57 protein-coding genes, 2 tRNA genes, 2 rRNA genes and 1 pseudogene (2 of these 62 cut by a window edge) are annotated in these 56,463 nt (G+C 45.4%); 25 read left to right on the forward strand and 37 right to left on the reverse strand.

Annotation, left to right across the window (positions count from 1 at the left end; all coding sequences use genetic code 11):
• The 3 genes from GSF04_RS05240 to GSF04_RS05250 form a co-directional block, all read left to right on the forward strand.
• Positions 1–1,925, forward strand: a 23S ribosomal RNA gene (locus GSF04_RS05240); it begins 959 nt to the left of the window's first position.
• A 117-nt stretch (positions 1,926–2,042) separates the two neighbouring features.
• Positions 2,043–2,156: ribosomal RNA gene (gene rrf / locus GSF04_RS05245) — 5S ribosomal RNA — on the forward strand.
• A gap of 238 nt (positions 2,157–2,394) precedes the next feature.
• Entirely contained in the window at positions 2,395–2,580 is a 186-nt protein-coding gene (locus GSF04_RS05250; RefSeq protein ID WP_010378060.1) for a hypothetical protein, read from the forward strand.
• A 17-nt stretch (positions 2,581–2,597) separates the two neighbouring features.
• Here the strand turns inward: GSF04_RS05250 and GSF04_RS05255 are convergent, their stop codons facing one another.
• From GSF04_RS05255 to GSF04_RS05275, 5 genes are all read right to left on the reverse strand, one after another.
• Positions 2,598–2,978 (reverse strand): hypothetical protein, encoded by a 381-nt coding sequence (locus GSF04_RS05255; protein ID WP_211858949.1) that lies wholly within the window; start codon positions 2,976–2,978, stop codon positions 2,598–2,600.
• 8 nt (positions 2,979–2,986) lie between these two features.
• Positions 2,987–3,487: a hypothetical protein gene (locus GSF04_RS05260; protein WP_211858950.1), complete on the reverse strand. Its 501-nt coding sequence runs from the start codon at positions 3,485–3,487 to the stop codon at positions 2,987–2,989.
• A 107-nt stretch (positions 3,488–3,594) separates the two neighbouring features.
• Complete coding sequence (locus GSF04_RS05265; protein ID WP_211858951.1) at positions 3,595–4,971, reverse strand: class II fumarate hydratase; 1,377 nt, start codon at positions 4,969–4,971, stop codon at positions 3,595–3,597.
• 8 nt (positions 4,972–4,979) lie between these two features.
• Positions 4,980–5,390, reverse strand: a complete 411-nt coding sequence (locus GSF04_RS05270; protein ID WP_045990608.1) for a hypothetical protein — start codon at positions 5,388–5,390, stop codon at positions 4,980–4,982.
• 117 nt (positions 5,391–5,507) lie between these two features.
• Positions 5,508–5,690, reverse strand: coding sequence for a hypothetical protein (locus GSF04_RS05275; protein WP_010378070.1), 183 nt, complete (start codon positions 5,688–5,690; stop codon positions 5,508–5,510).
• A 166-nt stretch (positions 5,691–5,856) separates the two neighbouring features.
• Between GSF04_RS05275 and GSF04_RS05280 the strand changes: the two genes are divergently transcribed.
• Complete coding sequence (locus GSF04_RS05280; protein WP_211858952.1) at positions 5,857–6,447, forward strand: DUF938 domain-containing protein; 591 nt, start codon at positions 5,857–5,859, stop codon at positions 6,445–6,447.
• On the opposite strand, the gene GSF04_RS05285 is transcribed toward GSF04_RS05280, so the two are convergent.
• From GSF04_RS05285 to GSF04_RS05295, 3 genes are all read right to left on the reverse strand, one after another.
• Entirely contained in the window at positions 6,427–7,557 is a 1,131-nt protein-coding gene (locus GSF04_RS05285; RefSeq protein WP_211858953.1) for a GNAT family N-acetyltransferase, read from the reverse strand. The two genes, GSF04_RS05280 and GSF04_RS05285, sit on opposite strands and share 21 nt — an antisense overlap.
• Positions 7,550–8,824 (reverse strand): alpha/beta fold hydrolase, encoded by a 1,275-nt coding sequence (locus GSF04_RS05290; protein WP_211858954.1) that lies wholly within the window; start codon positions 8,822–8,824, stop codon positions 7,550–7,552. Before GSF04_RS05290 ends, GSF04_RS05285 begins: the two co-directional genes overlap by 8 nt.
• A gap of 63 nt (positions 8,825–8,887) precedes the next feature.
• Positions 8,888–9,355: an Lrp/AsnC family transcriptional regulator gene (locus tag GSF04_RS05295; protein ID WP_211858955.1), complete on the reverse strand. Its 468-nt coding sequence runs from the start codon at positions 9,353–9,355 to the stop codon at positions 8,888–8,890.
• Positions 9,356–9,471: 116 nt separating this feature from the next.
• Between GSF04_RS05295 and GSF04_RS05300 the strand changes: the two genes are divergently transcribed.
• The gene (locus tag GSF04_RS05300; protein WP_017219376.1) at positions 9,472–10,659 is read left to right on the forward strand and encodes a monodechloroaminopyrrolnitrin synthase PrnB family protein; all 1,188 of its coding nucleotides are present in this window, start codon (positions 9,472–9,474) and stop codon (positions 10,657–10,659) included.
• Positions 10,646–11,758, forward strand: coding sequence for an aminotransferase class V-fold PLP-dependent enzyme (locus GSF04_RS05305; RefSeq protein ID WP_211858956.1), 1,113 nt, complete (start codon positions 10,646–10,648; stop codon positions 11,756–11,758). Before GSF04_RS05300 ends, GSF04_RS05305 begins: the two co-directional genes overlap by 14 nt.
• On the opposite strand, the gene GSF04_RS05310 is transcribed toward GSF04_RS05305, so the two are convergent.
• The 4 genes from GSF04_RS05310 to GSF04_RS05325 form a co-directional block, all read right to left on the reverse strand.
• Entirely contained in the window at positions 11,755–12,504 is a 750-nt protein-coding gene (locus GSF04_RS05310; protein ID WP_211858957.1) for an MBL fold metallo-hydrolase, read from the reverse strand. The two genes, GSF04_RS05305 and GSF04_RS05310, sit on opposite strands and share 4 nt — an antisense overlap.
• 127 nt (positions 12,505–12,631) lie before the next feature.
• Positions 12,632–12,724: transfer RNA gene (locus tag GSF04_RS05315), tRNA-Ser, on the reverse strand.
• A gap of 18 nt (positions 12,725–12,742) precedes the next feature.
• Positions 12,743–12,833: transfer RNA gene (locus tag GSF04_RS05320), tRNA-Ser, on the reverse strand.
• 224 nt (positions 12,834–13,057) lie between these two features.
• Positions 13,058–13,204, reverse strand: coding sequence for a hypothetical protein (locus GSF04_RS05325; protein ID WP_017219379.1), 147 nt, complete (start codon positions 13,202–13,204; stop codon positions 13,058–13,060).
• Between the two features lie 285 nt (positions 13,205–13,489).
• Here GSF04_RS05325 and GSF04_RS23320 point away from each other — a divergent pair, with 285 nt between their 5' ends.
• Together GSF04_RS23320 and GSF04_RS05330 are read left to right on the forward strand one after the other, a co-directional pair.
• Positions 13,490–13,693 carry a hypothetical protein gene (locus GSF04_RS23320; protein ID WP_249122434.1) on the forward strand — a complete coding sequence of 68 codons (204 nt, stop codon included), beginning with the start codon at positions 13,490–13,492 and terminating at the stop codon, positions 13,691–13,693.
• Positions 13,684–14,331 (forward strand): diacylglycerol kinase family protein, encoded by a 648-nt coding sequence (locus GSF04_RS05330; protein WP_249122435.1) that lies wholly within the window; start codon positions 13,684–13,686, stop codon positions 14,329–14,331. The genes GSF04_RS23320 and GSF04_RS05330 overlap by 10 nt, the downstream gene beginning before the upstream one ends.
• 41 nt (positions 14,332–14,372) lie before the next feature.
• Here the strand turns inward: GSF04_RS05330 and GSF04_RS05335 are convergent, their stop codons facing one another.
• Positions 14,373–15,287 (reverse strand): DMT family transporter, encoded by a 915-nt coding sequence (locus GSF04_RS05335; RefSeq protein WP_039490974.1) that lies wholly within the window; start codon positions 15,285–15,287, stop codon positions 14,373–14,375.
• On the opposite strand from GSF04_RS05335, the gene GSF04_RS05340 reads away from it, so the two are divergent.
• Positions 15,286–16,845 (forward strand): PLP-dependent aminotransferase family protein, encoded by a 1,560-nt coding sequence (locus GSF04_RS05340; RefSeq protein WP_130163244.1) that lies wholly within the window; start codon positions 15,286–15,288, stop codon positions 16,843–16,845. The two genes, GSF04_RS05335 and GSF04_RS05340, sit on opposite strands and share 2 nt — an antisense overlap.
• A gap of 38 nt (positions 16,846–16,883) precedes the next feature.
• Here GSF04_RS05340 and GSF04_RS05345 read toward each other — a convergent pair whose 3' ends face one another.
• Positions 16,884–17,669: a YggN family protein gene (locus GSF04_RS05345; protein WP_017219383.1), complete on the reverse strand. Its 786-nt coding sequence runs from the start codon at positions 17,667–17,669 to the stop codon at positions 16,884–16,886.
• 288 nt (positions 17,670–17,957) lie between these two features.
• On the opposite strand from GSF04_RS05345, the gene GSF04_RS05350 reads away from it, so the two are divergent.
• A complete protein-coding gene (locus GSF04_RS05350; protein WP_010604204.1) occupies positions 17,958–18,143 on the forward strand; it encodes a hypothetical protein in 186 nt (61 codons plus the stop codon).
• Positions 18,144–18,332: 189 nt separating this feature from the next.
• On the opposite strand, the gene GSF04_RS05355 is transcribed toward GSF04_RS05350, so the two are convergent.
• The 3 genes from GSF04_RS05355 to GSF04_RS05365 form a co-directional block, all read right to left on the reverse strand.
• A complete protein-coding gene (locus tag GSF04_RS05355; RefSeq protein ID WP_010378096.1) occupies positions 18,333–18,779 on the reverse strand; it encodes a cytochrome c in 447 nt (148 codons plus the stop codon).
• Positions 18,780–18,880: 101 nt separating this feature from the next.
• Positions 18,881–19,345: a DUF2721 domain-containing protein gene (locus GSF04_RS05360; RefSeq protein ID WP_017219384.1), complete on the reverse strand. Its 465-nt coding sequence runs from the start codon at positions 19,343–19,345 to the stop codon at positions 18,881–18,883.
• Between the two features lie 12 nt (positions 19,346–19,357).
• Complete coding sequence (locus GSF04_RS05365) at positions 19,358–19,870, reverse strand: thioredoxin-like domain-containing protein (RefSeq protein WP_211858958.1); 513 nt, start codon at positions 19,868–19,870, stop codon at positions 19,358–19,360.
• 106 nt (positions 19,871–19,976) lie between these two features.
• On the opposite strand from GSF04_RS05365, the gene GSF04_RS05370 reads away from it, so the two are divergent.
• Entirely contained in the window at positions 19,977–20,405 is a 429-nt protein-coding gene (locus tag GSF04_RS05370) for a YqaA family protein (RefSeq protein WP_211858959.1), read from the forward strand.
• Between the two features lie 44 nt (positions 20,406–20,449).
• On the opposite strand, the gene folX is transcribed toward GSF04_RS05370, so the two are convergent.
• The 6 genes from folX to GSF04_RS05400 all read right to left on the reverse strand — a co-directional run bounded on the left by folX (position 20,450) and on the right by GSF04_RS05400 (position 27,145).
• A complete protein-coding gene (folX, locus tag GSF04_RS05375) occupies positions 20,450–20,812 on the reverse strand; it encodes a dihydroneopterin triphosphate 2'-epimerase (RefSeq protein WP_010378103.1) in 363 nt (120 codons plus the stop codon).
• A gap of 7 nt (positions 20,813–20,819) precedes the next feature.
• Complete coding sequence (gene folE / locus GSF04_RS05380; protein ID WP_039490987.1) at positions 20,820–21,374, reverse strand: GTP cyclohydrolase I FolE; 555 nt, start codon at positions 21,372–21,374, stop codon at positions 20,820–20,822.
• Positions 21,375–21,380: 6 nt separating this feature from the next.
• The gene (gene folM / locus GSF04_RS05385) at positions 21,381–22,097 is read right to left on the reverse strand and encodes a dihydromonapterin reductase (RefSeq protein WP_211858960.1); all 717 of its coding nucleotides are present in this window, start codon (positions 22,095–22,097) and stop codon (positions 21,381–21,383) included.
• 72 nt (positions 22,098–22,169) lie between these two features.
• Positions 22,170–23,006 carry an ammonia-dependent NAD(+) synthetase gene (gene nadE, locus GSF04_RS05390; protein WP_039490991.1) on the reverse strand — a complete coding sequence of 279 codons (837 nt, stop codon included), beginning with the start codon at positions 23,004–23,006 and terminating at the stop codon, positions 22,170–22,172.
• Positions 23,007–23,066: 60 nt separating this feature from the next.
• Entirely contained in the window at positions 23,067–23,693 is a 627-nt protein-coding gene (locus GSF04_RS05395) for a DUF480 domain-containing protein (protein ID WP_211858961.1), read from the reverse strand.
• A 95-nt stretch (positions 23,694–23,788) separates the two neighbouring features.
• The gene (locus tag GSF04_RS05400) at positions 23,789–27,145 is read right to left on the reverse strand and encodes an ATP-binding protein (RefSeq protein WP_211858962.1); all 3,357 of its coding nucleotides are present in this window, start codon (positions 27,143–27,145) and stop codon (positions 23,789–23,791) included.
• A gap of 195 nt (positions 27,146–27,340) precedes the next feature.
• Here GSF04_RS05400 and GSF04_RS05405 point away from each other — a divergent pair, with 195 nt between their 5' ends.
• Entirely contained in the window at positions 27,341–29,626 is a 2,286-nt protein-coding gene (locus GSF04_RS05405) for a penicillin acylase family protein (RefSeq protein ID WP_211858963.1), read from the forward strand.
• 28 nt (positions 29,627–29,654) lie between these two features.
• On the opposite strand, the gene GSF04_RS05410 is transcribed toward GSF04_RS05405, so the two are convergent.
• Positions 29,655–30,725 carry a diguanylate cyclase gene (locus tag GSF04_RS05410; RefSeq protein WP_039490999.1) on the reverse strand — a complete coding sequence of 357 codons (1,071 nt, stop codon included), beginning with the start codon at positions 30,723–30,725 and terminating at the stop codon, positions 29,655–29,657.
• 157 nt (positions 30,726–30,882) lie between these two features.
• Here GSF04_RS05410 and GSF04_RS05415 point away from each other — a divergent pair, with 157 nt between their 5' ends.
• The gene (locus tag GSF04_RS05415) at positions 30,883–32,409 is read left to right on the forward strand and encodes a bifunctional GNAT family N-acetyltransferase/carbon-nitrogen hydrolase family protein (RefSeq protein WP_010378119.1); all 1,527 of its coding nucleotides are present in this window, start codon (positions 30,883–30,885) and stop codon (positions 32,407–32,409) included.
• A 1-nt stretch (position 32,410) separates the two neighbouring features.
• On the forward strand, positions 32,411–32,725 hold the full coding sequence (locus GSF04_RS05420; protein ID WP_010604216.1) for a multidrug efflux SMR transporter: 315 nt from the start codon (positions 32,411–32,413) through the stop codon (positions 32,723–32,725).
• On the opposite strand, the gene GSF04_RS05425 is transcribed toward GSF04_RS05420, so the two are convergent.
• Positions 32,712–33,581 carry a DMT family transporter gene (locus tag GSF04_RS05425; RefSeq protein ID WP_211858964.1) on the reverse strand — a complete coding sequence of 290 codons (870 nt, stop codon included), beginning with the start codon at positions 33,579–33,581 and terminating at the stop codon, positions 32,712–32,714. The two genes, GSF04_RS05420 and GSF04_RS05425, sit on opposite strands and share 14 nt — an antisense overlap.
• Positions 33,582–33,885: 304 nt before the next feature.
• Here GSF04_RS05425 and GSF04_RS05430 point away from each other — a divergent pair, with 304 nt between their 5' ends.
• A complete protein-coding gene (locus tag GSF04_RS05430; protein WP_039491002.1) occupies positions 33,886–34,272 on the forward strand; it encodes an MAPEG family protein in 387 nt (128 codons plus the stop codon).
• Positions 34,273–34,295: 23 nt separating this feature from the next.
• Here the strand turns inward: GSF04_RS05430 and GSF04_RS05435 are convergent, their stop codons facing one another.
• Positions 34,296–34,988: a pseudouridine synthase gene (locus GSF04_RS05435; RefSeq protein ID WP_211858965.1), complete on the reverse strand. Its 693-nt coding sequence runs from the start codon at positions 34,986–34,988 to the stop codon at positions 34,296–34,298.
• Positions 34,989–35,069: 81 nt separating this feature from the next.
• Between GSF04_RS05435 and GSF04_RS05440 the strand changes: the two genes are divergently transcribed.
• Positions 35,070–35,375 carry a DUF6482 family protein gene (locus GSF04_RS05440; RefSeq protein WP_045964690.1) on the forward strand — a complete coding sequence of 102 codons (306 nt, stop codon included), beginning with the start codon at positions 35,070–35,072 and terminating at the stop codon, positions 35,373–35,375.
• A 3-nt stretch (positions 35,376–35,378) separates the two neighbouring features.
• On the opposite strand, the gene GSF04_RS05445 is transcribed toward GSF04_RS05440, so the two are convergent.
• Complete coding sequence (locus tag GSF04_RS05445; RefSeq protein WP_211858966.1) at positions 35,379–36,248, reverse strand: SDR family oxidoreductase; 870 nt, start codon at positions 36,246–36,248, stop codon at positions 35,379–35,381.
• 115 nt (positions 36,249–36,363) lie between these two features.
• Here GSF04_RS05445 and GSF04_RS05450 point away from each other — a divergent pair, with 115 nt between their 5' ends.
• Positions 36,364–37,704 (forward strand): hypothetical protein, encoded by a 1,341-nt coding sequence (locus GSF04_RS05450; protein ID WP_039491006.1) that lies wholly within the window; start codon positions 36,364–36,366, stop codon positions 37,702–37,704.
• A gap of 29 nt (positions 37,705–37,733) precedes the next feature.
• On the opposite strand, the gene GSF04_RS05455 is transcribed toward GSF04_RS05450, so the two are convergent.
• The 7 genes and pseudogenes from GSF04_RS05455 to GSF04_RS05485 all read right to left on the reverse strand — a co-directional run bounded on the left by GSF04_RS05455 (position 37,734) and on the right by GSF04_RS05485 (position 43,964).
• The gene (locus GSF04_RS05455) at positions 37,734–39,245 is read right to left on the reverse strand and encodes a peptide MFS transporter (protein ID WP_211858967.1); all 1,512 of its coding nucleotides are present in this window, start codon (positions 39,243–39,245) and stop codon (positions 37,734–37,736) included.
• A gap of 84 nt (positions 39,246–39,329) precedes the next feature.
• Entirely contained in the window at positions 39,330–40,031 is a 702-nt protein-coding gene (locus GSF04_RS05460; protein ID WP_211858968.1) for an HAD-IA family hydrolase, read from the reverse strand.
• A gap of 2 nt (positions 40,032–40,033) precedes the next feature.
• Positions 40,034–40,956, reverse strand: a pseudogene (locus tag GSF04_RS05465) (tyrosine recombinase XerC).
• Positions 40,953–41,579 carry a DUF484 family protein gene (locus GSF04_RS05470; protein WP_130163258.1) on the reverse strand — a complete coding sequence of 209 codons (627 nt, stop codon included), beginning with the start codon at positions 41,577–41,579 and terminating at the stop codon, positions 40,953–40,955. The pseudogene GSF04_RS05465 and the gene GSF04_RS05470 overlap by 4 nt, the downstream one beginning before the upstream one ends.
• A complete protein-coding gene (gene dapF, locus GSF04_RS05475) occupies positions 41,576–42,406 on the reverse strand; it encodes a diaminopimelate epimerase (protein WP_039491011.1) in 831 nt (276 codons plus the stop codon). Before dapF ends, GSF04_RS05470 begins: the two co-directional genes overlap by 4 nt.
• Before the next feature lie 126 nt (positions 42,407–42,532).
• Entirely contained in the window at positions 42,533–43,786 is a 1,254-nt protein-coding gene (gene lysA, locus GSF04_RS05480; RefSeq protein WP_102055833.1) for a diaminopimelate decarboxylase, read from the reverse strand.
• A 1-nt stretch (position 43,787) separates the two neighbouring features.
• Entirely contained in the window at positions 43,788–43,964 is a 177-nt protein-coding gene (locus GSF04_RS05485) for a lipoprotein (protein WP_010604229.1), read from the reverse strand.
• Positions 43,965–44,119: 155 nt separating this feature from the next.
• Between GSF04_RS05485 and cyaY the strand changes: the two genes are divergently transcribed.
• From cyaY to add, 7 genes are all read left to right on the forward strand, one after another.
• On the forward strand, positions 44,120–44,440 hold the full coding sequence (gene cyaY, locus GSF04_RS05490) for an iron donor protein CyaY (protein WP_010378141.1): 321 nt from the start codon (positions 44,120–44,122) through the stop codon (positions 44,438–44,440).
• The gene (locus tag GSF04_RS05495) at positions 44,440–45,096 is read left to right on the forward strand and encodes an alpha/beta fold hydrolase (RefSeq protein ID WP_010604231.1); all 657 of its coding nucleotides are present in this window, start codon (positions 44,440–44,442) and stop codon (positions 45,094–45,096) included. Before cyaY ends, GSF04_RS05495 begins: the two co-directional genes overlap by 1 nt.
• Before the next feature lie 45 nt (positions 45,097–45,141).
• On the forward strand, positions 45,142–46,113 hold the full coding sequence (locus GSF04_RS05500) for a DUF2914 domain-containing protein (protein ID WP_211858969.1): 972 nt from the start codon (positions 45,142–45,144) through the stop codon (positions 46,111–46,113).
• 103 nt (positions 46,114–46,216) lie between these two features.
• The gene (hemC, locus tag GSF04_RS05505) at positions 46,217–47,155 is read left to right on the forward strand and encodes a hydroxymethylbilane synthase (protein ID WP_211858970.1); all 939 of its coding nucleotides are present in this window, start codon (positions 46,217–46,219) and stop codon (positions 47,153–47,155) included.
• Complete coding sequence (locus GSF04_RS05510; protein WP_211858971.1) at positions 47,156–48,973, forward strand: uroporphyrinogen-III C-methyltransferase; 1,818 nt, start codon at positions 47,156–47,158, stop codon at positions 48,971–48,973.
• A complete protein-coding gene (locus GSF04_RS05515) occupies positions 48,970–50,073 on the forward strand; it encodes a heme biosynthesis HemY N-terminal domain-containing protein (RefSeq protein WP_211858972.1) in 1,104 nt (367 codons plus the stop codon). The genes GSF04_RS05510 and GSF04_RS05515 overlap by 4 nt, the downstream gene beginning before the upstream one ends.
• Before the next feature lie 132 nt (positions 50,074–50,205).
• Positions 50,206–51,201 (forward strand): adenosine deaminase, encoded by a 996-nt coding sequence (add, locus tag GSF04_RS05520; RefSeq protein WP_211858973.1) that lies wholly within the window; start codon positions 50,206–50,208, stop codon positions 51,199–51,201.
• Between the two features lie 20 nt (positions 51,202–51,221).
• Here the strand turns inward: add and GSF04_RS05525 are convergent, their stop codons facing one another.
• The 3 genes from GSF04_RS05525 to ubiD form a co-directional block, all read right to left on the reverse strand.
• Positions 51,222–51,629, reverse strand: a complete 408-nt coding sequence (locus GSF04_RS05525; RefSeq protein ID WP_039491023.1) for a CBS domain-containing protein — start codon at positions 51,627–51,629, stop codon at positions 51,222–51,224.
• A 157-nt stretch (positions 51,630–51,786) separates the two neighbouring features.
• Positions 51,787–52,500, reverse strand: coding sequence for an NAD(P)H-flavin reductase (fre, locus tag GSF04_RS05530; RefSeq protein WP_211858974.1), 714 nt, complete (start codon positions 52,498–52,500; stop codon positions 51,787–51,789).
• Between the two features lie 77 nt (positions 52,501–52,577).
• Entirely contained in the window at positions 52,578–54,050 is a 1,473-nt protein-coding gene (ubiD, locus tag GSF04_RS05535) for a 4-hydroxy-3-polyprenylbenzoate decarboxylase (protein ID WP_010378157.1), read from the reverse strand.
• Positions 54,051–54,366: 316 nt separating this feature from the next.
• Between ubiD and GSF04_RS05540 the strand changes: the two genes are divergently transcribed.
• Positions 54,367–56,463, forward strand: the 5' portion of a protein-coding gene (locus tag GSF04_RS05540; protein WP_211859860.1) for an EAL domain-containing protein. 516 nt of this gene lie beyond the right edge of the window; 2,097 of the gene's 2,613 nt are visible here — the first part of the coding sequence; its start codon is at positions 54,367–54,369; its stop codon lies beyond the right edge, outside the window.

Raw genomic sequence — 56,463 nt, forward strand, 5'->3', positions numbered from 1 at the left:
GAGGGAAACAACCCAGACCGTCAGCTAAGGTCCCAAAGTGTATGTTAAGTGGGAAACGATGTGGGAAGGCTAAAACAGCTAGGAGGTTGGCTTAGAAGCAGCCACCCTTTAAAGAAAGCGTAATAGCTCACTAGTCGAGTCGGCCTGCGCGGAAGATGTAACGGGGCTAAACATACCACCGAAGCTACGGCTGCAGACTTTGTCTGCGGGGTAGGGGAGCGTTCTGTAAGTGGCTGAAGGTGTGCCGGGAGGCATGCTGGACATATCAGAAGTGCGAATGCTGACATGAGTAACGACAAGAGGAGTGAAAAACTCCTCCGCCGGAAGACCAAGGGTTCCTATCCCATGTTAATCAGGGTAGGGTGAGTCGACCCCTAAGGCGAGGCTGAAGAGCGTAGTCGATGGGAAACGGGTTAATATTCCCGTACTCGGTATGAATGCGATGGGGGGACGGAGCAGGCTAGGCAAGCATGGCGTTGGTTGTCCATGTGAAAGGCTGTAGGCTGGTGACTTAGGAAAATCCGGGTTGCTAAGGCTGAGAGTCGAGACGAGCCACTAAGGTGGTGAAGTTGTTGATGCCCTACTTCCAGGAAAAGCCTCTAAGCTTCAGTTCATACTGAATCGTACCCTAAACCGACACAGGTGGTCAGGTAGAGAATACTAAGGCGCTTGAGAGAACTCGGGTGAAGGAACTAGGCAAAATTGTACCGTAACTTCGGGAGAAGGTACGCTCTTGTTTGTGAAAGACTTGCTCTGTAAGCAAACGAGAGCCGCAGTGACCAGGTGGCTGGGACTGTTTATTAAAAACACAGCACTGTGCAAAATCGTAAGATGACGTATACGGTGTGACACCTGCCCGGTGCCGGAAGGTTAATTGATGGGGTTAGCTTAGGCGAAGCTCTTGATCGAAGCCCCGGTAAACGGCGGCCGTAACTATAACGGTCCTAAGGTAGCGAAATTCCTTGTCGGGTAAGTTCCGACCTGCACGAATGGTGTAACCATGGCCACGCTGTCTCCACCCGAGACTCAGTGAAATTGAAATCGCAGTGAAGATGCTGTGTACCCGCGGCTAGACGGAAAGACCCCGTGAACCTTTACTACAGCTTGGCACTGAACATTGACCCTACATGTGTAGGATAGGTGGGAGGCTTTGAAGCAGAGACGCTAGTTTCTGTGGAGCCGACCTTGAAATACCACCCTTGTAGTGTTGATGTTCTAACTTAGGCCCCTGAATCGGGGTTGAGGACAGTGCCTGGTGGGTAGTTTGACTGGGGCGGTCTCCTCCCAAAGAGTAACGGAGGAGCACGAAGGTTTGCTAAGTACGGTCGGACATCGTACGGTTAGTGTAATGGTAGAAGCAAGCTTAACTGCGAGACAGACACGTCGAGCAGGTACGAAAGTAGGTCATAGTGATCCGGTGGTTCTGAATGGAAGGGCCATCGCTCAACGGATAAAAGGTACTCCGGGGATAACAGGCTGATACCGCCCAAGAGTTCATATCGACGGCGGTGTTTGGCACCTCGATGTCGGCTCATCACATCCTGGGGCTGAAGTCGGTCCCAAGGGTATGGCTGTTCGCCATTTAAAGTGGTACGCGAGCTGGGTTTAGAACGTCGTGAGACAGTTCGGTCCCTATCTGCCGTGGGCGTTTGAGAATTGAGAGGGGCTGCTCCTAGTACGAGAGGACCGGAGTGGACGAACCGCTGGTGTTCGGGTTGTGATGCCAATTGCATTGCCCGGTAGCTACGTTCGGAACTGATAACCGCTGAAAGCATCTAAGCGGGAAGCAGGCCTCGAGATGAGTTCTCACTTTGACTTAGAGTCAACTGAAGGGCCGTTGAAGACTACAACGTTGATAGGCGAGATGTGGAAGTGCTGTGAGGCATTAAGCTAACTCGTACTAATTACCCGTGAGGCTTAACCATACAACGCCAAAGTGGTTTATAAGCGACAGAAGTTAATAGACTAAAGTAGACAAAAGAATTTAATAGCTTTTTCCGGATTTACATTGATGAGGGAGACTTCATTGATGAACAGAATTTCCTGGTGACTATAGCGTTTTGGACCCACCTGACCCCATGCCGAACTCAGAAGTGAAACAAAACAGCGTCGATGATAGTGTGGATTACCCATGTGAAAGTAGAACATCGCCAGGGCCAAATAAGAGAAACCCGTTGCAGTAATGCAGCGGGTTTTTTGCTATGTGTGATTTGAAAACCTCGCGAGATGAACTCGCTCCCACTCCCACCACAACATAAGCACAGTACAACACGGTAGGAGATGGTTTACCCGCCGATAGGTTGCAAGCGAGAAGCTGCTATGTGGTTTTATGCAATAAGGGCTATAAGGAAGGGTCAATTAACGATATGATGGGTTAAAAACCGGGGATTTAGCGTGTCATTTCATTTAATTGCACTGTTGGTAATATTTGCATTGTTTGGTACTTCAGCCACTTACTTAATTCGCTTTATGTATAGCTATTGGATTAAGAAGCAGCTTGAAGTGAAGTACATTATTAATGCGAGTATTTGTGCGCTGTTAGTGATGGTGATCTCAGTGATCAATGAGCTTATCCGATAACCTGAGTGCTCATCAGTCTATAGAGGCACAGCCTGACAGGTATGGGCAATACATAGTGTTTGTATTGGCATCACAGGTTCACAACTAACCGCTGGCGCTTTTCCTTTGTTATTCAGCTTTTCTTGCTTTGTAATAGCGCTAACGACTGCTTCTACATCTTGCTCATCAGTATGCTTCGTTGAATAGATCAGGTATTCTCTTGGTCCACCACAGGTTAATCGCTCACCTACTCCAATTACTTTACACTGATAGCTTGCATCACATCCTATATTTGCTCTTATATCGCTGAGTGTATGCGTAGCATTCGAGCGACTTGTTGCATCGCTTGGTGTCATTTCACAGCCAGATAACGCCGCAATTAGCGTGCCGATGCAAGCGATAAAAATAGCTAACTTCATTATTGCCTCTAGTAAGTAGGACGACTATTTTCTAGTTTAACACACTTATTTTCAACGCATTGTGTTGCGGGTTCAATTAAATGCTGACAGATACTCATCATCTGATTTTGCATATTATAGGCGCGCTCTAATGTAGTAATTTGCTCCGCTAGCTGCTCAACTTGCGCCTCATCTGCTGATCTTGTTGAATACACTAGATAAGAAGAAGGGCCACCACAGGCACGATCGCCAACGGCAATGACTTTACACTGGGTATCGTTATCACAGCTTTTGTCGGCCACCACGCTTTCCAATGACTGTTTATGGGTTTTGATGTCAGAGGTATCGAGCTTTTTACCATCTTGTTGAATAGGTAAGCTGGCTTCTTTTGATTCTTTAACTTCGGTGTGCTTTTCGCTTACAGGCTTAGTTTCTTGTGCTTTTTGTTCTACAGTTTGTTCTTTAGTTACTTCTTCTTGGCAACCAAACAGCAAAAAGGTTGCAAGTAAAGTGGGGATCATCTTGTTCATTATATGCTCTCCTAATGTTTGCTAATTAAACTACGCAAGTCCTTAAGGAATAGCAAGCTCTGCAGCCTGCATACACTATATGTGATTGCAGGCTGTGAAGGACGGCGCTATAGACCGCCTTTGGTGAGTTTTTGCGGATCGAGTAATGATTGAAGTTTGTCTTCACTCAGATCGGTTTGCTCAGCAGCGACCTCAATGATTGGACGTCCTTCTTTGTAGGCAAGCTTGGCAATTTGTGCTGCTTTTTCATACCCGATCACAGGATTTAACGCGGTAACTAAAATCGGGTTTTTAGCCAGTGCCTTTTGAATATTTTGCTCATTTACTTTAAAGCTTGAGATAGCTTTGTCCGCAAGTAGCCTCGCGGTATTTGAGAGGATCTCAATGCTTTGCAAAATATTTAATGCAATCACAGGCAGCATAACATTCAGCTCAAAATTGCCAGACTGGCCTGCAACACTAATCGTTGCGTCATTACCTATCACTTGAGCACTGGCCATTGCAGCCGCTTCTGGAATAACTGGGTTTACTTTACCTGGCATGATTGAAGAGCCTGGTTGTAGTGCCTCAAGCTCGATTTCACCTAGGCCAGCAAGCGGTCCTGAATTCATCCAGCGCAAGTCATTGGCTATCTTCATTTGTGCTACTGCAAAGGTTTTAAGTTGGCCTGACAGTCCCACAATCGCGTCTTGTGAACCGATATGATAGAAAAAGTTATTGCCTTTACTGAAACGGATCCCGATGTTAGTGCTCAGGTTTTGGCTAAATAATTTAGCGAACTGAGGATCGGCATTAATACCTGTGCCTACCGCTGTTCCACCTTGACCTAACTCGTAAACTTTTTCTAAGGAATGAACAATGCCCTGACAGGCGTTATCTACTTGCGCTTGCCAGCCACTTAATGTTTGTGCAAAGGTCACCGGCATTGCATCCATCAAGTGCGTCCGACCAGTTTTAACGTGATGACCAACTTGCTCTGCTTTTTGTTCAATACTACTAGATAAGTGTTTTAGTGCTGGCAGAAGGTCATACACTGCTGTGATTGCACTACTCACGTGAATCGCTGTTGGGATCACATCGTTTGAGCTTTGGCCCATGTTAACGTCATCATTAGGATGAATTGCGACACCGCTTAATTCAGTCGCCAGCGTGGCGATCACTTCGTTGGCATTCATGTTTGAACTGGTACCAGAGCCAGTCTGAAAGACATCTACCGGAAATTGATCTAAGTGTTTGCCATCAATGAGCTGCTGACAGGCACTCACAATTGCTTTTGCTTTATCACTTGATAGATGGCCAAGGGATTGATTGGTTTCAGCTGCGGCTTGTTTGATATAGGCCAAGGCTTTGATAAAGCTACTTGGCATTGCGATCCCGCTAATAGGAAAGTTATTTACAGCGCGTTGTGTTTGCGCCTTGTAGAGCGCATGCTCAGGAACATCTAATGTTCCCATACTATCGGATTCTTGACGAAATGTAGTCATCGTTGCTCCTAATAAAAAGGGTTAAACTGCTGGCAGGTTTGGCACGCATCTCGCTGGAGCTTCAAAAATTGCCGTGACGAAGTATGGTGATGTTTATAAAACCGTTTTAGTGCCAACAAAGGCTTAAATAATTGATCCATGCATTGTTTACGTATGGCTGTATCAACGAGTGGATCGGCAATCTGTTCTAACAGTTCGGACAATGTATTTTTAAGATAAAGCTCTTGCAGCAGCGGGTTATTATGGCGCTCGTACCATTTCGCCATGCCTATGCCTGCCGAAATATATTCCGCAACCAAGAGCGGCGCCTCGAGTTGTGGTCGCTGGCAGTGGCGATTAAGCTTCGCACGATAAGTTTGTAATAAAGTAGCTAGCTGCATAAATACAAAATCAAACGATGTAATGATAATGGTTATCATTACATCGTTTGGTTGGCAATTCAAGCTTTAGTATTCGCACTGCCAAACAATTTGTTTAGCATTCACCATAGCAGCTCACTATGAGTCTGAAATGAATTTAAGAAAGTGTGATTGAGCTTAATTATAGCCGAGGAGATATTGCTGCTCTGAATGCTCTTTCTCTTGTTCTTCGAGTTGCATCAGGTTAGCGACTTCTTGTCGGTAAGCGCGACTTTTCGTGAAGGTATTTTTACGCTTCTTCAGGACAAGTCCTTCGCTTTTAAGTTGGCTTGGCATTTGGGTGATCTCTGAAATTTTCATGCTCGCTTCTCCTCTTAGTACTCTTTAAACTTAGCAGAAGTTGTACCAAAATAAATTTCTTTTCTAATTTTAATTGCTTAGTGGAAGTTTTAGCTATTTGCCTTGCAATTGAGATAAATTCTTGCCTCAATGGGGCGCATAAATCGATCAAAATAGTGCAAACGGGATGACAAAACCATACTCTCAAGCGTGTGAAAATAATAAACAGCCAATATTAGAAAAGCTCACTCCCTATCTAAATAAACCTTTGGAAGTGCTAGAGGTAGGCTCTGGTACGGGTCAACATGCGGTGCACTTTGCTGCGGCGTTACCGCATTTAACGTGGCAGACGGCGGACAGGGAGGTTAATCACGCAGGTATTCAAGCGTGGCTTGATGACGCCGAGTTAGAAAATGCTTTACCGCCATTGGCGCTAGACTTGTACCATGGGTGGCCTGTTAATCAGCGTTATGATGTGATCTATACCGCTAATACCTTGCACATTGTGTCATCAACACTCGTTGAGCGCTTAATCGCAGGAGTTGGACGACACCTTAAAGAAAGCGGCTACCTGATAGTTTATGGGCCGTTTAATTATCAAGGTGAATTTACCAGCGAGAGTAACCGAGAGTTTGATGCATATTTAAAATCGCAAGACAAAGAGAGTGGCATTCGCGATCAAGAATGGGTATTGGCGCTTGCGGCAGAGCAAGGACTTACACTACAGCAAGACTATGCGATGCCGGCTAATAATCGCTTATTGGTGTTTAAACGGTAGTTTTGCTTGGCACTCGGTAAAGTAATGCCCGAGTGCGTCCGCTTCGCGCTTGGTAAAATCCTCAAGCGCGTGTTGAAAGTCAGATTGAAATAAGCGGTGATACGATTGCCTCCACACCGGCTCAAAACCCCTCACTAACTTGTGCTCGCCTTGAGCACCTGCGTCAAAGACAGCAAGCTGATTAGCAATGGCGTACTCTATGCCTTGATAGTAACATAGCTCAAAATGCAAAAAGTCGTAACTATCCTCAATTGCGCCCCAATAGCGACCATACAAGGTATCACCATCCACAAGATATAAACTGGTGGCAATAATTTCGTGGTTTAAGTAAGCGCAGCAAAGACGAAGCTTATCTGGCATTGAGGTGATAACTTGTTGAAAAAAGTCACGAGAGAGATAGCCTTGGTGCCGCGAGCGTTTAAGATAGGTGAGCTGGTAACTGAGAAAAAAGGCATCAAGTTGTGCTGTGCTTATTTCTCTGCCAACAGTCCAGCTTATGTTAATACCCTGGGCAGTCACAGCTTGGCGTTCTTTCATGACCATTTTACGCTTTCTTGATGTGAGTCGTGCGAGAAAATCATCGAACTCGGCGTAACCTTGATTATGCCAATGAAATTGCACATTGCGGCGCATCGTTAAATGACTCTGAGTGAGAAAATCGCTTTCACGACAAAAGTTTATATGGACTCCACTAATGCCTAGTTGGGCGAGGCTCGTGAGCGTAGCGTCAATATATTCAAGCAAGCAAGAAGATAGACGTTTCGTTAATATTCTTGGCCCTTGAGTGGGCGTAAAGGGGACGCCACATAGCCATTTCGGATAGTAATCTAATCCATGGCGCTCGTAAGCTTCAGCAAAAGCCCAATCAAAAACGTACTCGCCATAAGAGTGCGATTTAATATAGCCTGGTAAAATTGCAATCAACTCGCCTTGGCGTTCAATCATTAGGTGATGCGGTATCCAGCCAGTCTCTTTGCTGGTGCAGCCGCTCAACTCTAATGCAAGCAGCCACGCGTAGCTCGTAAATACATGTGATGGTGAAACACAGTCCCACTGTGCTTCTGTCACTTCAGTCAGGGAATGAATAAACCTGTGTTGGTACTCAGTCATTGTGGCCGTCAAAAAATGCGAGCAGTGCTTGCTCAAAGTTGCTGTAATCAGGGTTAAACGTGATCCGCGCAAGAGCGGTGTATTGCGTCATGCTTTTCTCGTGACGCTCGCCAAAATGGACAGTTTTACCTGTGCGGCAGTTAATGAAGGCTTGGTCTTCTAAGTGGTAACTGGTGCAATTACGATAAGGCCCTTTGCGGCCGTAAAAAATATGTTCAGGTGGCTGCAAAATACCAATATGAGACATATCGACAATGTTGTCGGCTTTCACGCTCCGATAATTCACACCTTGCTTAGTCGATGGCGTTTCCGAGTAGATAAATTGGGTCAATGTTGATTTAGGTTGCCATTTTTCTAGCAGCTTTGCCGTTGCATGATTGTCTATGGTGGTATCGACATCGCTATAGCTGATAAACATCGGTACATCTGGCAAAGTGGTGAGTGATTTGAGTGGCGCCATAGCCTGATGGGCTAACGTTGCGCCATGCCATGGGAAAGATTCATATTTGGCGAAATCCAAGTCAGCGTCTTCATCTATCCAATTGACAAATGGCACGTAATCAATCCACTTGGCTAGCCAACCGTTCTTATTATGTGGCTCTGTGGCGGGTGAGATAAGTGCAACAGAGCCTAAATTATTGGGCTTGTGCTTTGCTATGCTACTCAGCACCAAGGCGGCACCAGTGGAATAACCAAGTACGGAAAAATGCTTAAAATCTTGGCTCGTCTGTGCGATGGCATAATCCGTATGGGTTTGCCAATCGTCAATATCAACTTCGGTTAAATCGCTTGGTGCAGTCGCGTGGCCTGGCAGTAACATGGTTCTGACATTGTATCCTGCTTCATAGAGTGCTGCCGCAAGGTAGTGAAAAGTAAAAGGAGAATCGGTCAGACCATGGATAAGTAAAATGGCGTGATCTTTGTTGTCATGCTCAAGTGAAAATGGCGCGATTAAGTCACTTACCTTGGGGGTTGTCAGGTTGAGTAATGTTGCAGTGGGTGTCATTAACGGGCACGGCAGTGTAGCGCGAGGATTGCGGCTTTCAATAATTTGCTTGGTAGAACGAATATAATCGATATAGTTTTTTATATTCCCTACATCGACGGTGACGGGGCCTTTATCGATTGCTTCGCGGAATAATCCCGACGCTTTGCTCTTGGTGAATAGCGACATATCACTCACTTGGGTAACACAGTCTTGTGCGATGACCAAAGGTGAGGCAAGCAGGCTAAAAGCAAATACTGTGGAGGTAAGGTAGTGGCGCATAGTCGGTCCTTATGAGCATAAAATCACATGCAGTATAGCGAGAACAGATGACGATAAAAATGGTTAGCGGATCGGTAATGTGCGTTTTGCAAAAGTTTGCTTTAGGACAATCGTTGATTCAATCCCGCTAATTACCTTACAGGCGCCCAGTTGATGTTTGGCAAATTGTTCATAGCTGGGCAAATCCTTTGCTACGATTTCCAATAGGTAATCATGACTTCCGGAGATCACCGAACAACTAATCACCTGATCTTCAGATTCCACGTGTTGTTCAAATAAATGCGCTGCGGTTGCGGTATTTTCACTGAGCTTTATAAATGCATAAACCAAAATGCTTAGGTCAACTTGTGCTCTATCCAGTGCCGCATGATAGCCTGAAATTACTCCTGTATCTTGTAAGCGTTTTACGCGTCGAAGACAGGGAGTATCAGAAAGGTTTGCCTTTTCGGCGAGTGAGGCATTACTCAAACGTGCATTATGTTGCAAGGCGTTAAGGAGCAATTTGTCCTTGGTATCTAGATTTACCGACATAAACGAAATAAAAGAGTGATTCTTGCTAATCAGTATTAAACTTTTAGAGAAAATTGGCAAATTATGCTCGTGGTGATTTGCTAGCCTTAACTGTGGAATAATCACGAGAAGTAATCATGAGTCCATTAGCCGTACAATTTGACGCTTGGATTAGAGGTCCGTTTGTCGACCTTAACGACAAGCTTGAACATCTTTATTGGCAGCAGCAGGATAAAGCAAACGTTGAAGGCGTTGGTGAAACGCTAAAAGCACAGTTATTAGAAGAAGGTAATCAACTGATCCAAGCCTTGCTAGAAGAAGGCAATACCGACGAAGGCTTTGAGCAAGCATTCGACTTACTCGGTAACGTTGGTCTATTTATGGCTGCATGCAGACGCCACGAAATTACCGAGCCAAGCCGTGAAAGGGTGTCTCCACTAACACAAGCATCGGCACTGGCTATGCATATTGGTGCCTCTTTGGGAGTTACACCACGCTTCGCAACGGCTCATCTCACCACACACAACCGCGCAATCAACGGCGTGTATAAGCGCTTTACCTCTCATCCGGCAGAGCGCTTATTCATCGACTACAATACTCAGGCCATTCTTGCCTATAAACGTGCGTCCGAATCGTTAATGAAGGTGCATCATTTGGGAATTTCTCATCCCATGTCATTGGTGCTACTCAAACAAGTTAAGCAAGCGCTGCTTGAGGTGATAGAGTCTAATCGAGAGTTATTTAAGGAACTAGATACCGAGGCATTCTTTTATGTTGTACGACCCTATTATAAACCATACCGAGTTGGTAAAGAGGTCTATCGTGGCGCAAACGCTGGAGATTTTGCGGGTATCAATGTTATCGATATGATGTTGGGGTTATGCCCGGCGAACGACATTAGTTACGGTCAAATGCTGGTGGAAAAATTCCTCTATATGATGCCAGAAGACCAAGCAACACTGCGTGAATGCATGCGCACGCCTAATTTAATGGATGCGTTTCTGAGTGCATTGAAAGGGCCGAAAAGTGATTGGTTTGGCCCTGCCTGTAGCTTGTTTATACAAGTGTGTAAGCTGCATGGAGATACGGCCATACAACATCACAATCAACTCGTCGAAAAGTATATCGCCAAACCTTCGCAAGCAATGCAGCAACAGCACTTAAGCAAAGTGACCGCCAGTGGTCCACCGATTGAAGTGTTACTCAAAGAACTCGCAGACTTAAGAGATAGGCGAGCCGCTGCCGAGCGCGCTGATATCTTTACTCGGCATCATGATTTAAAACGATTACGCCAAGCAATAGGGGTTAAGCATGAAGCAATATAGGGATGATTTTCACTTGCCTACGGGTCGCTATTTATTGAGTCATTCCGTTGGTCGTATGTTGAAATCTGCAGCGGAAGATTTCCATCAGCAATTTATGGTGCCGTGGCAACAACAAAATCAAGAGCCTTGGCAGCAGTGGCTAAGCGGTATTGATCGCTTTACCTCAGCCCTAGCTTCCCTATTACACACGGATGCGCGCCTGTTTTGTCCGCAAACAAACCTTTCCAGTGGTTTAACGAAATGGGCGATGAGTTTGCCCGAAAGTGGCATTCGCAAAGTACGCGTATTGATGAGTGAGCAAGACTTCCCCAGCATGGGATTTGCGTTACAAAATGCGCTGGACAATATTGAGATTGTTTATATTCCCGAAGCGATGAATATGCACGACTTAAGTGTGTGGCAGCACTATATTGACGAGCAAATTGATTGGGTATTTGTCAGTCATGTTTATTCGAACAGCGGTCAGCAGGCGCCTGTTGCTGACATCATTAGCCTTGCTAACCAATATGGTTGTCGAAGTATTATTGATATTGCTCAGTCACTTAGTGTATTACCAATAAATTTAAGCGAGTGGGGTGCGGATTGCGTTATCGGCTCTTGTGTGAAATGGAGCTGCGGTGGCCCTGGCGCAGGTTTCATCTGGGTGAATGAGGATGTCTTGCCTTATTGTGAACCAAAAGACGTTGGCTGGTTTTCGCATCAAAATCCATTCGAGTTTGATATTCATCATTTTGCGCTGAGTGAAAGTGCGCTGCGTTTTTGGGGCGGTACTCCAAGTGTGGCACCTTATATCTATGCGGGGCACAGCCTTGGCTATTTTGCCGAGCTTGGGATTGAGCAAGTAAGAGCGTACAACTTTGCTTTGTTATCTCAGTTACAAGCGGCATTGCCTGAATTTTATCGCTCTCCTACAGCACAGAGTGCTTGCTCTGGGACCGCTACTTTGCATTTTGGCTCGCAGCATGAGGCAGTGATGGAGCAGCTTAAGCACGCAGACATTGCTGTGGATAATCGTCGCTACGGTATTCGTGTCTCACCACATATTTATAATAGTCAGGAGGACATCGCGCAGTTGGTGCGAGCTATCAACGAAAGCTAGTTTCCTAACCCTAGTGCTTTTTTGGTCTTCTTCTTCACCGAGCGCCAATGTGTCATTGGTTGCTTGGGCGCGCGCGCTATCAATGCGTTGAAATCAATTTCTTCTGCAAGTACCTCTCCTTGATGCGCCAAGATCACGGAGTGGGGTTGTAGTGCCTCGACTTTGGCAAGAGATTGGCGATACAAGCGTGGATAGAATACCGGAAAAGGCGCAACAAATTGTCCTTTCACTTTTACCGTCAAGTCCGCCACATAGATGCGCTTACTGGGTAGATGATACAAGCTCAAATCTCTATCCGTATGACCGGGTGTGTGTATCGCTTGCCATTCGTTAAAGTAGGGCAAGCTATCACCATCGGCTAGGTAAAAATCTGGTGATAATTGTCTTGGATACCAAAGATTACGTTTGGCCTTGCGCTTTCTCCCTGCAACCCAAAGTGCCAGTGCCATATCGGAGAGGTGCATCATGACACCATCAATACCACGATACCACTGACTGGGGGCATTTGCGGCCGCAATCTTTGCGCCCGTGAGTTTTTTGAGTTTGTGCGCGCCACCGGCATGATCTGGGTGCATATGCGTGACCACAATCAGCTTGAGTGCGCTTAGTGGCTTTTGCAGTTGCAGGATGTAGTTGCAGACCAACTCAACATCGGCACGACAGCAACCGTCGAGTAACAGCAGGCCCGTTTCGTGCTCAACCAGATAAATATGTTGAATATAGCCTTCTAAGACATGGATTTTCATTCGTCACACTCATTTCCCCAATCAGATCTCAACATAGCATAGGTTGAAGACATCTGACCAGTTGTGTGTGGAAGTGATAAATCGCAGACATAAAAAAACCGCAATTAAGCGGTTTTTTTATAAGTGATGGCGGAGAAGGAGGGATTCGAACCCTCGATAGGGCTACAAACCCTATACTCCCTTAGCAGGGGAGCGCCTTCAGCCACTCGGCCACCTCTCCGGCGCAATACTTTAAAAATGGCGGAGAGATAGGGATTTGAACCCTAGATACGCTATTAACGTATGCCGGTTTTCAAGACCGGTGCTTTCAACCACTCAGCCATCTCTCCATGGGCAAAGATAATACTTAGCGATTTAGGCGCTGTAAACCGTTTTTAAACTGTTTGCTTAAAAAATGTGCTAAAAGTGAGGTTTTTTTAAAATTGTGCTAGAAATTAGCGGTTTGACGAAGAGGTTTTGTACAAAAATGCTGGTTGAAGTGGTGCTTTTATGGTCTATTGAAACAAATGCTGACGAGAGCATGGCGGGTTGGGACGCCATGCTCTGTGCAGACTTACTTATACATAATCACGTCTTTTAACGCTAAGTGTTGACCACATACTGCCAACCACTTCGTCCAATTGATACGACGTTGTTTAGTTGGTTGTGTTTGGTTAAACGTGTTTTGTGATGGGCTGCAAGGTGCAGCTGAATTAAGCATGTCTGGCTCCTAATAAGCTATGATTGAAAACAAGGCTATTTTGCACGCAATTTGTTTAAATTTAAAACGATAAAAATTGATGTTTTCGGATAAAAATAACTAATGAATTAATGGTTTGTTCATTTTTATTTTAATGGCTTTTTTGCATGGTTATGCATAAGTGTGATTGTCTTTATTAGGCTGCATCCCAATTAATATGGGCGTTTGTGGTTTTTGTTTTTTATTTTTGGTTTTAGTTTTGGTTTTTTATTCATATAAGTTGAGTTTTTGTATTTAAGGGTTTTTATGCTGGTGGTAGTCAACCCTTTAGCGGGTGCTGAGGGGAAAGCGCAAATTGCATGGTTAAAGCAACAATTAAAACAACAACAGTTGACGGCAACTTGGTTTAATACCACTGGAAACTTTGTCGCAGATAGGGACGCAATTGCTCAAGCAGCTACGGCGGAAGTGAGCGTGGTGGTGATTGGGGGGATGGCACTTTGCACCTAGTCGCCAATGCCATTGCTGAACGGGATAACACGCTTGCACTGCTGCCAGCGGGGACTGGCAACGATTTTGCTCGGCAGTTTAATTATTCCAAAGCACAGTGGCGAGCAGCTGTATTTTCAGACAAGATCTCAAGTATTGATTTGGGTAAAGTGGATGGGCACTGGTTTGTCAATGTTGCTGGGATTGGCTTTAACGCGCATGTCATGAATAACTTAGGACAGACCAAACGGCTAGGAAAGCTGAGCTATACCTATGCGGGATTAATGTCGCTGTTTACTGCCAAACTCATTCGCTACCACAGCAATACGTGGCCTGAGCAGGGTATGATGTTGTTACTTGCGAATGGCAAACACTTTGGGGCAGGGTTAACTCCTGCTCCTATGGCTTGCCTTGATGACGGTCAGCTGGAGCTGCTGTGGTTTACACCGCAAACGCATTGGCAGCGGGTGATATTGTTTGTCAATATGCTACTTAAACGTCATATGGGCACAAGAAATGTGCACCACGGTCGCATTGCAGAGCTTTATATCGCACAAGAGGGGTATGACATCGAGGCTGATGGCGAGATTGTTGGGCGCACGCCTGCGACGATAACATGCTGCCGCCGAGCTCTGAACATAAAAAAAGCGCCATTATAAAATGGCGCTGAAAAGTAAGAAGCTAAAGCATTGGTAAGACTTCAACTTCTAACTGGGGACCGAATGGACAACCAAGCGTAGATGCGATCTAAAGGCGTGAGTACAATCGCATTACCTAGGATGACCAAAATAAACCCAATAAAGGTGTTTTGCTGCCACTCAAAGCCTTCAAATAAGGTACTCAAGGCCACGGCAACAAAAGGAAATAACACTATCAAATAACTCGCTTTCTCAGGCCCAATATTCTTGAGTAGTGAGAAATAACAACCAAAGGCAATGACGGTGCCAAACACGCTGAGGTAAATCAGAGACCACCAATATGATGCCGGCGCTTGGTTGATAAACTGATGTTCACTAAAGGCGACATAGGTTGCTAACATGACAGCGCTGTAAAGCATACCCCACGCATTTCCCGCCATAACATCAATTTGCTGATTAGAATTGCGTACGCTCACCATATTACCGAGTGACGCGACCACTGTTCCTAATAGAGCTAATGATAATCCCAAGAAGGCCTCGCTTTGCAAATCAAATGCGACCAAGTCGTGCCAAAACAAGCTGACTATCCCAAGCGTGCCCAGTGATGCACCAAAGTAAATTCGCTTTGCAATCGGTTTGGCAAAAAATAACTTAGTATTGACGATGTTAACGACCAATAATAATGAAAACGCAATTGATGCCATTGCTGACGTTAAATGTGCCTGAGCCCAATACAAGAAGAGATAGTTAGCACCAAAATTACATAACGCTAAGAGGATGAAAAAGCCGTGATCTCGGCGAGAAAATCGCATTGGCACACGCTTATAGATGACAAACGCCCACATACAAACCGCGGCGAGGCCAAAGCGGTAAAACAGCGACACAAACTCGTTGATGCTGCCAAGTTGGTACTCAATGGCAAGCCATGTTGATCCCCAAATCAACACAGTGATGGCGTAAAGAAATAGATTTTTCATGATCGGCTCTAGATTCAAACAGCAGTGGAAGTCTGTAGTTTACGCTGTTATTCTGTATAAGCTATATACAGAATTTGCTAATTTATACCTATACAGATTATTGCTTATGAGTACCGTTATTCAACGCCAACATTCCGCCTTTCTCTATCAGCAGGTGATCCAAATGATCTTGTCGATGGCAGAACAAGAATCTATTTTACCGGGCGAAAAGCTTCCCTCATTGCGTGTTATGGCGCAAAACTTAAATGTCAGTATCCCAACGGTAAAGCAGGCCTATCAAGCACTTGAAGATCAAGGAAAAGTCATTGCCAAAGAGAAGTCCGGCTACTTTTTATGCCACAGAGCCTCGCACAACGACTCACCGAAGCGTGCACGATTGCCCGCCAAACCTGTGGTGGTGAACAAGCAGGCGTTGATTGAACAAGTGTATAAGGGGATCCATCAGCCGCATGCAATCCCCTTAGGTATCGCCAACCCCATCGCCATTGCTGGTACCGAGCAGGTTCTTGCCAAAATTATGCGCCGCGCAATGAAAGAAGCAGGGAATGAACTCATTAATTATGGTCCTATGGATGGTTTAGATAGTTTAAAAAAGCAAATCGTGCGGCGTTATTTGGATATGGGCTTAGCAATAGATATGGATGAAGTGGTGATCACCAATGGCGCGCAAGAAGCATTGGCGATTGCGTTACAAGCGGTGACCAAGCCCGGAGACGTGATAGCGATTGAATCCCCTTGTTATTTTGGCATTGTTGAACTGGCTGAAAACTTAGGGTTAAAGGCCATTGAAATACCTGTTTGCCCAGATGATGGCATTTGGCTGAGCGACCTTGAACGGGCACTTGAAAAGCATGATATTCGAGCGTGTGTGTTTTCTACCAGTATTAGTAACCCGCTTGGTAGCTTTATGCCAGATACGAGACGTGCGCAGCTGGTGGCGCTATTAGAGCAACGTGACGTGGTGTTGATAGAAGACGATGTGTATGGTGATTTATATTTTACCGAGCAGCGCGGCATACCGGCACAAGCATTTAGCCAAAAGGGCTTAGTGATCACATGTGCGTCATTTTCAAAAACCGCAGCGCCCAGCTATCGAGTGGGTTGGATGGTCGCCAGTCAATTTAGTGCAAAAGCAAAGCGCATAAAACGTGCGTTGAGTTGCTCGTCCTCTTTAATGAATCAATGGGCACTGGCGGATTTTCTCAGCTCCGGAGGCTACGAGCGCCATTTAAAGTTGGTCCGTAAACGGTTAATTGAGAATCGAGATCGTATGATCCAAGCGGTGAATGTTGCGTTTGGTAGTGAGGTAAGAGTCAGTCGCCCGCAAGGTGGTTGTGTGCTGTGGCTAGACTTAGGTAAGCACGTTGATGGTGCCTTGTTGTTCCAAAAAGCCTTAGAGCGCGGGATCAGTATTACGCCCGGTACGCTATTTAGTGCCAGCAAAAAGTATCAAAATTGTATACGTATCAGTTATGGTTTGCCGTGGGATGCGTCGGTAGAGCAAGCGATTAAAACGCTGGGGGAGTTGGCTGATGCACAAAGGAAAGGGTTGGCATAACGTATCCTGAATTAAAAGTAAGTTATGCCAACGTCAGATTATTTAAATTTAAACAGTTGGTACTCTGACATTGCGGGAATAGACTTTGCGACAATGGCTTCGTTTTTCGCTATTTGTTCAAAGTCGCCACACAGTGCGTCTGCTTTTTTCTCAATAGATTCAGCCTGTTGTTCAACTTTGGTTTCGATTTGTGTTGCGAAGTTTTCCATACGCTGTTCAAAGCTGCTCATATCACCGTTTGCATCTGACATTTCGTTGCCAATCGCAACCAGTAAGCTACCTATCGATTGCATCATGGCACCTTGTACTGCAGTCTCGATTTTTTCTTCAAACTGATTATCGAAATTTTGGCCAAACTCATCAAAGGTTTGCTTGCCCATCACAAACGCACCTTGCTGATAAAACGTATTTTGCACTTCTGTTTCGAGGTCATCGATCACGGCATGGATGCTATCTAAACTGGTTAAATTAAAGGTTTGCGCCACTTCATTAAGGGCAACGCCCGCTAGCTTTATGCCTTCAAAAGCAATATCAGCCACTTGTGGTAGGCGGCCTCTTAGTTCATCACCGTATTGCGTGAGCATCGTTTTTTGCTGTGTATTAAGTGTGATGCGCTCGCCATTGAGTGTCAGTTCGCCAAGGTTGTTGATCTCAGCTGTTTTGTTTTTGGCCGTTGTGATCACCAAGTTATCAGGCGTGATCCTAACGTCATTCTGAAATTCTACTTCACAATTGTCACCGCTAAACGTGATGTTATTTTTTTCGTGTGCAGCGACAGTGGTTGTCATCATTGTTGCTGCTGTTAGTAGTAAAATTTTATTCATGGTCGATCCTTATTGGCTCAGTTGCATGATTATTGTTACAAGAACAATGCCAAATATAAACTCAAATAAAATCAATATATTGTATTTTATTGTTGAAAGTTAATGTGCTCTAAAAGTGATGAAATTGACTAAAATATAGTTGTTTTTGTCAAAATGAATTAGGCAATAAAAAATTTTTATTGTAAGGATAAGAAACTCTCACTTTTCAGAATGACAATTTAGCGCTAAATAGTGATCTTGAGAGACGGCTCTCATTTTATTAATGACTATTTTATTTTGGAGTTAGTTGTGGGTAAGACATTCTCTTACGATGCGCTTGATGATGATTTTGCAGACGATGAATTTGAAAAGTTGGGTCGTAACCAACATGACAAGCAAAAGCGTAAAGTCAAAAGAAAGCTAGACGACTACTTAGAGCAAAAACGCCTACGTAGAAATCTAGGCGATGATGATTTCGACTATATTGATGATTGATCACTAGACGTCATCTACGAGTCTAGCACTGACAGTAATTCAATTTGGCTGTGTGATTAAGCAGGGCTGTGGGTTACTCAGTGCGATGTCTGAGTCACTGTGTCGTTGGTGATAACCAAGCGAGTGACGAACTATTCAGATAGTAAGCAGCCGCAAATATGCGGCTGTTTTGTTTTTATACGATTGGTATTAATCTTTAAAAGATTTATGGCAGTCTTTACAGCCTTTTGCCCAATCTTTAAATGCAGAAGCAATCAGCTTTTTGTCGCCAGAGTCAGCTGCAACAGCCAGTGCTTGAGCATACTCGGCAAATTGCTTGGCTTTACCATCGAACTCAGCTCTGTTTGACCAAACGGCTGGTAGGGCATCAGTATTGCCTTTGTCAGAACCGTCGATAAATGCTTCCCAAGGCATTTGCGATAATTGCGCAGCATTGTGAGCACGTTGCTTAAATACTTCAGCATCAAATGGTACTTTGCCTTTTAGCATATCGCCCATATTGCCAATCTGGAAACGGATCAATTGGAAAGACGCTTGGCGGTATTCAATTGCATCTTCAGCCGATTCAAACATAGTGTTAGCTTGTGCTGTTGCTGCAAGACAGCTAAATAGTGTGACGGTAAGTAGTTTCTTCATAGTAAACCCCTAATATTTTTCCCTATTTTCAATGTAAATTACAAATATAATCAAACAATTGCGATAAGTGTCCTGTGACGGAAGCAACTAGTTTTAAATAATCAACTCTCGATGTCTTTGAATATCATGCCCCTGCGCATACTGCGGGTGGCCAGAAAGATTTCTCCAAGCAAAGAGACAAACGCGCCAATAAGCAGCACCATAGCCGCGATAAAACAAGACGATAAAGTAATACCCAATGGCATACTGTACAAGTGCGACATGAACAGCAGCATAACCACTGCACACACAAGCAACGCACTGAGTACACTCATGCTAAATGCAACGTGAATAAAACGAGACCGTTTTAACAGTGCGCGCATTTCACGGCTAAAGTGCATTTTGAGTTCTTCATCTTGCGTGGTATTAATCTTGCGATCGAGTAAACGCGCCCTATCCGTGATCCGTGCTAAGCGGTTTGATAGTACCCCTAAGGTCGCAGCAATACCCGTAATTAAAAATACAGGGGCAACGGCGGTTTGGATAACTTTGGCCATCGTGAGAATGCTAACGACTTCTGGATTCATATAGTTACCTCGTTAATTCCAGTTTAGTTTTGATAAGGTGTTGGGTTGCTCACCGATGAGGGTTTGTATCACTTGGTTGCGTTCATCAAGCAAGATGACTCTAGGAATGCCTTTATTGGCATACGTGTTGTACATATCTCGATTGGGATCGGCAACAAAATGGATGGGCAATTGCATGGTTTCGTTGAATTGCTCAAGTGTAGTGTTAGTTTCTTCTCGACCAATGGCAACGATGGTTAACTCGGCTTGGGTGAGTAATTCAGATTGTTTTAGTTCACTCAATAAGCGTTGCGAATCGGAGCACCATGTCGCGAATAAAATTACCAACTTTTTGTGATTAGCATCGAACCTAACGGCTTGGTTTTTGATATCCGTAAATTGCAAATGTTTAAAGGTGTCGCCAGTGTGGATATAGGTCTGATAGCCATCGTCTGCTTGTGGTAGCGCTTCGTTAGAGGCCTTGCAGCCGCTTAATCCGGTAGCGAGTACGGTGCTAAGTAGTAACATTTTTATTGTTGTTTTCATGCCTATCCCTTGATTCCATGTCGGTGTTTTTGAAGTCTTGCGCTCATTTCAGTATATTGCCCGACTTAGATGATTTCTTAAAGTCCAATTTCTTATAGCCGTTGATATGATTTATCTTTTTTTATTTGGGCTTGCTTTTGTTGCCGCAACCTTATTACCTGCGTCGTCGGAGCTGGCGCTAAGTGGGTTCGTTGTGAAACAGCAAGGCGAACTGGTTTGGTTATGGCTGGCTGCGACAACAGGTAATTTACTAGGTAGCTGTGTCAACTATTATCTTGGCTGGTTTATCGCTAAGTGGCGGAATAAGCGCTGGTTTCCGGTTTCTCAACAGCAATATGATAAGGCTTGTGGACTATTTAATCGTTACGGTAAGTTTTCATTGCTATTTGCTTGGCTACCCATAGTCGGAGATCCTTTGACTGTGGTAGCGGGGTCTCTACGGACCTCTTTTGGGTGGTTTTTTGTGCTAGTCGCGCTCGGTAAAGGCGCCCGTTACGCACTGGTGATTTACCTTGCCTTACAGGTGATTTCTTAATACCAGAAGGCAAGGAAGTGCATATCAGGGTCTTATCGCTTAATTTAGCTTCTGTACCAATCAAGCGTGAGTGACACTGAGTCAGCAAACCGTAAAGCGTGCGGTTTATCTACGGTGACTTTTGCATACGTCACGTCTTGATGTTGATGACATTCAGCAAGTATGTCAGCCACTAATTTCTCAAGTAACAAAAAATGCCCTTCTTCTACCAGTGTGATGACAGCTTTGGTCACCGTTTTGTAGTTAAGCGCGTGAGCCACGTTATCATGATCTAAACATGCCGTATCCGCTGGGTAGTGAATTTCAATATTGATCACGACATCTTGCTTTTTTTCCCGCTCCTCGGGATTAAAACCAATAAAGGTACGTAGCCTTAAATTCGTCACCTTAATAATGGCATTCGACATAGCGTGCTTATCCTTTCACTAACTGTAAAAATTCGTTGCGGGTTTTGGGGTCGCTTCTGAAATTACCAAGCATGACAGACGTTCGCATACTAGAGTTTTGTTTTTCAACCCCACGCATCATCATACACATGTGTTTGGCTTCGACGATCACGCCAACGCCTTTTGCGCCGGTGACTTCCTCAACGGCCTTGGCGATTTGATGAGTTAGCTGCTCTTGGATTTGAAAACGTCGGGCAAACATATCAACAATGCGGGCAAATTTAGACAAGCCAAGCACTTTACCGTCAGGTATATAAGCGATGTGACAACGGCCAACGAAAGGTAGAAGGTGATGCTCACACATAGAGTACAACTCTATATCTTGGACCAGCACCATATCATCGGCATCCGAGCTGAATACCGCGTTATTGGTGATTTCATCCAGTGTTTGACGGTAGCCCTGAGTAAGATACTCCATCGCTTTCGCTGCGCGCTTTGGCGTATCTAATAATCCTTCGCGGTCTGCATCTTCACCCACGGCGTCAATAATTGTTTTATAACTCTGTTGTAATTTGTCTTGCATAATGCGTTACCTCAAATGGCGGCCACCGTCGATTTGTACCGTGCGTCCTGTCATATAGTTGCTAGAGAGTATCATGTCGACACTATTGATAACTTCTTTGCTACCAGGCTCAATTCCCATAATAGACTTTTTCAAGGTTTTTGCCTTGTACTCGTCACTATCGTCTTGATTAAAGATGATAAGAGATGGTGCAATGCTATTCACTTTGATGTTAGGTGCAAACTTAGCGGCAAATGACCGAGTTAAGTTATCTAATGCAGCTTTACTAGCGGCATAGGCAATGTGTTTTGGACTGCCTTTTTCTACTACATAGTCTGTAATATGGATCACATCGCTGACGTTATTGTTGGCTGTCAATAAGTCGCTCAAGGCATGATTGATCAAATAGGGGACTTTAGCGTGGATCCGCATCATATTGTCGAATAATGCTGAAAAATCAGGGTTGTTGGCTTCACAATCCCAGCTCGATGCATTGTGGATGATGGCACTGAGTGCGTCGGTATGGGCACGAATTTGGTTGTTGAGTTGCGTGATTGCTTCTGGCTCGTCAAAATCAGCCTTGATACAAATGGCACCTAGCGATGCTAGTTCATCAATAACTTGATGTTTGGTGCGATACGTCAATATGACGGCTTGCTGTTTAGCGAGAAAGTGTTTCACCAAAGCAAGTCCAATGCGCTGTGCGCCACCAGTAATTAAAATAGGTGCAGCTGCGGGGCTCATACGTTAATCACCTTGTGAATTGAGAAATTAAGGTTGGCAGGATGAATAACTGGTTATCTCCTGCCAACAATACTATTGTTCGTCGTATACCGTAGGAATTGGTTGACGCTTGTGTTGGGTGCGCTGATAAATGGCAATAAGTTTGTCGTTTACTTCACTGCTAACAGGCTTGCCTTCAAGGAAGTCATCAATATTGTCATAGCTTAGTCCCAGCGCTTCTTCATCGGAAAGGCCAGGACGGTCGCATTCGAGATCGGCTGTCGGTACTTTATGTACTAGTCCAGCGGGTGCCCCGAGAAAAGCCGCTAGTGCGCGAACTTGGCGTTTTGACAGGCCAAACAAGGGCGCTAAGTCGCAGGCGCCGTCACCAAACTTGGTGTAAAAGCCCGTGATGTTTTCAGCGCTGTGATCGGTGCCGACGACTAAACCGCGAGTCAGGCCTGCTATTTCGTACTGCGCGACCATGCGCTGGCGTGCTTTTACGTTTCCTTTAATAAAATCCACGCTGGCTTGTGAAGGCAGTGGCACGCTTCCACCCGCCATGGCTGCAAGTGCTTGCTCGTGCATGGCATCGGCCGCAGGCTTGATGTTGACTGTTAAGCGCTGACTCGGTTGGATAAACTCAAGTGCAAGTTGCGCTTCATCTTCATCAGCTTGAACGCCATACGGCAAGCGCATGGCAATAAATTTATAAGCCCCAGTACCATGTTCAGCATTGAGTTCATCGATAGCTAGCTGACATAGACGTCCACAAGTTGACGAATCAACTCCTCCGCTTATGCCAAGCACAAGGGTGAAGCAGCCAGAGGCTTGTAATCGTGCTTTTAAAAATGAGACACGTCGTTTGACTTCAAATTCCGGGTCAATAATTGGCTGAACTTTCATTTCGGCCATGATTGCTTCACGCATACTGGTTCCTCAATACTATCGGGGCGATAAACTTCTATTATGTTGGTGCTGACGCGCTTTTTAAAGCCCTAAATGTGCTTTGATGGTAGCGAGCTCTTGCTTTAATTGCTCAATCTCGGCAATTAAGCTTTCGATTTCGCTGTCATTTTGGGTGCAGGTTATGGGTTCTGCAGGCGCTGTTGGTTCAACGACTTGGTCACCAAACAAGTGTTGATAACGACTTTCTCGTTTTCCAGGTTCTCTGGCAAGCTTAACTACATAATCCTGTTCTTGCATCGCACTTAATGTCGCTTCAACGTCCTGTACGGAGCTGAACTCTGCGAGGCGGTTGCTGCGGGTACGCAGTTCACCTGGAGTTTGTGGTCCACGCAGTAACAACAAACAGATAATCGCTTTTTGTTTCGCGTTGACTTTAAGGTGGCCAAAATCACTGTTACAAAAGCGCTGGCTGTACTTGTCGACGCGACCAGAGAGTGCTTCGTCGCAGGTAATTAAGCGTTTTTCTTGTAGGCGAGTCAGTGTGTCTAGCACATCATTTTGAGAGAGTTCCATCACCGGCTCGCGATTCGACTTTTGATTACACGCATTGGTGAGGCCGTTGAGTGACATGGGGTATTGTTCTGGGGTGGTGACTTGCTTTTCGATTAAGCTACCCAGTACGCGTTGCTCTTGAGTATCTAATTGCATCACTTTCCTTATTTTTGTTGTTGCTGATGAGATGTATAACATCATCTTGATAGTAGCAATATAATACCAATATTTACTGTAGCAAAGTGTGCGAGCTAACTTTGTTGGGCCGTAGACGAAGGTGCTTGCATTGTTTGCTGCGGTTTTATTTGCAGCAGCTTGGCTTTTAGCTCATCAAAGTCAATGGGTTTGGTGAGGTAATCATCCATTCCAGCATTAAGGCATTTTTCTCTATCACCTTGCATCGCGTTGGCGGTGAGTGCAACGATCACGCTATGCTGATGGATTTTTCCGGCAACACCTTGGCGGATCTGCTGTGCTGCCTGATAACCGTCCATCACTGGCATTTGACAATCCATTAGAATTACATCGTAAGGTTTGTTAGTTGATTGTAAGTGTGCAAGTGCTAACTCTCCATTTTCTTGGCAGACGACTTTTGCACCTAAACGCTCTAACATCGTCATCGCAACGGTTTGGTTTATCCGATTATCTTCCACCAATAAGATTGAGCGTGCTAACAGGGGTTCAGCATTGACCTGTGAGTCGGTTTTGACGGATGTCGGCTTGTCTGGATCTTGATAATCAGAGTTGAACACCTGAAGTGCTGCATATGGCGTAATGGGATAGTATACCCGCTCACAGGAGGAAAATAGTGAGAGCGTTTCGCTACTTTGCTCTTCAACGGCAACCATATGTACGATCTGCTGCTGTGTTAGCTGCGCTTTGAGTGCTTGTTGTTTTTTCCGCGGTGTGGCATTGAGTAACTTGGCATCCAAAATAACAGCAAGATGTGAGGATGGTTGTTGCAGTTGTGTCATGAGCATATCTAGTTGCTGCACGTGTAAGCACGTGATATGCCAGGGCTTCAGTAGTTTACCGTAGTCTTCATTGATTTCGCTTAATATATATAACGTTGAGTTATCTGATTTCTCATGTACGGTAATGGGTTTAGCTGCTGTCAAAAGCACATTGCAGGAAAACGTGCTGCCAACGTGTTCTTTACTAAATGCTTGTAGATCGCCACCGAGCAATTGAGACAATTGCTTTGCAATGGTGAGGCCAAGCCCAGTACCACCATATTGTCGAGTGGTTGATAAATCTGCTTGGGTAAATGAATCAAAAACTTTATTGAGCTTTTCCTTTGAAATACCGATACCAGTATCTTCGACACTGCACCATAACCGAGTTTGATCGCCCGTTTGTTCGGTATGGCAGCTTAATGTCACTGAACCATCATGGGTGAACTTAATCGCATTGCTTAACAAATTATTAAGGATTTGTTTGAGGCGATTAGGATCTGTTTGTGCGGTATGGACTTTCATACCTGATAAATCGATATGTAGCCGATTATTGTTGGCATCAGCGGCGCGCACAAAACCAGACAGCATATTACTTAACATCTCGATCAGGTCGAACTCAACAAATTCGATCGTTAGCTTACCAGCCTCTATTTTGGAAAAGTCGAGAATGTCATTAATGATGGTAAGCAAGGACTTCGCTGAACTATGTGCCAAAGAGAGCTGGTGGTGTTGAGTCGAAGTGAGTTGTGAGTGCATGACGAGCTCAACCATACCCATTACGCCATTGAGTGGAGTGCGTATTTCATGACTCATACTGGCTAAAAACTCTGCTTTCATTTTAGCGGATTGTTCTGCTAAGTCTTTATCAATGATGGCTTGATTTTTTGCCTTTTGGTGGGCCTTATTGATAAAGAGGCTCCCTAGCATGGCGGCGATAGATTTCATTAAACGGAGATCGCTTTGACCCCAACCTGGACTTACAACATCGTACTCTGCACAAAGAACGCCTAAGGTTTGGTTTTTATGACTGATGGGGCAGCAAAGCATCGCCTTAATTTCAAAAGGTTCAAGGTACGTTGTAGTGAGGGCCATGGTTGCAGGGTGGTTTTCAGCTTGTTCCGCCGCAATTATTTGACCACTCTCAATTTCACTAAAGAATGCAGGCGCTATTGCTTTTCGCCAAGGAGGAAAGTGCTCTAAGTTATCCATCGCTGCATTTGAAAAACATACTGGGATCAGTTGGTTTTTATCCTCATTAAATTGCCAAATGCTCACTTTATTAACCTCCACTCCTTTTCTACAGGTATCTGCACAGAGTGTGAGTGCTTTGTTGAGGTGGTTATTTAAGATGGCTTCGTGAGAGCTCAAATGGGCAAGGAGCTCATTATTCTTGGCGAATTTATCGTGTTCCATTTCCATGATTTTGCGTTTATGGATGTTTTGAATGGAACCAAAAATGTGGCTAGTGCGTTTGCCATTGCGAATAGAGCGTGCTTTCACTAGCACCCATAAGTCGTCCAGATTTTGGGTTTGGATAATAAACTCTTCTTCGAACTCATGGCCTGTTTTTATAAGTTCATCCACACAGTCTTGCAAACGCTTTCTGTGCAAACCTGCTTTGAAAAACTCTGTCGTATTCATCCAAGTGGGCTGAAATTGTCTCGGCACGCAGAAAATACTACGAGTGACGTCCGACCAAATAATATCGCGTGTTTTGACGTTAATTTCCCATGCACCAACTTCTGCGAGTATACCCATATTGGTCAGTGACAAAGCATTTCGTTGCAGTTGCGATAGCAGTCGAGTGATGAAGATAAATGCGGCAATAAAGATGATAATCAATGCGATGATAGCTAAGCGAAAAGGCCACACAGCAGTTGCTGCGGGCTGCCAACCAATACGAGGCACGGCGTAGAGTTCCCATTCACCGGAGGGCACGTTAACACTAAACGCGATGGGAGCAAGCGAATGAATATTACTATTGCCATAAAAGTAATCTCCATCTCGGCCTTTGCCATCGACGCCTTGAATCGCGATCAGATATTGACTTTCTAACGCGGTAAAGTTTGCTTGTTGATACAAACTATCCATATCGAGCACGACCGAGAGTAATCCCCAGAAGTGAGTTTTGTCAGTGTAAACGGGAACTCTTGCGATTAAACCTGTGCCTCCTTGCAGCAACTCCAGTGGGCCTGCCATCACGATTTCGCGACTCTCTTTGGCGAGTAATGCGCCGTATTTTTGCGTCGGATGGGTTTGGTAGTCTAAGCCTATGGCTTTTTCATTGCCCTTCAATGGGTAAATATAGTCGAGCCGCATATTTGGAGCTGCTCCGATATTTCGAAGGATTTGGCTACTATCGAATAAGGGTTTTGCGAGCTGTTCGAAGCGAGCTTGAGAGAGTTCGGATTGACCAGAAAGGGCAATGCCTAGTCCTCTGACAAGTTGTACATTTTTTGCCAGAATACCTTCTATTTTAGTGCGGTAGACATTCACTTCCTCGGTCGAGCGGCTCTTTTCTATCGCGATTAAGCGGCGATAGTTTACTTGATCAACATACCATGCCACCGCGATGATCACGACTAGCAAAAGCCAGAAGCTATATTTCACAAAGCGAAATTTAAGTGGCGATGTCGATAGTTCAGAGATCATGGTGCTTCTGTGTTGAAGACGATGATTTAACTATAGTTCAGTCCTCGCAAAGCGAAATCTAATTAACCAAAATAAAATGCTTTAACTTGATTGTCTTATAACTGTGACAAAGTCGAGAATATTGGTTTATTAGCCAATGACATGCTATATCTTCTAGGCATAAATTAGCGCTAGATACATTGTTAAGGGATGGTCATGCTTACTTGGATTAAACGAATTGTTGTCGCTCTGCTGTTACTGGTATTGCTTGGTACTGCAAGTATATATGGCTTGCTTGCGCTGAGCTTGCCCGCACTGGATGGTAAAGGAAGTACATCGGAGATTGATAATACAGTAACGGTAGCGCGCGATGCTATGGGGCAAGCTGTGGTGTCGGCTGACACCCGAGCAGATGCGTCGTATGGATTGGGTTTTGCACATGGTCAGGACCGCTTTTTCCAAATGGACCTGTTGCGTCGCAATGCCGCAGGTGAATTGAGTGAGTTATTTGGCTCGGCGGCCATTGGCCTTGATGAAAGCATGCGATTCCATCAATTCAGAAAACGGGCAAAGCTTATCGTGATGTCCTTACCTGAGGCGCATAGGCAAATCCTTGAGCGTTATACACAAGGGGTGAACGATGGGCGAGTACAATCTGGCTTCACCAGTTTTGAATACCTGCTTCTAGGTGCAACTCCTGCACCATGGCAGCCAGAAGACAGCTTACTCACTATTTTTAGCATGTATCTAGACTTGCAAGCAGGTACTTATGAGCGCGATGAAACCCTAATTGCGCTTAAGCAGCAATATGGTCAAGATATGCTCGATTTTATCTTGCAGCCTAGTCAATATCAGGCTGCTTTGGATAGCAGTGTACTTACGGCATCGCCAGTTACTATTCCTGTATTACAGCAACAAATCGTGCAAGCTCAGCCATCACATATTGCTGATGTGCCGCTTTACGGCAGTAATAATTGGGCCGTAACAGGTGCGCTTACAAAGACAGGTTCGGCAATGTTATCCGACGATATGCACCTTGGCTTAAATGTGCCGTCGATTTGGTATCGTGCCCAGCTTAATTATCAGGATCAGGGCCATGCAATTCAGGTAACTGGGGTGTCGTTACCAGGCGCTCCAGCCATTGTGGTTGGAAGCAATAATCGCATAGCGTGGGGATTCACCAATGGTTATTTAGATACAGCCGATTGGATTGAGCTTGACGCAGACGCCAAGACGCAGTTCATTGCTGAAGAAATTAAATTGCCTGATGGCAAAAGCCATTCCTATAAATTGGAAATGAGTACATTTGGTCCCGTTAAACAACTTGGACATAAGAAGCTAGCGCTGAGTTGGGTTGCTCATCAACCCTATGCCGTAAACTTAGAGCTTGTGCAACTTGAGCGATTAACCGAAGTTCAGCAAGCAACAGAACATGCCAAAACGGTAGGGATCCCTGTACAAAACTTGATGGTGGTAGACAGTAAAGGGGCAGCTGCTTGGACGCCGATGGGGGCTATTCCTGCACGTAAAATAGCTCATGACACGGCGTTGAATACAGAGCAATATGAGCAAGCGTGGCAGCACAACGAACAAGTTCGCCCGGTTGTGCAAAACCCTGAAAACGGTAAATTGTGGACGGCTAACTCTCGCGTGGTTTCAGTTGCAGATAATCAAAGGTTTGGTGATGGCGGCTATGCGTTAGGTGCACGTGCTGTGCAGATCCGCGATGGACTGTTAGGTCAGCAACAATTTACGGAAGCGGATTTCTATCAGCTGCAATTGGACAATCGCGCCAAGTTTTTAGCCCCGTGGCACGAGCACTTAGTATCTCTATTGCAAAACCAACATTCCGCATCTTTTGAAAATGATATGTCGCTCCTTAATGACTGGCAGGCTTGTGCTTGTGCCGATTCAGTCGGTTACACCTTAGTGAAAGCCTACCGCAACGCACTGATCGACACTCTTTTCACACCCTTGGAGCAGCACTTAAACACGCAAAAATTGTCGCTGAAGCCGGTTAAGCGTTATCTTGAGTCCGGACTCTGGCAGCTCTTAACCGAGCAGCCAAATAGTTGGTTGGGCGAGCATGGTTCTTGGGTTGAGTTAGAGTTGGCTGCTTACAAGCTTGCCAAGCAGCAACTTAGCGAAAGATATGGCAGTAATATGGCCGCTTGGCGCTGGGGGGATGTTAATGCACTCAAGGTGCAGCATCCTTTTTCAAAACAAATGCCAATGCTGAGTGGTTTGTTAGATATGCCAACCGCACAAGCTTTTGGTGATACCTTTATGCCTGCGGTGCAGGGTAAATCATTCGGCGCATCGCAACGCTTTATCGCACAACCAGGTCATTTACAAAATGCAATTTTAACGGTTGCTGGTGGCCAAAGTGGACATCCGTTATCACCGTTTTATCGATCTGGATTTGCAGATTATGCCGAAGGGGAGAATACCCCTTTGCTACCTGGTGAATTAACTCACCAGATAGTCATTTCACCTAAGTAATGCTTTGCACTGAACGTATCGGAGGGGATTAACTTACACCCTCCGATACACGCAAAATCGGTGCTGCGGTAACACGGTTACGACCTGAATGTTTGCTGTCGTAAAGTGCGGCATCCGCGTGTTGAATGACGACCTCAAAAGTTTGGCTAGGATCCCAATTTGCAACGCCAAAACTCATGGTGACTTTAAGAATGTCGTTTTCAAAACTGGTGGTCTCGACGGCTCGTCGTAGTTTTTCCATGCGCTGCATTGCTTCTCCACTAGAGCAAGGCGCGAGCACGATTAAAAACTCTTCACCACCCCAACGAACTGCAATGTCTGCAGGGTGAATATGTGCTTTGATTGTTTCGGCCACACTTTTTAAAATTTGATCTCCTTTGTCATGGCCAAAGGTGTCATTGATTTTTTTAAAGTGGTCGATATCCGCCATCACCAAACATAAAGGAGAGTGAGTGGAGATACAGTTTTCTTTAGCATGGGTGATTAACTCGCGCGCATAGCGACGGTTGAACATTTGTGTGAGCGGATCGTGTGCAGCGAGTTCTTCTAATTTGTCTCTTTGTTGCACTGTCATTTTACGTATGTGGCTGATTGTGTAGATCATTGGAATACCACATATGAGCACATTGGCAAAATGGACATAGGGAATTAACTGTTGATAGCGATATTGATAGGCAACATCACCAAACAATAATTCTAAGACTGCGAAAAGCGTGATCAACACAACGGAATAAATCACGGCATTACGTAACCTGAGTTGGTAATCTAACAACATGAGGCAAGACACTGTCCAGAGATAGTACTGAAACCCGAGTGACATGCCGAGATAGGCACACACCAGCGTCGCATGTATGGCGACTTCAAGGCAGAAAACCCGCAGTGCAATCGAGGGTTTACTCGCATCAATGAGTTTAATGCCAGCGTACCACATCAGCACACTACCCACGTTTACCAAAGCAAGTATGTTCACCTCTAAATGCCAAAAGACACCAATGAGGCCTGCGTGTAGCCACATGCAATACGCGGCCACACGTCGTAATAATGCAAATTTTAATGCTTCTACTTGGTCTGGTTTGCTATAAGGGTGGTATTTAGTCAAACGTAAGCTCTTGTGGTATTCACAATAAAATAAGTATAGAAGCTCTATTGTGATTTGCCGTCTATTTGACCTAAGCTCAGGTTATTCGCTCAGCATCCAGCAAGGTTGGCTGTAGTAGAGTGAGAGATAGGTAGATAATAAAAGCTTTGGAGTTGATATGTCTGTAGAAAAAGCGCGGATCACGCTATGTAACCTAGAAAAGTCTGACTACGATCAGGTTAAATCATTAATGGATGAAGCCTATCCTGATCTCGGTGGTGCGTGGCCTAGTCATACGATATTTAGGTTGATTGACCAGTTTCCTGAGGGGCAGATCGGTGTCAAAGACGGTGAGCGTCTCGTCGGTATCGCGCTGAGTGTTCAAGTTGACTATCAAACCTTTTCTAACCCGCATACCTATGAAGACATTGTTGACGCGCATAGCCGAATTTTTAGTGATAGTAATGCTGATGCGCTGTATGGGCTGGACGTAGTGATAGCCAAAAGCCATCGTGGTCTACGTCTTGGTCGACGGCTGTATGATGCTCGTAAAGAGCTTTGTCGTCAGTACAACTTACGCGCGATTTTAGCGGGTGGTCGTATTCCGCTTTATAAGCAATTCCGTGGCAGTATGTCGCCAATGGAGTATATAAACAAAGTCGACCATAAAGAATTACACGACCCCATTCTAAGCTTCCAACTTGCCAACGACTTCCAAGTAAAGCGATTGCTTAAGCAATATCTGCCGGAAGATCAGGACTCCGAAGGCTATGCGACCCTACTTGAGTGGAATAACATTCTCTTCGAGCCAACCGATACCGTGATCGAAAGCAAGAAAACCATCGTCAGAGTGGGGGCCGTGCAGTGGCAGATGCGCCGGGTGGAATCGGTAGAGGAGCTAATGAAGCAGGTAGAGTATTTTGTGGACACGGTCTCGGATTACCAAAGTGACTTTATCCTTTTCCCTGAGTTTTTTAACGCGCCACTAATGGGGCTCGGAAGCTATAGAAATCAGACCGAAGCAATTCGTGCATTGGCGACGTATACCGAGCAGTTTAGAGCCGCTATGTCGCAAATGGCGATTGAGTACAATGCCAATATTATCACGGGCTCTATGCCGCTACTTGAGGGCGACAAGCTCTATAACGTCAGTTACTTGTGTCATCGCTCTGGCAAAGTGGATGAACAACGTAAAATTCATATCACCCCTCACGAAGACTATGATTGGGTTATCAAAGGCGGTGATAAAATTGAAGTGTTCGATACGGACGCGGGCCGAGTAGGGATCCAAGTATGCTACGACGTGGAGTTTCCAGAGCTATCGCGGATCATGGCTGAAAAAGGGCTGGATATTTTGTTTGTACCATTTTGGACTGACACGAAAAATAGCTATTTAAGGGTGAGGCACTGCGCGCAGGCCCGTGCGGTTGAAAACGAATGCTACGTGGTTATCGCAGGAAGCGTTGGTAACCTACCACAGGTAGAAAGCCTAGATGTGCAGTACGCGCAGTCAGCGGTGTTGACGCCATCGGACTTTGCTTTTCCTCATGATGCCGCGCTCAATGAAGCAACACCAAATACGGAAATGCTGTTATTTAGTGACTTAGATTTAGATAAACTCAAAATATTGCATAGTGAAGGAACGGTGCGTAATTTACGAGACCGAAGAAAAGACCTGTATTCTGTGGAGTTGAAACAAAAATAGTATGGCGTGGGTTTATTTAATTATGGCTGGCCTGTTTGAAATAGGTTGGCCCGTTGGTCTGAAAATGGCGCAACAAGCCGATACTCGTTGGCTAGGCATAGTGATAGCCGTTGGTTTTATGGCCTTGAGCGGCTGGATGTTATGGCTGGCGCAAAAGCAAATTCCATTGGGTACCTCGTATGCGGTGTGGACGGGTATTGGCGCGGCAGGCACATTCTTAGTGGGTATCTTTTTCTACGGTGACCCAAGTAGTTTTATGCGCTACTTGGGCGTGTTACTTATCATCAGTGGAGTTGTGGTACTTAAGTTAGCATAACCAAAATAGCCGCGACGGCGATGAGTAAGAGTCCCATTGAGTCGCGCTTCTTTACTGGTGCTTTGAGCCACAAGAATGAGATAAGCAAAGTGAAAAACACTTCGATTTGGCCAAGGGTTTTCACGTAGGCTACATGCTCAAGGTTCATTGCGCTAAACCAACCTATAGAACCGATGCAACTGCTAACACTAATTGCTAGCGTCAGTTTGCGGCGTTGCCACAGCACGCGCCAAGAGTGTGGTTCGCGCATTGTCAAATACATACTCAACATCACAGTTTGGCAAACCAGCACTAATAATAACACCCAGGCTGCACTGTGGGGGAAAGGTAAGCCCGATGCGATACTGGCTTCACGCACCCAAAGAGAAGTAAGCGCGAAGCTTGTTCCACAGGCAAGTCCCACTAGTGCAGTTTTACCATTGAAAGCACGCAGACTAAAACCGCTCAATAACAACACCGCGATAGCACCGATAAAGACACCAAACCAACCGAGTAAAGTTAAGCTTGAGCCAAAAAAGAGTACGCCCAAAATTGCCGCCACGAGTGCCTCACTCTTCGCAAGTCCAGCGCCTATGGCGTAATTATTTTGCTTAAATAGCACCACCATTAACCCCGTCGCGATGATTTGCATGACACTGGCACCCAGCACAAAGGCTAAAAAGTCATCGTTAATGATGAGCGATTCTGCAGGAGCGATCTGATAAAGGCTCCAAAGATATAGCCCTGCAAGTGGGCTGGCTAAAATAAATCTTGCTAAGGTGACGCTGGCTGTGGAGGCGCTTTCACTCAATTTGCTTTGAAAAGCATTTCGCCAAGCCTGAGAAAAAGCAGCTAGTAAGGTGAACAAAATCCACATGAAAGGTGACTCTACAATGCTCGAATGTGTATCAGCATACCGGATAGGAGCGAGTCTGAATAAATGAATTATCGTGATAGTGAAAATAATTCAATGTGTATTCAAGGTGCTACGGAAGCATTCTTGTGGTTGGCGTACTGCGACAATTTGCCACATGTTCAATTTTCAGTATCACGATATGATTAACGTCGATGCTACAAGATTGGGCCATAGGTTAGGGTATTACGTATTCACTTATGGCTTTTCTTTTTAACGCTATTCTGCTCTACTGAGTTGAATAATCAAAAGGTTGAAGGAGTATCTTGTGGGTATACTAATCATCTGTGCAATTCTTGCCATCTTACTACCTTATTTTGCCAAAATCCCTGTGGCAGTGGCGATGAATAAAGAAGGGGGCTACGACAACAAGCACCCGCGTGAACAGCAAAAGAAACTAACTGGGCTGGGGGCAAGAGCGCTGGCCGCACATCAAAACTGTTTTGAGTCATTAGCCGTGTTTGCTGTCGCCTTGGCCGTTGCGTTTGGCACCCAAACCTACACTCCTCTAGTCGAATGGCTAGCGATAGGCCATATTGTCGCTCGAGCATTATATTGTGTGCTGTATTGGGCGAATATTGACGTGCTGCGCTCCATTGTCTGGGCGCTAGGACTCGGCTGTGCTATCGCCATTATTGTGGTGTGTGGTTTATAGTCGTCCTTTGCGTGACTCTACACTTAGGTCAACTGAATTAACTCTGCTGAAATCTCTTTCACTTCAGCGGAGTTAACCTCTAGCTGTGTCAATGCTAAGTTTGCGATACGCACTCGGTATAAGTCGATAACCCGATAACCACAGTAATGTGCCATTCTTCTGATCTGGCGATTGAGTCCTTGGCGTAACACTATTCTAAAGCGGTCATGTGCGATTTGCTCAACGGTACAGGGGAGGGTTATTTGGCCCTTCACTGGCACGCCGGCTGCCATTTTAAGGCAAAAATCTGGGTCTAGAGGCTTGTCAACTTGCACCTCATATTCTTTCTCTTGATGATGGTCAGGGTGGATTAACTGCTGACACAGTGCCCCATCATTGGTGAGTAGTAGTAGCCCCCTGCTGTCTTTGTCTAACCGACCTATTGGATACACACGACACGATTTTGGTAGTACATGGTAGATACTCGCAGGGTCATCTGGATTCACTTTGCAGTCTATACCCACGGGTTTATGGTAAACAAAGAGTCTTCTCGCTTGTGGCGGCGCGACCGGTTCACCATCGACCATAATGCAATCGGTCAAATTGATGTGATCTATATGGTTTGCCAAGCGGCCATTTACGGTCACTCTTGCGCTATCAATTAAGCGAGACGCTTGTCGCCTAGAGCAAACACCGCAGTGGCTGAGATATTTGGCCAAACGCATCGGATAGGACATAGACATTCACATGATCAAAAAGAGATAACAGCGCGTATTGTAGGGCAACAGACTGTTTGGATCTATGCATGGGGAATATCAATGGCCATTGCGTTTTCAAAGTTAAAACAACATCAACCGCTGCAAAAGGTAATAGTGCATTCCATCGATTTAGCGCTTTATCAAGTCAGTGTGCTTATTAATAATGTGGAATATTATGTCACGGAAGAAAATGGCGAGTTTTTAAAAGCACATAACCCGCTGCAAATTCAAAAACGCCTGCTTGATATTAGCTACATGGAAATGGTGATTAGGCATCAAAGCGCTTATGACGAGATGGTAGGGCACCCAGTATCAGCCAATGACAATACATTAGAAGTGCCCTTTGGTCGTAATAACCTGTTTTAAAAGTTATCTGTGTTTTGTGAGCACTTCACTCACCGCAGTTGCAAAATCGCGGTGGTGGGCGATCCCCATGTTAATCAATCTAGTGTCTTTTAGAGCGCAATTTTGTGGCCTTGTGGCATCGTCACTCGGTTGGCTCAGCGGCATGAGATCCTGGGTCGGTAGCCGCAAAGCCTGCGCCATGACCTGCGCCATTTCATACTTAGTGAATGCTTGATTGCCACTGATATGAATAATCCCACCAAGGCTAGGCTGTGCGATAACATCTTTGAGCGTTAGTGCAATATCATTAACATGGGTGGGGTAGCGAATGGCCCAATTATCGTGACTTGAAGCGGGGTTGGCTAACAGCTGTTTTGCAATAATGGTTACCGCAGATTCTTCCGGCGTTTTTACCTCGCCGTATAATACAGGCACTCGTACTATGGTATGTGATGCGCTGTCTGCGAGGATCGTGCGCTCCGCAGCTTGCTTGGTTTGGCCGTAGAAGTTCACAGGATTAGTGATATCTGTTTCAACATAAGGTGCTGAGGTGCCGTCAAACACATAGTCAGTACTAATAAAGAAAAATCGAATATCTCTTTCGCGGCAGGCTTGGGTTAAGAACTCGGTTGCCGCAACATTGAGCGCAAGCGTCGCCGCTTGGTCTCGCTCACATTGTTCTGGCCTGCGCTCTGCTGCTGCGTGAATAAGTATCTCTGGCCCGTGATTATCTAAGAAATCTAAAACCGAACTGTGGTCAGCCAAGTCAAGTTTGTGAAGTGGCGCGGCTGCTCGGCTAAAGCCACATCCTAAAATCTCGTGGGTACTACTTAGCTCTTGGCAAAGTGCGCGGCCAAGCAAGCCCGTTGCACCAGTGATCATGACTTTAGACATAGATAACAGCATCCTTTTTTAAAAGAGTCAGTACAGTAGCAAAGTCGGAAGAAAAACTACAGATTTGTATCGGATTACGCTAAGGTTGAGATAAGGCTAAAAAAGGGACAATAAAATGAAAAAAAATATTTTGCTAGCTGGTTTGTTTGCGGTGAGTGTGCAAGTGAGTGCGACCCAAATATTTGCGAAAAATAGTGATTGTGTCATTGATGAAAGTAAAGCGCCCATTGAAATATACAAGCAAAGCTCAAAGTCAATGCGTTTGTTGGGGGGACAAGAGGCGAGTAATGGTGAGTTATCGGATGTTGTCACAGCGCTGTTTGACGATGTTAGATTGTCACTATTTGACGCGTTATCTGAAGAAGCTAAAGCGTTTGAGAAAGGTATAATTATTAAAAATGCTTCATTCAAAAGAACGGCTGATGGGTGGTCGAAAAGAGCTGTTGTATCCGGGAAAGTTGTAGCTCAGCCCGTTTTATCTTGTCATTATACTGAAGTACTTACAGCAAAAAACACTGAGCTGATATCTGGTGCTGTTTTTTCATCCAAACCAACGACCCATTCAATTACTTATAACACAACGATTGATCCGAACAAAAGTCGACTCAAGCCAAAGCTAACAGAGGTACTTGATACTTCTGTTACTACGGACCAAGTATTTGGTATTAAGCTCGGAGACTCTTTTTCACAAGCGGAAGAAAAAATAGGCCGTTTTACGATGCAATGGCCTATTAATGCTTATCAAAAGTTTGCATTTATTGGTCGCAATAACGCGTTTTTATTTGAACATGATAAGCTCGTCGGGTACCAATATGCATTCAATCTTCTTCCTATCAGTCTTGCAAATCTAATTGATATTTATGATGTTGATCTTGCGACACCACTAAGTCACCAGCAAACTCAAATTGCAAACCGTGACTTGGATGAGATGACAGTTTCTGCACTTAAGGAAAAGTTTCCTGACATTAAGTTTTTTGTCGAGGGAAGATATACTACCGATCCGAAGACCAAATTATCTGCCCTAACCATAGGCAAAACAGAGATTGCGAAACCAATTGCTCCTGCATGCTGGAGTGGTCAAGAAGACATCAAAGCTTTTATTACAAAGCATCAGGGCGGCTTAATGCAATGGCGTGGCATAGATAAACAAACGCTATTTTACACCGGGTGTAATCAGTTAATTGAACAAAGCCAATTTGGCCGAGTGATAGGAGTTAAGCTGCTAGAGAGTTGGTCGTTAAGCAATGCTAATTTATCTGGATTGAGCGTGATATCGAATGTACTTACTCCTTGGCAATTCTATGGGGTAAATTATCTTGACCCTGAAAGTCGCGCATCTCAAATAGGCTCGATTGAAAATCTATATGGCATGATAGAAGTAGTAAACTCTGATTGGGTTGGCCACTTCAAATCTTATGACGGCCAGCTTGTTTCTGCTGAGTTTGAGAAGATGTAGAAGCCATCACTCCTACATCTTCAATTCATTTAAGCCGTTTGCTCTGTGAGCGGCTTTTCAGATTGCTTTTCCCAATGCTTGGTTTTTAGACCAAGTACACCGACAAATACACCAATACCGATAGTAAATAGCGCAATTTGTAGGTATAGATTTGGTAAGTCTTCGATATTATTAGGATCAAAGCTACCAGCGAGCAGACCCGAGAAGATATTACCAATGGAGTAGGTGAGTACGAAAACCCCCATCATTTGCCCAGCAAAACGTTTGGGAGATAACTTACTTACTGCGCTCAACGCCACTGGGCTTAAACAAAGTTCACCCACGGTGTGCAGAAAGTAAGTGGTGATCAACCACATTGGTGCTACTTGTAGGCCTTGAGCTGCATATTGGGAAGCGAAAAACATCATAATAAATCCGCTCGCCATGATGATAAGGCCAATCGCACATTTCACGCTATAGGTTGGCGTGATCATGCGCTTAGCTAAGTTAATCCAAAGCGCAGCAAAGAAAGGGGATAACACGATAATGAAAAAAGCGTTGGCCGATTGGAACCAAGCGGTTGGAATACTAAAACTGCCGATTAATCTGTCGGTGTAATCGCGGGCAAATAGATTAAGCGATGAGCCTGCTTGTTCAAAACCAGACCAAAAACAAGTGGACGCAACGCAAACCAAAAAGAGTGCCCACATCCGGCGCTTTTCATCGGCATCAAGATCACCGCCAAAGTAGATATAACCGTAATACAAAAAGAAAGTGACAGTAAAAGCTATCGCGACATATTTTGCGAGCTCTACGGGGTTTATCACAAAAACACCTGCAAACGCCGCTGCCGTTATTGCTGCAACAGCCGCAATGACTAAAACAATCGCACCCCAAGCTTTAGCACTTTGACTCCCCGTCATTGGGTTAGTTGGCGCATTGCCAACGGTAGCGATGTGTTTGTCTGTTAGGCGATAATTGACTAAACCGATTGCCATGCCCACCGCGGCTGCACCAAAGGCCCAATGCCAACCAACGTTTTCCATAAAGTAGCCACATACCGCATAGCCGATCACAGACCCTAGGTTGATCCCCATATAGTAAATCGCGTAACCACTATCGCGGCGGTTATCTTCATCGTTATAAAGCTGGCCAACCATAGCGCTAATATTGGGTTTTAATAAACCAGTGCCACTGGCAACAAAGATAAGGCCAACAAAAAAGGAAAATTGACTTGGGATGGCAAGAATGATGTGGCCGCACATGATGATAATGCCGCCGTACCAAACCGCACGTTGGCCACCCAATAAACGGTCTGCTATCCAACCTCCCGGTAGACCTAAGAAATAAACCGAGCCAGTATAGAGGCCATATATTGCGGCAGCGGAGGCAACGGTGAAGCCAAGGCCTTCTTGCTGTAAGGTGGCCGTCATGAAAAGTACTAACATGGCACGCATGCCATAATAACTCATTCGTTCCCACATCTCGGTGAGAAACAAAGTCTGTAGGCCTTTTGGATGACCAAAAAAGCCTGTATCACTTGTTGTGTCCTGTGATGACATATTTCACTTCCATTATTATCGTTTTTTGGAAGTCAATATTAGTACGTTATTCAAGCACCGAATGCAACCGCATGAAAGGAAACATTACATCATCTTTTTTAACATTTGTATGTCATCGATTTCCACATTAGCCAATCCTTTGTACTGGTATGGCGCAAATTGATTGCGAAGCCAAACACTAGGGCAGCCGGCACGGTGTGCTCCTTGCACATCGGTATCTAAGCTATCGCCAACATGCAGAAGTTGATGTGGTGCAAGGTTAAAATGCTGGCAGGCAAGCTGGTAAAGCTCAGGGTGAGGTTTGGCGCGGCCATCAATTCCGGCGCGAAGCACTAAATCAAAACTATCGCGAAGATTAAATTTATCTATCTCGACATTACCATTAGTGATAGCAATGATGTGATATTGACTGCGTAACTGAGCAAGCAGGCTGATGACGGCGTCGCTGACCGTGATATTACTGCGGGCATCGGCAAAGGCTTGGTAGGCACGTAGTGCGTGCTGTTTACTTGTTGCGGTATCAAAGCCCAGTGCCGTGAAGCCCCATTCAAGTGCCACTTGACGCCACTTTGTCACATCTTCTGCGAGCGCACTGTTTTGTTTGAGTGCTTCGTTTCGGCACTGAGACCAGAATGATCGCCCTTTCGCTTGCCACTCGGGAATCGCATTCAGGTGCGCTGTCATGGCGTTAACGGCCGCAATGATAACAGGCCTGTTATCGTATAGCGTATCGTCTAAATCAAAACTGATGGCGGCAATGTCTGAAATGGGCTTATTGAATCGCATTGTTACTCGTCTTTTTGCTTTTTCGCTCTTGGGTGAGCGCTATCATACACTTTTGCTAAATGTTGAAAATCTAAATGGGTGTAGACCTGTGTGGCTGATAAGCTGGCATGTCCAAGCATCTCTTGTACCGCGCGCAAGTCACCGCTGGATTCTAGCATGTGGCTGGCGAACGAGTGCCTCAGTTTATGGGGTGAATAGGTGTACTAACCCCTTGTTTCAACCCCCATTCTTTCATTCTTGCGCGGACATGGCGAGGGCTGATCCGGCGCTTTAATTTGCTCACAAAAAGCGCAGGTTCTTCCAATGTTGCAAATTGCGGCCTTATTTTGAGCCAATCAGCTAGTGCGTTTAGCGCTTTGCCGCCGACAGGCACAACACGCTCCTTGCCGCCTTTACCAAGCACGCGTATTTCACCGTCTTTGACATCCAATAGGTTTGCGCCAACCAACTCGCTTAATCGCAAACCACTAGAGTACATTAATTCCATCATGGCTTTATCACGAATGGCAAGCGCGTCATCTGCCTGAATTTCCAGAAGTTGTCCCATTTGGTCAACATCAAGGTTCTTTGGGAGTGGCTTTTGAAACTTAGGCCCTCGGATCCCTTGTGCGGGATTGACGACAGCCTGTTGTGATTGTGACTTGAGCTTGAGAAATTTATATAAGCTCCGAATACAACTGAGCTTAAGGTTGATAGTTCTTGGGCTGTAATTTTGACCGCGAAGCTTCATGCTGTAGCGGCGAATTTGCTCACCACTGACTTCTAGCCAAGAAGAGGCGTGGTCACAAAAATACTGCGCTGCTTGAATAAGCTGAGTGTTGTATTGGGTTAGTGTATGTTCTGAGTAGTGCTTTTCGTGGCGCAAGTGTGCCATAAAGGCGGTTACTGGTTGCGTCCAATCTTCCGATAGTGATGTTAGGCTCATGCCAGCGCTTCGAGCTTAAGCGATAATGTTTGAATAAAAGCCGTGATCAACATATTGTCGTGTTGTGGCGAAAAGTGTTCTGGTGAGCGGCTGGCAAAGGCCAGAATAAAGCGACCTTTGTCTGACGCATCAACGCGGTAAAGTGCTACCGATCCTACTTCAATATCGGCAAACAAGAGTTCAGCTTGTGACGGACTGAGTCGTCCTAAGTAGCAGTTGTTACTGCTCAGTTTAGCTGACACTAGTTCCAAAAGCGTATCATCGATGTTGATGAGTTTACATGCTTGGATGTCCGGGTGGTCCTCAAAGCGCTGTGCTAACGTATGATTGATTGCACTCAACTCAGTACAACGCATGATAGCCAATTGGCATTCACTCAATTGCTTGAAAACCAGCTCGTTGGCTTTTGCATAATGGACCATATCTTTGATCTGCTGCTGTAGCGAGTTGACTTCGTCGCGGAGCATCCGCTGTTGGTGCAAAGCAAGGTTTGGGAGCCCTTGCTGCTGGTGGTGTAGCTGCAAATCCAATAGCACATAAGGGTGCCTGAGCAAAAAATCAGGATGCTTGCGCAGGTACTCAATGACTAATTGTTCAGTTGAATTTGCTTCTTTTATGGTCATATTGCGATTTGCCCATCAAAAACATGCTCCGCCGGTCCGGTCATTTTCACTACTTGACCTTGACCGCCCCAACGCACTTGAAGACTGCCACCTGGTAGGTCGACCCTAACGGTTTCTTCTAACTTGCCTTGCATTATGCCTGCAACTACGGCAGCACATGCTCCTGTGCCACAGGCAAGCGTTTCGCCAGCGCCGCGCTCCCAAACACGTAGCTTAACGTATTCACGAGAAACTACTTCCATAAAGCCAATATTGGCCTTTTGTGGGAAACGTTCATGGTGTTCAAGGAGTGGCCCAAGTGTAGCTACCTCAGCGGTTTCTACACTATCGACAATAATCACGCCATGAGGATTGCCCATAGAAACCGCGCTACAAAACACCGTATGTTCGTCGGCTCTTAAAATATAGGTGTTTTCTTGTTTGTTTGCACGAAACGGAATGGCTTGTGGGTTAAAGTTCGGTTTGCCCATATTCACGGTAACTTGGCCGTCTTTTTCGGTATACAGGGTGATATTGCCGCCCTTTGTTGAGACACAAACCTTGTGTTTGTTCGTTAAGCCCTTCATGCGGACAAAGCGAGCAAAACAGCGAGCACCGTTACCACATTGCTCAACTTCGTTACCATCGGCATTGAAAATACGATAATGAAAATCTAAGTCCGGGGAATAAGGCGCTTCAACCATCAACAGCTGATCAAAGCCAATTCCAAAGTGGCGATCTGCTAACTTCTTAATTTGGTCTCGAGACAAAAACACATTTTGGGTGACATTATCTATCACCACAAAGTCGTTGCCTAAACCATGCATTTTTGAAAAGTTTATAAACATAGAGTGGTTATCTTTTGGTATAAAACCATGGCCTCACTTTGCTAATACTTTGCCATGGATACCTCGACTAGGGAAGCGGCTTGGCATTAAGCCTTGCTTTGCATCCCTAGGACGTATCCAAGTCGATTATTGTGGCAGTAGTTGCTCAAATTGCCACAGAGATTCTAACGGCTCTCTTTGGCGGATTAGATGGTGTTGATTGTTATCAACCATGACCTCTGCACAGCGGGGGCGTGAGTTGTAATTTGAACTCATGGTAAAGCCATACGCGCCTGCACTGCGCTGTACTAATAAGTCACCAGCCTTTATTTTAAGTACTCGGTCTTTACCTAGAAAGTCACCCGTTTCACATACTGGACCAACCACGTCGTAATTTATCGCGTCAACGTCGTCTCGCGGTGTGACTGGTACGATATTTTGCCAAGCCTGATAAAGCGATGGTCGTAACATGTCGTTCATGCCAGCATCAACAATGGCAAAATGCTTATGCTCGGTTGGCTTAATAAATTCGACTTTAGTCACCAGCACACCGGCATTGGCAGCAATCGCTCGACCAGGCTCAAAAATGAGTTCTAGATCATTGAACTGCGCCAATCGCGCTTTAATCTCTGCAGCGTAAGCACTCGGATGCGGCGGCTTTTCACCGTCATAAGGCACGCCAAGACCGCCACCGATATCGAGGTGATGCAAGTAAATTCCCGCTTTTTCAAGTTGAGAGATTAGAGCCAGCACTTTATCTAACGCCGCTAAAAATGGATTAACCTCAACCAACTGAGAGCCGATATGAAAGTCGATCCCAACCACTTTTAAACCCGGTAGGGCATAAGCGAGCTGGTAAACATCAAATGCGGCTTTGATATCAATACCAAATTTGTTCTCTTTTAACCCGGTTGAAATATAGGGGTGAGTTTTTGCATCGATATCTGGGTTTACACGCAATGAAATTGGCGCAATTTTATCCAGTCTGGTTGCCACTTCACTGATACGGTGAAGCTCTGCAATCGACTCAACATTAAAGCATTTAATCCCAGTCTCAAGCGCAAACGCAATTTCATCTTCCGTTTTCGCAACACCAGAAAAAACGACTTTTTGAGGATCTCCCCCTGCTTTTAGCACTCGCGCAAGTTCACCTTTCGACACGATATCAAAACCAGAACCAAGCTGAGCCAAGACGTTCAGCACGGCGATATTTGAATTCGCCTTTACTGCGTAGCACACTAAGTGGGGATGACCGGCTGCGGCATCCGTAAAAGCGTGATAATGCCGCGCTAAAGTCTTCTTCGAGTAGATATAGCAAGGAGTGCCATATTGCTCGGCGATTGTGGTTATGGCGACATCTTCAGCGAATAGTTCGCCATCTTGATAATTGAAATAATCCATTTTAACGCTCCTGTTGCTCTGCTTCAGGCTGGTTTGCTTGTGCTGCTTTCGGTTGGTTTGATTTTTTAGCCTGTTGTTCAGGCAAATAAAGCGGACCGCTTTGACCGCAACCCGATAATCCGATTAAAGTAGTAAAAACAAGTGCCGTTACGCTAAATTTATAAGGTGTCGCTTTCATTAGATAATTCGTGTCAGTGCCTTTATAATCGCAGAGTAACAGAATTGATAAAAAAAGCAGCTTTTCGCTATTGAAATTTCGTCTTCATCAAATTGCTCAAATAGCGAGTTAAGCTTAGGCACCATGCCGCAGTGCGTCAGTAAGAGGAAATCACGATGACAGAAAGTGAATATCATGAGTTAGCCGATGCGCTAATGTTGACTATTGAAGAGCAGATCGATGATTGTGACGCTGATTTAGATTACGAATCAGCATCGGGAATTCTAGAGATTATTTTCCCTGACAAGAGCAAAATTGTTATTAACAAACAAGCACCATTGCACCAAGTCTGGGTGGCGACTAAGTTTAATGGTCATCACTTTGAGTTGCGTGGCGATCAGTGGATTGATAATCGCTCCGGTGCTGAGTTTTGGCAGTTTATGAGCGACGCGGCGACTAAACAGGCAAATATCGCAATAGAGTGGCAGCACGATTAATGTTGGAGTTTGTAGATTATCCTGCCAAAGGACAACATAAAGCGAGTATTATTTGGCTTCATGGTTTAGGTGATTCAGGTAACGGCTTTTTACCCATTGCCTCTGAGTTAAACCTGCCTGACGAATTGGGTGCACACTTTATTTTTCCACATGCACCAGAGCAGCCGGTCACTATAAATGGTGGTATGGTGATGCGTGCATGGTATGACATTAAATCATTTGATCTGGATAAAAGAGCGGATGAGCAAGGTGTGCGAGACTCTTCAGCTCAGGTTGAAGCGTTAATTCAGGCACAGTTAGATAAAGGTATTCCAGCTAACCGTATTATCCTAGCTGGATTTTCTCAAGGGGGCGTGATTGCGCTCCATCTTGCACCGCGTTTAACTGTTAAATTGGCTGGTGTCATGGCACTATCAACTTATATGTGTGTGCCTGAAAAGCTCAGCGCAGAAGCACAGCAAAGCGAGCTTACTATTTTTATGGCGCATGGCAGTGCTGATCCTGTCGTGCCGATGTTTGCAGGTGAGCACGCATTTAACACGTTACAACAGCAAGGCTATGAAGTGAGCTGGCAAGACTACCCAATGGAGCATCAGGTATGTCTTGAAGAGTTAAAAGCCATTCGCGCTTGGTTAATTACGAGACTGAGCGATTAATATTAAGTGGTATAAGGTACTGGTGACAGATACAGGAGCAAAGCAATGTCACAAAAGATTGTCATAAAAACGTCGGTGAGTAAGCAACCCTCAGAGCCCTCAGCGGTGACCTATCAATGGCACTGGAAACGCATTTTTATGGCAACGGCAGCATTTGCTGGCATTGCAACCGCGGGGGTTTACGGTGTTGTGGATAACGTCAACGCAGATGAAGATGATGTCCAAGTGGCAGTACCTATACATGCTACCATTGCGCAAACCGATACATCACTGAATGACTCTCCTGCACCAGTAGACTCTAATGTGGATCGTGAAGGCGAGCAGCCAAGTGCGGATACCTCACCCGATAGCGTGTTAACGACGCCCGAACTCACCCCTGCTGGTGCCGCGACGACCTCAATAGAGGTCGCTCAAGTTATTGCGTTAGACCAAGTGCAACAGCACACTTCTGAAGAAACAGAAACAGAAACAGAAACAGAAACAGAAACAGAAACAGAAACAGAAACAGAAACAGAAACAGAAACAGAAACAGAAACAGAAACAGAAACAGAAACAGAAACAGAAACAGAAACAGAAACAGAAACAGAAACAGAAACAGAAACAAGGGCTGAAGCTAAAAATCAATTTGATGCTGAAGCGCGCATAGCCAGTGTCGCGCTAGGGGCAAAAATCGACACGCAATTTATCAGCCGCGCTGTACTCACTACTCTGATTGATGACCGCGAACCGACGAACGTGTTGAAAGACGTAATTGCGACCACTCAGTTTAGTGACAAGCTGTACTTTTTCACTGAAGTGCACGCGCTTAAAGATCAAGTGGTGTCGCACCTGTGGTTTCATCAAGACGAGCTGATGGCAGAAGTGGAGCTGCCGATCCAAGCCGCGCGCTACCGTACTTATTCAAGTAAGAACGTCATGCCGAGTCAAACCGGAGATTGGCGTGTTGAGGTGGTGACGCAGTCTGGACAACTGCTTGCCCAAAAGACGTTCCGCATTGTGGATAACAGTCAGCAATAATCTTACTCGCAGCATTGTGTATGGCAGCACGTGACTGACTGCCGTCACCACATAGTTAACTCTTTGCAGCGGCAATAACGCTGCAATAAATGAAAGGCAAATCATGACAGAACAAGTTTCCATATTACGTATTGCAACGCGCAAAAGTGCTTTGGCGCTATGGCAAGCCGAATTTGTGAAGGCAGAGCTTGAAAAACACCATTCGAATCTAAAAGTAGAGCTCGTACCGATGTCGACGAAAGGCGACAAGATCTTAGATACGCCACTGGCAAAAATTGGCGGTAAAGGGTTGTTCGTCAAAGAGCTTGAGCAGGCCATGTTAGAAGGGCGCGCAGATATTGCAGTGCATTCAATGAAAGATGTACCTGTTGATTTCCCTGAAGGGCTCGAGCTGCATACTATTTGCGAACGTGAAGATCCAAGAGACGCGTTTGTGTCAAATACTTATACCTCACTTGCAGAGTTGCCTGAGGGCGCTGTGGTTGGCACTTCAAGCCTGCGTCGCCAATGTCAAATTCGAGCGGCTCGTCCGGACTTAATCATTAAAGACTTACGCGGTAATGTGAATACTCGCCTAGCCAAGCTAGATGCAGGTGAGTTTGATGCCATTATTTTGGCCGCGGCGGGACTTATCCGTTTAGAAATGGTGGATAGAATCGCAAGTTATATTGAACCTGAAGATTCATTACCGGCCAATGGCCAAGGCGCTGTCGGTATCGAATGTCGTAGCGATGATGCTCAAACTAAAGCATTCCTTGCACCACTGGAACACACTGATACACGTATTCGTGTACTTGCCGAGCGTGCAATGAACCGCCGTTTGGAAGGGGGATGTCAGGTTCCAATCGGTGCTTATGCAGAAGTCTCGGGCGATCAGGTGCACTTGCGCGGCTTAGTAGGTGCTGTCGATGGCAGCGAAATCTTGCGCGGCGAATGCTCTGGTACGGTTGCAGAGGCTGAGCAACTTGGAATTCAATTGGCAGAATCCTTACTTGCGCAAGGTGCAGATAAAATTCTTGCTGAGGTTTATAGGGACGCTTAAATGAAAGTTGTGCTAACTCGACCCGTTGGCAAATCAGAACCTTTATCTGAGTTACTGACACAGCAGCAAATTAGCTCAGTGATTTGCCCAGTATTGCAGCTTAATGAAGTGGCGGTGAGTGACACCGCCAAAGCAATGATAAGCGAAGCCGAGTTAGCTATTTTTGTCTCGCCAGATGCGGTGCGATACTTTCACCAATTAGAAGTACCATTAGCCGGACATTGCGCAGCTTTTGCTGTTGGCGAAGGCACGGCCGATGCTATCCAGCAGACCCTAAATATCAAGGCTAAATATCCTAAACAACCTGATTCCGAAGGCTTGCTTGCACTCCCGCAGCTGTCCTCTGTTGAGGGCAAGCGTGTATTGTTGGTCAAAGGGAAAGGCGGGCGTCCCGTCATTGCGCAAACTTTAAAAGCGCGAGGTGCCATCCTTGACAGTCTAGTGGTTTATGAACGCGTTGCCGTAAAAGACAATGCAGATGGCTGGTTAGACCACTGGCGAAGCCAGCAGATTGAAGGTATAGTCATTACCAGTAATAGTGCAGCGGATGCGATTTTTAATACGCAGTCGTCAGCAAGTAAAGATTGGTTGGCTCAGCGCACTTTCTTTGTTGTGAGCCAACGTATTGCTGAGCATGTACAGCAATCCTATAACATCGAACAGTCTCAAATTGTGGTATGTCATGGCCCTGATAATCGTGCCATCGCAGGGAGTATCATCGACTATACCAAGCAGCAAGGGCGCAAAATGACTCAGTCTGAATCGCAAACAAAGAATACAAATACCCAGCAAGCTGCAAAAGCAGCAGAGCAAACCGTAACGCCACATCACGCGAAGGCTGGTGTGAGTAAGGTTGCGCTCCTTGCATTATTAGTGGCGCTGGGTAGTGGTGCTGGTGCTGGCTATGTTTATTTGCAACAGCAACAACAGTTGCAGCAAGCGTTGCTAGCTAACCAAGCGATTAACGCTGAAAATCAGCTATTAAACACGCAGCTGAGTGGTGCTAAGTCGCAACTTCAACGAGTAGAAAATGTGCTTGATTCGCTGCAAGACAATGTCGCAAAGCGATTGGCTGAGCAGCAGCAACATGTGGAAACCCAGTTAACGCAGACGCTTGCCAAGGCGCAGCAGCAAGTAAGCGGTGCAGTGGCCTCTGAGGCATTGTATTTACAGCGCCTTGCTGCATTTAAAGTTGCGGCAGAGCAAGATTATCTTGGCGCAACTGCTATCCTGCAGCGCTTGCAAGAGAGCTTAGAGTCTGAGTCCAACACGGCTGCTGTTAAACAGGCGATTGCTACAGATATTGCGGCTTTGAAGGCCTTGCCTAAGCCACAAACGGAGTCACTTTACTTTGAGCTTCATGGTTTATTGTCTCAAGTTGATACGCTAACGATCAAAACCAAGCAAATTCCGCAAAAGGCAGCGAGTGAAGATGCTGCGCTATCGCAACAGGTTGATGATTGGCAAGCGAACTTAAAGCGCTCTTGGCGGGGATTGGTTGATGACTTTATTACCATACGTCACCATGATGAAATGGTGATAGACCCACTCCTAGATAAAAACGAGCAGCTGCTTATACGCACGCAGCTGCGTGCCTATTTAACCCAAGCACAAACCGCATTAATGGATCAACAAGCGAGCATTTACTTCAGTGCGCTTGATAGTGCAGCCGACACGTTGGCGCGTTATTTTGATACGCAACACGCGCCTGTGAGCGCGATGCAGCAGGCTTTAAACAAGTTGAGCCGCAGTGAAGTTCAGCGCCAAGAGTCGATTGAGCTTGCCACCCCAGCAGCAGTAAAAGGGTGGCTAAAATGATGGCAAAAATCATCACCTTTGCGCTTATCTTTATCGCGCTAGCCGCCAGTCATTTGCTCATTGATGAGAAAGGCTATGTGTTGATCTCCTTCAATCAAACCACGATTGAAGGCAGCATAGTGTCTTTCACTATCTTGTTATTACTCGCCATCACCACTTTAGTGTTGTTGGGTAAGGTAGTGCGTTGGTCGTGGCATCGTCTAGTCAATACGAAAGGTCATTTTTCCAGAAAGCGTAAACTAAAAGCGCAACAAGCATGGAACGAAAGTTTGTGGCTATTTATTAACGGCGAAGTGGAACAAGCCGCAACCTTGTTGACGAAAACGCCGCAGCCGGATGAACGCCAAGACTATGTGCGTGCCATCGCAGCCAAAGCGGCGTTAAAGCAAGGAGATGTTGTCAAAGCGAATACGGAGCTAGAAGCAATATCGGATGACAACCAAGGACAGCTTGCGGCACTATGGCTAGAGGCAAATAATAGTGAACAGGCGTTGGCTTTACTTGATGATAAAATGTCTGCGGCTAAACCAACTTCAGCGGTGCTTAGCGGTTACATTTTAGCTTGCCTACAGGCTAAGCAACCCGAGCTGGCCGCTGCACAAATCGCGAAGTGGCACAAAAAGCTCAACTGGAGTGATACACAGTGGCAGAGTGTGTTCGAGCGCATGTTTGTAATAGCCCCAGAGCAAGCAGACACTTTGTTTAATATGCTACCTAAGGCAGTAAAAGCGCATGCGATACCAGCTCTTAATAAGGTGAAGCTACAACAGGGACGCATAGCGGAAGTGTTGGGTGAGCTCAAGAAGCTGCTCAAACAAGGTCAATATCGCCAGCTGGCCGACTATCTGCAACACAGCACGCAAAGTAGTAATGAACTCAAGTTAGCACTGCAGCAGCAATTGAAAAAACATCCAGATGACAAGGAGCTGCTGTTCTCCTTGGCTTGCCTTTGCAATGCTGAGGGGGATTATGAGCTTGCTGCGAAGATCTTTGATTCTTTAAGTGCAAACCCTTGGGAGGCGCGCTGGAGTAAGCAAGCTCAGCTCGCCTACGAAAAAATGCATACCTACGAGAAAGCGTATTTAATCGCAAAATCGTAACGAAAAGCCTGCGCAGCAATGTGCAGGCTTTTTTGTATTAAAGATAGCTATACTCAATTCTGACATATGTCCTTGCTATCTCAGTTTAGGTGCGTATGATCCCAAAAATTTTAACTGCAAATCGAGTCTCTTATGATCAATAACACACTCCCACTATTAGATTTACATCGCCACTTAGATGGTAACGTTCGTGCTACAACGATTTTAGAACTTGGCCAGCAGTTTAATATGGATTTACCGGCAACGGATCTCGAAGGTTTACGCCCGCATGTTCAAGTGTTGGACAATGCACCCAATCTAATGGCGTTTCTTGAAAAACTAGATTGGGGTGTAAAGGTACTAGGTGACTACGATGCTTGTCGCCGTATTGCGATTGAAAATGTTGCCGACGCAGTTGCACAAGGTATTGATTACACAGAGCTAAGGTTTAGTCCTTACTACATGGCAAAAACCCATAATCTACACCCACAGGGCGTTGTTGAAGCCGTAGTCGACGGTGTACAAAGTGCAGTTAAAGGCCAAGACATTAAGGTTAACCTGATCGGGATTATGTCACGCACATTTGGTGTTGAGAAATGCCAATATGAGCTAGACGCGCTACTTGCCTTTAAAGAGCAGTTGGTTGCGATTGACCTCGCGGGTGACGAGCTGGGCTTCCCAGGCGAGCTGTTTATTGAACATTATAAGCAGGTTCGCGATGCTTACCTTGGGGTGACGGTACATGCTGGCGAAGCTGAAGGCGCGGTAAGTATCTGGCAAGCCATTAAAGAACTAGGTGCAACACGTATCGGTCACGGAGTTAAAGCAATCCATGACCCAGCTCTGATGGACTATTTACGTGATAATCGTATTGGGATCGAGTCTTGCCTAACCAGTAACATTCAAACAAGCACTGTCGAAAGTTTAACCACACATCCATTGAAAGCATTTTTAGATCATGGTGTGTTGGCAACCATCAATACCGATGACCCTGCGGTTCAAGGTATCGAGTTGGATAACGAGTATAGCCATGCGGCTGCGGCGGCAGGTTTAGATTTGAGTGATATCCATAAAGCGCAGCGCAATGCGGTTGAGATTGCCTTTTTAAGCGAAGCTGATAAAAAAGCGTTGCTTACAAAGAAAGCGTAGACTGAAATTGCTGTGTGGGATCACCCCGCACAGCTAAGATAACTCTCTTTTAACGCCGCAACGACTTGGCTGCGTGTCACAATTCCAATCACTTTGCCTTCATTGAGTACGGGATAAACCTTAGGACTATTTTGCTGCATACGTTGTGCAAGGTCGACAACGGTTGTTGCAGCTTCAATGCTGAGGGCAGGCGTAGCCAGTAAGTCTCTCAGCTGTACTTTACCATCACAAAAGTAGCTGGAATTAAGCAAAGGCTTGAGTAGCTGCTGCTCTGAAATAAATCCAACAAGATGACGCTGTGCATCTATCACTGGCGCACCAATTAAATGATGCTTTTGTAGCAAACTAATCGCGTCGGTTAGTTCGGTCTCGGCGGTTAACAGTGGGAAATCGGGTGACATGATGTCACGAACATAGAGTTTACTCATCATACTTCTCGCGGTGTTTGTGTGTAATATGAGAGTAGCGGGTGAGACTGCTTTGGTAAAATGGATTGTTTTGATTGGTTTGTTCTGTTTTTTCAATGTGTGACCAAAGACCTGCCACACATTGGATAACGTTCTGGCTAATTAACAGAAGTCGAGATTACTTGATAAACGCAAAGGCATCGGCGTACATAAAGTCGCGCTCAGCACCATGATTGATAAAGTCATCACGCACGATGCCAATCATGTCAAAGCGGCCTGCCATATAAATGCTGTACGGCTCTAAAGAAACGATATCTTTCATCACAGCCTGATGAACGAAACCACGATGGCCTTTCCATGCTTCACTGGCATTTTCTACCACAGGAATAAACTGAAAGTGTTTATTTGAGGCGGCCCAAGCTTCCATCTCCGCTTTTGCATATAGCGCAGCTTCTTCTTTTACACCCCAGTAAAATAATACTGGTTGGTCGTAACCTGTTTCAGCCAAGTGATCGGCCATAGATTTGACATAAGAAAATCCAGTACCGCCGGCAAGGAGTACTAGTGGACGCGCTTGATCAACACGGATCTGAGATACGCCAAGACCAACTTCTAATGCAACGGTTTGCTTTGTATCAAAAGCGTTATGTAGGTGATCTAGTGACTGCATGGCATAAGAGTCAGCGCCAGAAGCACCGATATGTAGCTCTAACTGCTCTGTTTTTGAAGGGCTGCTGGCAATCGAGAAAGCACGTTTGTCTTTTTCACCAAGTACCAATTGCAGATACTGGCCGGCTTCGAATTGCACCGCTTCTTCAGGTTTTAATATAACTTTGTGAACAAATTCCGTAAGAGGTGTAATTGAGACAACCTCTGCTGCTAATACTTGCATGTGTTACCTTTATTAAGCACGTGGCTAAAGTCTGTGCACTCTAGCATAGCTGAGTGCACAATGTTAGATGATATATGTCATTTGATGGTGATCCCTAGGGTATCCCAAATTTCGTCAACGCGTTGTTTAACCTCGGGATCCATAACGATAGGCTCGCCCCATTCACGGTCGGTCTCACCCGGCCATTTGTTGGTTGCGTCCATACCCATTTTAGAGCCAAGGCCGGACACAGGGGAAGCAAAATCGAGATAATCGATAGGCGTGCTTTCAACTAAGGTGGTGTCTCTTGCGGGATCCATACGTGTGGTTATCGCCCAGATCACATCATTCCAGTCGCGAGCATTTACATCATCATCGCAAACAATGACAAACTTGGTGTACATAAATTGTCTAAGGAAAGACCATACGCCCATCATCACGCGTTTAGCATGCCCCGGATACTGCTTTTTCATGGTGACGACCGCCATGCGGTATGAGCAGCCTTCTGGTGGAAGGTAAAAATCGACGATTTCCGGAAATTGCTTTTGTAAAATCGGCACGAATACTTCGTTGAGGGCAACACCAAGAATGGCTGGCTCATCAGGTGGGCGGCCAGTATAAGTGCTGTGATAAATTGGATCTTTGCGATGCGTTATATGAGTGACAGTCATTACAGGGAAGTCGTCAACTTCATTGTAATAGCCTGTGTGATCGCCATATGGACCTTCTGGCGCAAGCTCGCCCGGTTGAATATATCCTTCTAAGACGATTTCGGCACTCGCTGGTACTTGCAGTTCGTTAGAAATAGATTTAACGACCTGTGTCTTACTACCACGCAGTAGACCTGCAAATGCATATTCGCTTAGCGTATCGGGAACCGGGGTTACCGCACCTAAAATCGTCGCCGGATCAGCGCCAAGTGCAACCGATACCGGATACGGTTCGCCCGGATGCTCTTTGCACCACTCCTGAAAATCAAGCGCGCCGCCGCGATGTGATAGCCAGCGCATAATAATTTTGTTTTTACCCAATAGCTGCTGACGATAAATCCCTAGGTTCTGACGCTTTTTATAAGGACCTTTGGTTACCGTTAACCCCCATGTAATTAAAGGTGCGGCATCACCAGGCCAGCAATGTTGAATAGGTAGTGTCGTGAGATCGACCTCATCACCGCTCAATACGACTTCTTGGCATGGCGCTTTTTTCACTTCCTTGGCTGGCATATTCAACACTTGTTTGAATACCGGTAGCTGGCCAATGGCTTCTTTAATTCCCTTCGGTGGATCGGGTTCTTTTAAAAAAGCGAGTAACTTGCCGACTTCTCTTAGCTCACTGACATCGCTTTGTCCCATCCCCATTGCAACGCGCTTTGGTGTGCCAAATAGGTTAGCCAGTACCGGAATGTCATAACCTACAGGGTTTTCAAATAGGATAGCGGGTCCACCTGCTCGCAGCGTTCGATCTGCAATTTCAGTCATTTCTAGTTTGGTGGAAATGGGCTGCTTGACGCGAACAAGTTCTCCTTGTTTTTCAAGCTGGGCTATAAAATCTCGTAAGTCTTGGTATTTCATCGGCGCACTATGAGTTGAGTTTGGCCTAGTATATCAACTAGGCATATTTTTCCTAGCTGTACGGATGGGATGGTGAAAAGGTTTAGTGACTCACTTTTGCGTCTACAGTATTTTGAAATAGACTACACTTTCAGAACTTATCGGCTTGTCAGTACGCCGGAGCAAGTGTATAAATTGTTATAAAAAGATGTGTGTGTTGAGTTGTTTTGATATGAAACAAGCAAAAATCGACTTTCGATGTAGCTCACATACCCTTTGCGCTATAGTCGCCGCGGTTGCATAAAACGATATCCTGAGGGGTCTGAGTTTGAAGTTGATGTCAAAATTGCTCGGGGGGCTGCTGTTGCTGTTTTGTATTTCAGCACCAGCTAACGAGTTACCATATTATACTTTTTCTAATCATAGCGCGGTGATGTTGATCATCGAGCCCACGTCTGGAAAAATTTTGGATGCCAATAAGGCTGCTGCCGCATTCTATGGTTATAGCGAGGCGGTACTAGAATCAAAAGTCATTCAAGATATCAACTTATTTACCGCCGAGCAGGTTGCCAATGAGCGTCACGCGGCTTTAAATGAAGGCCGTAACTATTTTATCTTCCAACATCAAACCGCAGACGGTAGTGTGAAAACAGTAAGTGTTCACTCGACACCATTTGAAGATAGCGATGGCAAACCTAGGTTACTTTCTATCATTCAAGATATGAGTGAGCAGCGTAAGCTACAGCAAGATCTTTGGCATTACCAAGCCAATCTTGAACAACAGGTCATGCTGCAGACTGAAAAAATCAAGCAAGCCAATATGGTACAGGTCATTTTGTTAACTGCGGTAATTGCTGTGCTTATTCTATCAATGGCGGTATTGATGACCGTTTTGGTCAGGCTGAGGCGCTCCAATCAGCGAGCACAAGACCAAGGTGCGAAACTTAGTGCCATTTTTGATGGTATTAAAGCATATCTGGTGTTTACGGATGAAACTCATCACATTGAAGCCGCTAATGGCTCAGTGTTAAAGGATTTTGATAGTTTAGAATCGTTAAAATCACAATCTATTTATACCTTATTTGATGTGCTTGATAGTGAAAAGCTGCTAACGGAAGGAACGCTTGAGTGCCAACTTGATGCGCGTTTTGGCTATCGCAATGTTCGGGTTTCTTGTGCCCCTGTAGTAAGCGAAACGCAAGCAAAGCTTGGTTTTATCTATGTTATTCAAGATATTACAGAAGAGCTTGAGAACGAAAGAGAACAGCGCTTGGCAAGTACGGTATTTGCGACAACCACTGAAGGCGTGTTGGTCTCCGACAAACATAATCAAATCCAAATGGTAAATCGCGCATTTAGCGAAATTACAGGCTTTGGCATGGATGAAGTGATTGGGGAAACGCCTGCAATCCTGAATTCTGGACGTCACGATGAGCGCTTTTTCAACGCGTTATACGATGACTTAGTTAATAGAGGCCATTGGGAAGGAGAGATTTGGAACAAGCGCAAAAATGGTGAAATTTATCCGAGTTGGCTGCAGGTATCCGCAGTATTTAATGAAGCTCGGGAAATTGATATGTATGTAGCCCTATTCAGCGATATTACCTCGAGAAAACGTAATGAACAGTTGATGTGGCAGCAAGCCAACTTTGATAGTTTGACGGGCCTTGCAAATCGCCATCATTATCACGTTAAATTTGATTTAGCGTTAAAACGAGCAGCTCAGCTAGAAGAGCGCTTTGCTATTTGTTTTATCGATCTTGACCGCTTTAAAGCAGTGAATGACACGCTTGGGCACCATATTGGTGATCTATTACTCAAAGAAGCAGCAAACCGTATTAATGAGTGCGTGCGCAGCTCTGATACCGTTGCAAGGTTAGGTGGGGATGAATTTGCTTTATTGCTACAAGATATAAGTTCTATCAGTGATTTAGAGCTGGTTGCGACGAAGATTTTACGTGCGTTAGCTAACCCTTTTCATTTGGAAGGGCACGAAGCTTATGTATCCGGTAGTATGGGGATCACGCTTTACCCAGATGACGGCACTGATCGAAAAATTTTGCTCCGTAATGCCGACAGTGCAATGTATAAAGCCAAGGAACATGGTCGCGACTGTTTTCAATTCTATACTTCAGCGATGCATCAACATGCCAAAGCGCGTAGTGTGTTAGAAAGTGCTTTGCATAAAGCACTGTCTAATCGAGAATTATCACTGGTGTACCAGCCCATTTTTTCACAGCTTGGCAGCGGCGACCTCGTTGGCTGCGAGGTGTTATTAAGATGGAAAAGTGAGTTGCTTGGCCATGTTTCACCCGATCAGTTTATTCCCGTTTGCGAAGAACTAGGCCTTATCTTACCCATTGGGGAGTGGGTGCTGTATCACGCTTGTTCTCAAGTTAAAGCCTGGCAAGACAACTACGGTAGACCCTTATTT

The sequence above is a fragment of the Pseudoalteromonas sp. A22 genome, assembly GCF_018141345.1.
GTDB classification, from domain to species: Bacteria; Pseudomonadota; Gammaproteobacteria; order Enterobacterales; family Alteromonadaceae; genus Pseudoalteromonas; species Pseudoalteromonas maricaloris.

Excerpts from the sequence above, each read along its gene's own strand:
- GSF04_RS05255 (WP_211858949.1), bottom strand. The coding sequence starts at position 2,978 with ATGAAGTTAGCTATTTTTATCGCTTGCATCGGCACGCTAATTGCGGCG.
- GSF04_RS05260 (WP_211858950.1), bottom strand. The coding sequence starts at position 3,487 with ATGAACAAGATGATCCCCACTTTACTTGCAACCTTTTTGCTGTTTGGT.
- GSF04_RS05265 (WP_211858951.1), bottom strand. The coding sequence starts at position 4,971 with ATGACTACATTTCGTCAAGAATCCGATAGTATGGGAACATTAGATGTT.
- GSF04_RS05270 (WP_045990608.1), bottom strand. The coding sequence starts at position 5,390 with ATGATAACCATTATCATTACATCGTTTGATTTTGTATTTATGCAGCTA.
- GSF04_RS05275 (WP_010378070.1), bottom strand. The coding sequence starts at position 5,690 with ATGAAAATTTCAGAGATCACCCAAATGCCAAGCCAACTTAAAAGCGAA.
- GSF04_RS05280 (WP_211858952.1), top strand. The coding sequence starts at position 5,857 with ATGACAAAACCATACTCTCAAGCGTGTGAAAATAATAAACAGCCAATA.
- GSF04_RS05285 (WP_211858953.1), bottom strand. The coding sequence starts at position 7,557 with ATGACTGAGTACCAACACAGGTTTATTCATTCCCTGACTGAAGTGACA.
- GSF04_RS05290 (WP_211858954.1), bottom strand. The coding sequence starts at position 8,824 with ATGCGCCACTACCTTACCTCCACAGTATTTGCTTTTAGCCTGCTTGCC.
- GSF04_RS05295 (WP_211858955.1), bottom strand. The coding sequence starts at position 9,355 with ATGTCGGTAAATCTAGATACCAAGGACAAATTGCTCCTTAACGCCTTG.
- GSF04_RS05300 (WP_017219376.1), top strand. The coding sequence starts at position 9,472 with ATGAGTCCATTAGCCGTACAATTTGACGCTTGGATTAGAGGTCCGTTT.
- GSF04_RS05305 (WP_211858956.1), top strand. The coding sequence starts at position 10,646 with ATGAAGCAATATAGGGATGATTTTCACTTGCCTACGGGTCGCTATTTA.
- GSF04_RS05310 (WP_211858957.1), bottom strand. The coding sequence starts at position 12,504 with ATGAAAATCCATGTCTTAGAAGGCTATATTCAACATATTTATCTGGTT.
- GSF04_RS05325 (WP_017219379.1), bottom strand. The coding sequence starts at position 13,204 with ATGCTTAATTCAGCTGCACCTTGCAGCCCATCACAAAACACGTTTAAC.
- GSF04_RS23320 (WP_249122434.1), top strand. The coding sequence starts at position 13,490 with ATGCTGGTGGTAGTCAACCCTTTAGCGGGTGCTGAGGGGAAAGCGCAA.
- GSF04_RS05340 (WP_130163244.1), top strand. The coding sequence starts at position 15,286 with ATGATCGGCTCTAGATTCAAACAGCAGTGGAAGTCTGTAGTTTACGCT.
- GSF04_RS05335 (WP_039490974.1), bottom strand. The coding sequence starts at position 15,287 with ATGAAAAATCTATTTCTTTACGCCATCACTGTGTTGATTTGGGGATCA.
- GSF04_RS05345 (WP_017219383.1), bottom strand. The coding sequence starts at position 17,669 with ATGAATAAAATTTTACTACTAACAGCAGCAACAATGATGACAACCACT.
- GSF04_RS05355 (WP_010378096.1), bottom strand. The coding sequence starts at position 18,779 with ATGAAGAAACTACTTACCGTCACACTATTTAGCTGTCTTGCAGCAACA.
- GSF04_RS05360 (WP_017219384.1), bottom strand. The coding sequence starts at position 19,345 with ATGAATCCAGAAGTCGTTAGCATTCTCACGATGGCCAAAGTTATCCAA.
- GSF04_RS05365 (WP_211858958.1), bottom strand. The coding sequence starts at position 19,870 with ATGAAAACAACAATAAAAATGTTACTACTTAGCACCGTACTCGCTACC.
- GSF04_RS05370 (WP_211858959.1), top strand. The coding sequence starts at position 19,977 with ATGATTTATCTTTTTTTATTTGGGCTTGCTTTTGTTGCCGCAACCTTA.
- folX (WP_010378103.1), bottom strand. The coding sequence starts at position 20,812 with ATGTCGAATGCCATTATTAAGGTGACGAATTTAAGGCTACGTACCTTT.
- folE (WP_039490987.1), bottom strand. The coding sequence starts at position 21,374 with ATGCAAGACAAATTACAACAGAGTTATAAAACAATTATTGACGCCGTG.
- folM (WP_211858960.1), bottom strand. The coding sequence starts at position 22,097 with ATGAGCCCCGCAGCTGCACCTATTTTAATTACTGGTGGCGCACAGCGC.
- nadE (WP_039490991.1), bottom strand. The coding sequence starts at position 23,006 with ATGCGTGAAGCAATCATGGCCGAAATGAAAGTTCAGCCAATTATTGAC.
- GSF04_RS05395 (WP_211858961.1), bottom strand. The coding sequence starts at position 23,693 with ATGCAATTAGATACTCAAGAGCAACGCGTACTGGGTAGCTTAATCGAA.
- GSF04_RS05400 (WP_211858962.1), bottom strand. The coding sequence starts at position 27,145 with ATGATCTCTGAACTATCGACATCGCCACTTAAATTTCGCTTTGTGAAA.
- GSF04_RS05405 (WP_211858963.1), top strand. The coding sequence starts at position 27,341 with ATGCTTACTTGGATTAAACGAATTGTTGTCGCTCTGCTGTTACTGGTA.
- GSF04_RS05415 (WP_010378119.1), top strand. The coding sequence starts at position 30,883 with ATGTCTGTAGAAAAAGCGCGGATCACGCTATGTAACCTAGAAAAGTCT.
- GSF04_RS05420 (WP_010604216.1), top strand. The coding sequence starts at position 32,411 with ATGGCGTGGGTTTATTTAATTATGGCTGGCCTGTTTGAAATAGGTTGG.
- GSF04_RS05425 (WP_211858964.1), bottom strand. The coding sequence starts at position 33,581 with ATGTGGATTTTGTTCACCTTACTAGCTGCTTTTTCTCAGGCTTGGCGA.
- GSF04_RS05435 (WP_211858965.1), bottom strand. The coding sequence starts at position 34,988 with ATGTCCTATCCGATGCGTTTGGCCAAATATCTCAGCCACTGCGGTGTT.
- GSF04_RS05440 (WP_045964690.1), top strand. The coding sequence starts at position 35,070 with ATGGCCATTGCGTTTTCAAAGTTAAAACAACATCAACCGCTGCAAAAG.
- GSF04_RS05445 (WP_211858966.1), bottom strand. The coding sequence starts at position 36,248 with ATGTCTAAAGTCATGATCACTGGTGCAACGGGCTTGCTTGGCCGCGCA.
- GSF04_RS05450 (WP_039491006.1), top strand. The coding sequence starts at position 36,364 with ATGAAAAAAAATATTTTGCTAGCTGGTTTGTTTGCGGTGAGTGTGCAA.
- GSF04_RS05455 (WP_211858967.1), bottom strand. The coding sequence starts at position 39,245 with ATGTCATCACAGGACACAACAAGTGATACAGGCTTTTTTGGTCATCCA.
- GSF04_RS05460 (WP_211858968.1), bottom strand. The coding sequence starts at position 40,031 with ATGCGATTCAATAAGCCCATTTCAGACATTGCCGCCATCAGTTTTGAT.
- GSF04_RS05470 (WP_130163258.1), bottom strand. The coding sequence starts at position 41,579 with ATGACCATAAAAGAAGCAAATTCAACTGAACAATTAGTCATTGAGTAC.
- dapF (WP_039491011.1), bottom strand. The coding sequence starts at position 42,406 with ATGTTTATAAACTTTTCAAAAATGCATGGTTTAGGCAACGACTTTGTG.
- lysA (WP_102055833.1), bottom strand. The coding sequence starts at position 43,786 with ATGGATTATTTCAATTATCAAGATGGCGAACTATTCGCTGAAGATGTC.
- GSF04_RS05485 (WP_010604229.1), bottom strand. The coding sequence starts at position 43,964 with ATGAAAGCGACACCTTATAAATTTAGCGTAACGGCACTTGTTTTTACT.
- cyaY (WP_010378141.1), top strand. The coding sequence starts at position 44,120 with ATGACAGAAAGTGAATATCATGAGTTAGCCGATGCGCTAATGTTGACT.
- GSF04_RS05495 (WP_010604231.1), top strand. The coding sequence starts at position 44,440 with ATGTTGGAGTTTGTAGATTATCCTGCCAAAGGACAACATAAAGCGAGT.
- GSF04_RS05500 (WP_211858969.1), top strand. The coding sequence starts at position 45,142 with ATGTCACAAAAGATTGTCATAAAAACGTCGGTGAGTAAGCAACCCTCA.
- hemC (WP_211858970.1), top strand. The coding sequence starts at position 46,217 with ATGACAGAACAAGTTTCCATATTACGTATTGCAACGCGCAAAAGTGCT.
- GSF04_RS05510 (WP_211858971.1), top strand. The coding sequence starts at position 47,156 with ATGAAAGTTGTGCTAACTCGACCCGTTGGCAAATCAGAACCTTTATCT.
- GSF04_RS05515 (WP_211858972.1), top strand. The coding sequence starts at position 48,970 with ATGATGGCAAAAATCATCACCTTTGCGCTTATCTTTATCGCGCTAGCC.
- add (WP_211858973.1), top strand. The coding sequence starts at position 50,206 with ATGATCAATAACACACTCCCACTATTAGATTTACATCGCCACTTAGAT.
- GSF04_RS05525 (WP_039491023.1), bottom strand. The coding sequence starts at position 51,629 with ATGAGTAAACTCTATGTTCGTGACATCATGTCACCCGATTTCCCACTG.
- fre (WP_211858974.1), bottom strand. The coding sequence starts at position 52,500 with ATGCAAGTATTAGCAGCAGAGGTTGTCTCAATTACACCTCTTACGGAA.
- ubiD (WP_010378157.1), bottom strand. The coding sequence starts at position 54,050 with ATGAAATACCAAGACTTACGAGATTTTATAGCCCAGCTTGAAAAACAA.